This window comes from Zobellella maritima (assembly GCF_003075035.1).
In the GTDB taxonomy this organism is placed as follows: Bacteria; Pseudomonadota; Gammaproteobacteria; order Enterobacterales; family Aeromonadaceae; genus Oceanimonas; species Oceanimonas maritima.
In genome coordinates, this window is the sequence record NZ_QCZE01000001.1 from 1,449,896 (window position 1) to 1,507,566 (window position 57,671).

The window sequence follows — 57,671 nt, forward strand, 5'->3', positions numbered from 1 at the left end:
GTGCCGAACTGGCCGAACTGTTGCGCGAACTGGGTGGCGTAACCATCCAGGCCGAGGCCGGTAACGCCCTCGAGGCCATGGGCCTGTTGCAGCAACAACAGCCCGACGTGATGTTTCTCGATATCCAGATGCCCAAGATCAGCGGCCTGGAGCTGCTGTCCATGGTCGAACCCGAACGGCTGCCCCGGGTGGTGTTCGTGACCGCCCATGATGAATATGCCATCCAGGCCTTCGAGGACAATGCCTTCGACTACCTGCTCAAACCTGTGTCAAAAAGCCGGCTGCAGAAGACCCTGGACCGACTCAGGGAGGCGCTGCCGGTTCAGGATCTCGAACCGGTGACCCCGCCCCTGACTACCATCCCCGGTTACCAGCAGCAGCGCATCCGGCTGGTGCCGCTGGCCGACGTGGAATACATCTATTCCGATCTCGGCGGCGTCCATCTGGTTACCCCGGAAGGAGAATATCATACCCAGCTGACCCTCAAGGTGCTGGAGCAGCGTACTCCCCTGCTGCGGGTCCATCGCCAGTATCTGATGAGGGTGGAGGCCATCCGGGAAATTACCCTGCGGGAGAATCACAGCGCCGAGCTGGAAACCCGTCTGGGTCACCGCTTGCCGGTCAGCCGCCGCTACCTGAAGGCATTGAAAAGCCGGCTGGGCCTGCAACAGTCGTAACCATTTTATCTGCGCCACACCAACACCGGCATCACAACCGCTTAACATCCTATATGACCGCTTACCCAAACAGAACGGGCTTTTTTTAACCGACTCCCTACACTGGCGCCACACCCCCATTCAGCCAAGGAGTTGCGCTTATGTTGTGGTTTTTACTCTGTACCGGCCTGCTGGTTGCCGGCTACTTCAGCTACGGAAAGTTTATTGAGCGGTTATTCGGGCCCCGCCCGGAGCTGGATACCCCGGCCATCACCATGGCCGACGGCGTTGACTATGTGCCCATGTCGGATAAAAAAATCTACCTGGTGCAACTGCTCAACATTGCCGGCCTGGGTCCCATCTTCGGTCCCATCCTGGGCGCCCTCTACGGCCCCGTGGCCATGTTGTGGATCGTGTTCGGCTGCATCTTCGCCGGCGCTGTTCATGACTATTTCTCCGGCATGCTCTCGGTTCGCGCCAAAGGCGCCTCGATACCGACCGTGGTCGGCGAGCAGCTGGGCTCTGCCGCCAAACATTTCATGAATATCTTTGCCGTCATCCTGCTGCTGCTGGTGGGCGTGGTATTTGTGCTGGGTCCGGCCAAACTGCTCGGTAACCTGTCCGGCATGACGGTCACCATTTGGGTCGCCATTATCTTCGGCTATTACATACTGGCCACCCTGGTTCCCATCGACAAGATCATCGGCCGCTTCTATCCGCTGTTCGGCGCCTTGCTGGTCTTTATGTCGGTCGGCCTGCTGCTCGGCCAGGCCTTCAGTGGCAAGGGCTTCTACCAGACCGGCATCGATTTCGCCAATCTCCATCCCGAAGGACTGCCCCTGTGGCCGCTGCTGTTTATCACCATAGCCTGCGGCGCCGTGTCCGGCTTCCACGCCACCCAGTCGCCGTTGATGGCCCGCTGCATGCAGAACGAACGCTCCGGCCGCTTTATCTTCTACGGTGCCATGATAGGCGAAGGCATCATTGCGCTTATCTGGTGTAGCCTGGGTCTGTCCTTCTATGAAAGTACCGACGCGCTGAACGCCACCCTGGCCAACGGCGGTCCGGCAGCCGTGGTCCATGAGGTATCCACCAGCCTGTTGGGCACGGTCGGCGGCATCCTCGCCATCCTGGGTGTGGTGATACTGCCGATCACCTCGGGCGACACCGCCTTTCGCAGCGCCCGGCTAATCGTGGCCGAGTTCCTCAAGCTGGGCCAGCAGGCCTTGCCCAAGCGGCTGCTGATTGCCGTGCCCATGTTCGTGCTCGGCTACCTGATCACCCAGGCGGAATTTGGTGTTATCTGGCGCTACTTCGGCTGGGCCAACCAGACCACCGCCATGATCATGCTGTGGGCCGCCGCCGCCTACCTGGCCAAAGAAGGCAAGCTGCACTGGGTCTGCACCCTTCCCGCCATCTTCATGACGGCGGTGACCTTCACCTACCTGGCCAATGCGGAAATCGGCTTCGGCCTGTCACTGCAGCCGGCCAGCTATATCGGCCTGGCGGTGACCCTGGTGTTTACCGTCGCCTTCCTGCTCAGGTTCCGTCCTGCCAAGGGCGCAACGGCGCAAGGAGAAAGTGCCTGAGCCCGGCCCCCGACACCCGTCGGGGCCTGCCCCGGATAGTCACTGACAGAAACAACAAGAGCGCCGATTGGCGCTCTTGTTGTTTCTGCCTGCTGCTGGCTTTTGTCTTCCCTTGTACCGGGCTTGTGGCCCCGACTCCCCGCCTGTACCTGGTTGGGTAAAGGCGTTAGGGGTGCTTGCCGGTCGGATAAACCGGTTTGCGGCAGGGTCCGAGGATATCGGTCTGCCTGTTCCCAGAAGATGAATACATAATACCCGGAAATGACGGGTGAGTGGTTGCAAAGATGACGTTAATAAACGCTCTTTAAACAACAACTATCTCCATTTATAATAAAATAAATACAATTATTGCAAGGTAATGGTAATTTGAGCAATCTACTTCAACTCGACCGTACCGATCGCCGGATCCTTGAACTGATGCAGCGCAACGGTCGTATCAGCAACCTGGAGCTGGCCGAACGGGTTGGCCTGTCGCCCTCGCCCTGCTCCCGTCGAGTCAAGGCGTTGGAAGAAGCCGGCCTGATCGCCGACCATGTCACCCTGCTCGATGCCGCCCGGCTGGGGCTGAGCCTGCAGGCCTATATTCATATTTCCCTGGATCGCCACACCCCGGATCGCTTCGAAGCCTTTGATCGGGCCATGGCCGATTTTCCCGAGGTGCTGGAGTGCGATCTGATCACCGGCACCGATGCCGATTATCAGTTGAAAGTGGTGGTGCGCGACATGGAACATTACCAACAGTTTCTGCTGGGCAAGCTGACCCGCCTGGAAGGCGTGACCGGGGTGCGCTCCAGCTTTGTGCTGCGCCGGATCAAGCGGGAAACCGCCCTGCCCCTGGATCACCTGGGTTAAGACAAGGCGGAAACAGGAGATTGTCGGGAATTCAGGAACGCAGATAAATAACCGCCAGCAGGGCGCCGCCCAGCAGCAGCTTGTACTTTAGCTTGCGGGGCATATTGGCCAGCCGCCACACTAGCCCGGCCTGGGGCAGCTTGCTGGCCAACTCCAGCAGATCCGGTCTGGCCTGCTGCTGGCGCCGCACCTGATTGACAACCAGTTTGAGCCGCAGGGTCTCCGCCTGCATTTGCAACAGCTCATGCTCCTGCCGTAATGACTTGTGCATAGGCTCACTCCTTTAAAGACAGATCCGACATGCCTTTTTTGCCCTGAATAAAGGCAATATCTTCCTGCAGCTCATTCAGCGTTTGGGCCAGAAACCTACGCTGGCTGGCCAGGTTGCGGTGAATAGCCCATCCCGCCCAGCACATCAATAGCAACAGGCCGGCAGCCAGCCCGAAAAACACCCAGATCCTGATCGGATCGGAAAGCACCAGGCTCAGGCCGAACAACAGGCTGATATAGGACATGAAAAACAGCATGACCGCCAGTGCCGCCAGCATGCCCAGCTGCACCATGCGCTCTTTCTGTGCCACAAACTCGATGCGGGCCATCTTGAAGCGGACGAACAGCAACTCGGTAACGGTATGCAACAGTTCTTTCAGTGAATTGATCTGGCCACTCATTAACCCATCCTTGTGAACAATATCGCTGCCACGCACCCGCCATTGCGCACATGACAGCCGGTGCCCGGCAACCCGCCCGTTCAGCGGCTGTTACGGCTCAGCAAGGCCCCCAGTACCAGCCCGATCAGGGCCGCGATGCCCATTGCCTGGTAGGGATTGCTATGCACCAAATCATTGGTTTGAGCCGCCGCCTGGCGTGTACGTTCTACCATGGAGTCTTCCAGCTCGGAAAACTGCTGCTTCGCTCGGCGCAGCTGGGCCTTGAGCTTGCTCTTGAGCTCCCTGCCTTCCTCGGTACCGTCATCGACGGCCGCCTGATAGAGGGCTTCCGCATCCTTGAGTACCTGCTTGACGTCTTCCAGCAGTGCTTCCCTTTCCTGTTCATATTTCCGGCTCATAATGCCTCCTGATCGACAAGTGATATCACCCTGCATTTCACTGCACAATACCTGTTCAACATAGTAGCCACCGCCGAAGTAGCCAGTGCAGGGGGACATTTTGGCAAGCGAAACTCCTCAACAATGACCCGGCAGATCAGGGCCGTTCCGGAGATGGCGCTGCTGCTTCCGGTCGGGCCCGGGGCTGCATCGGCGGAAACTCGTCGGCGGTGAGTATTTCACGCTCCAGCAGCAGGGCCGCGCCCTCCAGCAATTCCCGGCGGCGTTCGGATAGAATGTGCAGCGCCTTCTGGTAGGCGCCATCGACCATATTGCGGATCGCCAGATCGATTTCCCTGGCCGTGGCTTCGGAATAGCTTCGAGGCTGGATCGTGGTGAGGGCATTGCCCAGAAATGCCTGCCGGTCTTCCTCGTACACCACCTGGCCGCCGACCTCCGCCATGCCGAAATGGGTGACCATGCGGCGTGCAATTTCCGACACCTTGGCCAGATCGTCGGCCGCGCCGGTCGACACTTCATCAAAAATCAGCTTTTCGGCGGCCCGTCCGCCCATCAGCACCGCCATCCGGTTTTGCAGATCATCGGTGGTATGCAGGAAGCGGTCTTCGGTCGGCCGCTGTATGGTATAGCCCAGCGCCCCCACCCCCCGGGGAATAATCGACACCTTGTGCACCGGATCAATACCGGGCAGCGAGGCGGCCACCAGGGCATGACCCATTTCATGGTGGGCCACCACCCGGCGTTCATGGGCATTGAGCAACCGACTCTTTTTCTCGAGCCCGGCGACGATGCGCTCGATGGCATTATTGAAGTCCGCCATGGTCACCGTCTCGCTGTTGCGACGCGTGGCCAGCAAGGCCGCCTCATTGACCAGGTTGGCCAGGTCCGCACCGGTAAAGCCCGGGGTCAGGGCGGCAATATGCGCCAGCTCCACATCCGCGTCCAGTTGGCGGATTTTACCGATATGCACCTTCAGGATGGCGGTACGCCCCTGCCGGTCCGGCCTGTCCACCAGCACCTGGCGATCGAAGCGTCCCGCCCGCAACAGGGCCGGATCGAGAATTTCGGGCCTGTTGGTGGCGGCCAGCAGCACTATGCCTTCGGAGGCATCGAAGCCGTCGAGCTCGGTAAGCAGTTGATTCAGGGTCTGCTCCTTTTCATCGTGACCGCCCGTGATACCGGCACCACGCGCCCGTCCCAGGGCATCCAGCTCGTCGATGAAGATAATGCACGGCTTCATCTTGCCGGCCTGTTCAAACAGATCCCGCACCCGGGCGGCACCCACCCCGACGAACATTTCCACAAACTCGGATCCGGAAATCGAAAAAAACGGCACCGCCGCCTCGCCCGCCACCGCCCGGGCCAGCAGGGTCTTGCCGGTGCCCGGCGGCCCCACCAGCAAAATGCCCTTGGGCACATGGGCGCCGAGCCGACTGTAGTGTTTTGGATCCCGCAGAAAATCGACGACCTCCTTCAGCTCTTCCTTGGCCTCGTCGACACCGGCCACATCGTCAAACGACACCTTGGTGACAGTTTCGACATAGATTTTTGCCTTCGACTTGCCCAGCGCCATCATGCCGCCCAGCCCCTGGCTGCCCGTCATGCGGCGGATAAAAAACGACCACAACAGGAAGAAAAACGCCAGCGGTATCACCCATGAAAGCAGTGTGCTCAGGAAGGTATTCTCCACCGCTCCGTCATAGGTAACGTCGTACTGCGCCAGCATATCGGCCAATTCGGCATCGACACGGTTGGTGATGAATCCGGTCCGGCCGTCGGGCAGCGGCGACTTGAAGGTACCGGAGATTTTATCCGCCCCCACCTTGATTGACGCGATCTGATCATTCTGCACCAGGCGGACAAATTCGGAGTAGGGAATGGGTTCCAGGGTACGCCAGCTGGTATAGGCACTCTGAAAGACAATGAACAGCATCATGACCGTCAGCAGATACCAGAGGTTGATCTGATGTTTCTTTTCCAAGGTGCTCCCTCCTGGCGAAGGTGATTGACAGGGCGGCTCAACCAGTTGGTGGCAGGTCTCCAGGAGGAGACTGCCAGTGATGACCTTAATTGTAATGGTCAGCCCGGGATCTGCTGTGCTTCAGGTTGCAAGGGAGGGTCGCTGGCTAGCAGACTTATGGCGCGGAGTGCCCGAAAACGGCCACCCACAGCTGCCCGGCTCAGCGCCGGTACGCCTGCTGTTTGAGAGGGCTGATATCAATCGCGCTCATCATGGCTCCCTGTGACACGCTCTGGCCATGATAAACCGGTCTGGCACTCACCAACAGGGTATGGGCGACATGGTCGTAAAGATCCCTGACTATCACTTTTTCACCCTCGAGCACCGCTCCCTGCCAGGCACGATAGAGCGGAAACTGCTGCAAGGTTAAAGGCGTCATGCCATCAGCGGCGAACCAGGGGCAGACCCTATGCCACTGCGCCAGTGTTAACCCCGGGAGTATGCCCAGATGACAATCGAGCCCCTCGTTGGAATGGCTGATGCGTCCCTTGGCATCGCAGACAAGGATCAGTTCCCGGCGCTGCTCCGACCCCTTCCCTTCCTCTCCCTCCACGTCAAAAAACGCCTCGTCCATTTACCCTTCCCCATATAAAAAGCACACGCGGGCTGCCGAACAACACCGAGTCATGATGACGACATCGTCTTTAATCAGGGATTAAATTGTAATCAACAGAAAACCGTCTCCATTGATTTGAATCAAGAACTGCAAATAAAACAAATGAGTTCTGGAGTCAAAAGAGACTTATTTTTCGAATTGTTCACGCCGAACCGGATAATCGACGGGTCGGCAGGGTATGGCCTGCGTCTGGTATCACCTGTCGCGGATAGACAGGCGACTGCTAGGCTTTTGGTATAACCCTATACATACGGAATGACGGTGACGCTGATAATTGGCAAGGCTTGCCGCCGGGCCTGGCTGCTGACGATGCTATTGCATGCCCCCACCGTATTAAGCCAAGCCAGGGCCGCGTGCGATCAGCCGCTGCCCGCAGCCCAACAACAACAGCGCCTGAAGACAATGGTGCTGGCGGGCACCGGCCTGATCACCCTGTGGGGCGTAACCAACTGGGATTATTTCAGCCGCTCGCCCCAGTCCCAGTCGGAAGGCTGGTTTGGCCCAAACACCGACGAGGGGGGTGTCGACAAACTGGGCCACCTGTACAGCGTTTATGTCACCTCACAGGCGCTCGGCTCCCTTTATGAACACTGGTGTTTCAATGCCGAGGATACAGCCCGCTACGGCGCCCTTACCTCCTTCGCTATTTTCGGCTATATGGAGCTCGGCGATGCCTTCAGCGACTTTGGCTTTTCCTACGAGGACTTTATAGCCAATGCCGCGGGCAGCGCCGCCAGTTATTATTTCAGTAGCTATCCGGCACTGGCCGAAAAAATGGACATCCGCTGGGAATACGGCCTCAAGCCGCAACAAGCCGACGTCTTTACCGATTACGAAAATACGAAATATCTGGTCGCACTCAAACTCGCCGGTTTCGACGCCACCCGGCAGGGCCCGTTAAAATACCTTGAGCTTCACCTTGGCTATTACGCCAGGGGCTTTGATGATCCCACCCAGATCAGGGAGCGGAACCTGTATCTGGGCCTGGGGATTAACCTGTCCGAGCTGTTTCGCCTTGCGGGCTATAACAAGACGGCCACCCTGTTCAACTATTACCAGCCGCCCGGCACCTATATCGCCACCGACTAGTCCTGCACCTGCAGGCGATAATCGGGTGTGGTATTCAGCGGACAGGAGTAGAGATAACTGCCGGGCTTAAGCTCGATGGCATAATCCCGGCTGCTTCCCGTAACCAGGCCTCCGCCGGACACACTGGGCAACAGGGCCCGGTCCACCAGGCTGGCGCCCCGCAGCCAGAAGCCCAGCTCATAGGGCACATCCCTGTTGGTCACCCTGAAGATATAGCGACCGGGTTTCAGCTCCAGTACCCGGGCCTGGGTCAGCCGCTGGTCGGCGGTATCATGATTGATACGCTCGCAGTCGGCCTTGGAACGGGTGACATAGCCATGATCGACGCCATTTTCACTTTCAATAAACTGGCAGCCGGTCTGGGTCAGCTCAATGACCTCGGGCTCAGCTGCCTGCACGGTAACGGGCACCGCCAGCACCAGTGAGCAGACACTCGCACGCAAAAAGGAGGAAACAAGGAATGTGTTCATGGTATTTACCTCTGTGATGTCCGGCTTATATGGATATTCATGAACTTGGCTCCGCACGTTCAGGAACCTTGATGACAATGACCGGCACAAGAGGCAAAAAAATACCGGCCATGGCTGTATGCGGAAAATCGGGGCTGTTTTTGCCCTTTGATTGCGATAGAAACGCCTAGGCCGTCTGCCGTTCCGGCTCGGCGCGCCGGTAACTCCTGATCATGAATCTGGGCTCGAAGCCGAGCCGCCGGTACAGGCCCTCGCCCGCGCTCGAGGCCTGCAGGGTGATATAACGGCCTCCCCAGCCCTGGCAGACGGCAATCAGCCTGTGCATCAACCCGTAGGCAATGCCCTGGCCCTGGTGCTCCGGCGGCACCCCCACCTGGTGTACCCCGATCACACTCCCGGTCTTGTAGAGCAGGGCCGTGGCTACCGCCTCCCCTTCGCGCTCGGCCAGCAGCAGGCGCACCCCGGGCATCTCGCTTATCCGCCGGATCACCGTCTCGTCTATGGCATAGCCGAAGGCTCGGCTGCAGATCCGGGTCCAGTCAGTTACCTGTCCGGAGGTGGTAACCGACCTGATCCGCAACGCATCCCCGGGCTCAACCACCCAGTCAGACAGGCTCAGGTGCATTGCCCGCTGCTCCAGGCAGACGCCAAAGCCCCGGGTAATCAGCGTTTGTTCGAACGGGCTGCTGTCTCGCCCTGCCGCCCAAATGGGCACCATAGCCCTGTCTGGTAGCCGGGCCGGCAAGAGCCAGTTCGATGCCGGCTCGTGGCCCCAGTCGAACCAATAACGGTGCGGCCAGCCGGGGCAGGCATGCCAGCCGGGCAGGTCGCCACCGACCGCAGGCTCGGCCCCCATGGTGCGCCACAGGGCGGTGAGATTATCGATATTCGCTTTATCCAGTATGTTGCTGTCCATGACTTACTCCCAGTTTATAAGCAGGATCCCGGCCACCAGTGCCACCACGCCGGCCGCCTTCAGCGGAGTGATGGGCTTGACGGGCAGATCGAACCAACCGAAATGGCTGGCAATAATGGCCACCACAATCTGGCCGGTGAGCGCAAAAGACATCATGGGCCCCGCCCCCATCCTGGGGATCAGGAAGTAGAACATCCCAACCCCGAAGACACTCAAAACGCCACCAAACCACAGATAGAGAGGCACCGCCTGAATAGACGCCAGCTGCGGGTACTGGCGGGTCGACACCATCACCGCCAGCAGCGACAGCAGGCAGCTGACCGAAAAGGCGACGGCGGTCCCCAGCAGCGAGTTTCTGAGCAGCACGCCCAGTTGCGCGTTCATGCCGGCCTGCACGGCAATGGCCGCCCCCGCCATCAACGCCAGCAGCGACAGATAGCTCATGGCTAGATCACCCTGACCATGGTCTGATGATCGAGCCGCACCTTCTTGAGCCGGGCATTGGCATCATCCGGGTGTCGCCGACCGAGGGCACAGGCCACCGAGGTGGTCAGACCCAGTTCGGTCAGCCCCAGCACCCTGTCGAACCCGTCGGCTTCGATGCCGGTCATGGGGCAGCTGTCTATCCCCATCAGCGCCGCGCTGGTAAGCAAGGTCCCCAGGGCCAGATAGGCCTGCTGATGTGCCCACGCCAGCCGCTGTGCCGGCGTCTTGACCGCCAAGGCTGTATTCAGGTGATCGGACATCCGTTGCAAATCGGCCACCGGCACGTCGCGCACCCGAGCGAACTGCGCTACATACGATGCCACCGTCTGCTCGCCCACCTCGGTCTGGGCGGCAAGTACCACCAGATGCGAACATTGGGCAACTTTCTCCTGCCCCATCCCATAGGGCAACAACTGCCGGCGAACCTCGGCCGAAGCCACCACGATCAGCCGATAGGGCTGCAGGCCATAGGCAGACGCGCTCATGCGGGTCGCCGTCAACAGCTCCTCCAGCTGCTGCTCGTCAATTCGTTCCTCCGCAAAGCGCCTGACCGCATAGCGCCAATCCAGGGCCGTTAATATGCTCATCGCTGTCTCCTTATTCCTTGATCTTCATCGGCTCGTAATGGGAAACCGGCCCGGGTGATGGCCGGTTTCCCCGCTATATGAGAGTCAGGATAAGGTGCCGCGCGGGCGGCCTCATTTACATAGGTTGAGAGAACCGCACTTTTTTCGGATGCGGCTCAGCTGGGTGGGGGTAATGCCGAGGTGGGAGGCGATATGGTACTGGGGCAGCCGGTTGGCCAGGGACGGATATTCGCGCAGGAAACGCAGGTAGCGCTGGGTGGCGCCTTCCTGGACCAGCTCCACCTCGCGGGCATCCTTGGCCAACAGCCAGTTCTGCTCGAGGTAATGGATCTGGAACAGCTTGAGATCATCCCGCGCCAGCAGCAGCCGGCGGTATTTTTGAAAATGGATTTCGATGATGGCGGCGTCTTCCAGCGCCTCTATGGTGAACCGCGACGGCTCGTTTTTCAGCAGCGCCGTCATGGCGCCGGGGAAGCGGCCTTCGTCGAAGAAGTTCTTGTTGTATTCATTACCCTTGTCGTCGACGACATAGACCCGGAACAACCCCGCATGGACGAAGGCGAAGGAGTCGGGCAGCTCGCCCGCCCGGTAAAGCACCTCGTGCCGGGCCAGCTCCCGATACCGGCAGATGGCCCTAAAGGCCGCCCAGGTGTCGTCACCGAGGGGGTAATAGCCAGCCAGGGCCTGGCGCAGGGCAGCAAATGCCCGTGCTTTTCCTTCCATCAACCGCCCCTCGTACCGTGAATACCTCCAGCCCGCGAATCGCGGACACATCGGCATCGATTATACACAAGGCGCCGGTCGGGGCTAATTCGGGGGTGTCGTCCCCTGATGACAACCTGGCCGCGGGCTTCAGCCGCGATGAAAATCGGGCTATGACCCTCTGGGCCTTGTCGCCGGTATCCATGTTAATCATCGCTTTCGGCGTAAATATACCGGCTAGCCCTCCATGATGGGGGCAACGGCAGTTGGGCTACTGCTCCCCCATGGAAAAGTCGACATCGTCCATGGCGTCGGCGATGACCTCGAGGAAAGCCCGTACCGCCGACAGCAGTCCCCTTCGTGATGGAAAACCGCGTGGAAGATCCCGCCGCGCGGTTTCCAGTCGGGCAATACACTGACCAGGCTCCCCTCCAGCAAGTCCCGTCCGCCAATCATCAGCGGCATCTTCACCCCCCAACCCGCCCAGTGCCCGCCCTGCCGGGGCAAACCCGCCGTGGTCCACCACTTTAACGTAATAGTAGAGGTCGTTCAGATCTTGCATGGAGGGATCGTCCTATTTTTGAGACTCTGAGGATAGATTCCGGCGGCTACCCATACCAATCCCCCTCCCCTATCTTTACTAAACCCGCCAGGACGACTTGATGGCAGGGAATATGAAACCGGTGTCGCGCTCCTTTTCCGAAAAGGGTGGCCGCAGGAAACCAACAAGAACGCTCACCTATTGCTGCTCCGCGGTGAGCCCATTGACGAACCTGTGGTGGGACTGGAGCCCTTCGCCATAAACACGCAAGAGGAAAGACAGCAGACGATCACCGATTTCCAGAGCGGAAAGTTCGGTCGGCTGAGCCGTTAGCCTTCAGCATCAGACGCGACGGCAATTCCAGGCTAATCGAGCGGGTCACAACCAACCAAGAGACACAAGGAGATAGATCATGGCTTTTCAATATAAGCGATTGGATAAAGATAACGTCGCCCTGCTGATGGTCGACCATCAAGCAGGTTTGCTTTCATTGGTCCGGGACTTCTCGCCAGACGATTTCAAAAACAACGTGCTGGCGTTGGCAGACATCGCCAAGTTTTTCAACATTCCAACCATACTGACCACCAGCTTCGAAGATGGTCCGAATGGACCCATGGTCCCCGAGATCAAGGCCGCCTTCCCGAACGCGCCTTACTTCGCTCGTCCTGGCCAGATCAACGCCTGGGACAACGAAGATTTTGTGAAGGCCGTTAAGGAAACCGGCAAGAAGCAGTTGCTTATCGCCGGCGTTGTTACCGAAGTTTGCGTGGCTTTCCCGGCGCTATCCGCACTGGAAGAAGGTTTTGAGGTGTTCGTGGTGACCGACGCTTCCGGAACCTTCAACCCCGTCACCCGGGACGGTGCCTGGAGCCGGATGCAGGCTGCCGGTGCTCAGCTCGTCAACTGGTTTGCCGTTGCGGGTGAGCTGCACCGCGACTGGCGAAACGATATCGAGGGCTTCGGCGGTATTCTCGCCAGCCACCTGCCCCACTATTCGAACCTGATGCAGAGCTACGCCTCGCAGCAAAAATAACAAGAGACGGCCCCCCACAAGCTACCTTGTGGAGGGGCTGTTCCCGTACGGACGCTCCCTGTGCTCATCCCTCAATATATGTCGACGCATTGTCCCTTCGCCCTAACCCCAGGATGTAGGTCACCGATAAAACACCGCTAGCTGTCGCGGCAGCAGTCGGCATGCGATAAGCAGAGCCGCAGACGACGGCGAGTCTGCGTTTTGGCCCGAGTCTGGGGCACTATCAGGAACGGCGATTGACTCAGGATGGCAGGGTGCCAGATTCATCGAGCACGCCGCCTCGCTGTTCGCGGGCCGTCCGTGCCCTGGCACCAGCCGGAGCCCCGCGGGCTCCGGCTTAAGGCAGGGGATCAGTGTTTGGGGGCGGAGTTGGCAAAGGCGGCGATCACCTCGCTGCGCGATGAACCGTTCAGGTTTTTATCGAGATCCTTGTACAGCGCCTTACGCAGCCGATCATCCATGGCCTCGCGCAGCAAACCGAGAAACTGGGGCGGCGCCGCCAGGTAGAAACCGCGTATTTCGTTGGTGTCCAGTGCATGACGGACCCGGCCGATAATATCGCGCGCAAAGCGCTGATTCTCGGTATGACAGGGGTCGCTTTTCTCCGGAATTGTCTGTACATCGCTGACAAGCTCACTCGCCTTGAGACGCGCCTCAGGATGGACCAGGTCCATGACCTCCTCGCATACGTCTTCAACCCAGTCTTGGCGGTAGACAACGGCTTTGGCGGCATCGGCAACTACGATCCAGTCTGGCATACAGCACCTCTTTCTGGTTATCGGAACAAATCGGGATCTGTTGAGCTTACTAAGTATCGTCGATTCTTCACAAACTGCACGGCAGCCTTGAGGCTGGCCCTTTAGTCGCCGCGGGTGTTTGCAACGCGGCAAAGCCTTGCCGGATATACCTGGCCAGCTCCCGGGCAATCAGCGAGCCTCCCGAATCAGGCATTCGCAGGTTGATATAATAGGGGGGCAACGCAGGCAGTCCGACTTCGGGAGGAATCGTTATCAGGTTCTCGGGTACCAGGGTCGACAGGTAGGGCGACACCGCCAAATCTGCCTCTATGGTGGCCAGGATAGACTCCAGATTACCCACATCACAGGTCGTCAGCCAGTCGATCTCAGCCTTGCTCAAGGCATCGAGGGTCGCGGCCCTGAACGCACAGGCTTCAGAACCCAATGACACCGGCAGGGGGGTCTTGTGGCAGGCTTCGCCATTCTGTGCCCCCATCCAGACCAACTGGTCCCTGAGCAGCAGCGCATCTCCCGTACCCGCCCGGCCCTCGGTGGTCAGGGTCAGATCAATCTCGCCATTTTTCAACGCGGCCAACAAGGTTTCGGTCATGTCGCTGACCAGGGTGAGTCGAATTTTGGGGTGCTCCCGGCTGAAGCGACGCATGATGGGAGGCATCATCGGCCGAATGATATCAGCGGGAACACCCAGCCTGATCTCGCCGGTAAAGGCCGGTTTTCTCATCATCTGCCAGGTTTCATCGTTCAGGGAAATCAAACGATGAGCCCGTGCCAGCAAGCGCTCTCCTTCCGGTGTCAAACGGATCACCTTGTTGCTGCGCTCAAACAGTTGAGCCTCGAATAGGGCTTCCAGCCGCCGGATTTTCTGACTGACCGCCCCCTGGGTCAGGTTGAGGGCGTGGGCGGCCGAGGTCATACCGCCGGACTCGGCGACCGCCAAAAAGGTACGAACAAGGCTGATATCGATATCTCGCATCACGATCTTCCATTAGGACTTGTAATTGACGGCATAACAATTATTCGTTTTGATAATACATACGGGCGACGTATAACAGCAACAGCTGATATCAACACCACAAGGATGCCCGCCGATGCACACGGCCACACTTTACCTGTCTACGGTATTTATCTGGGGTTCGACCTTTTTCGCGATCAAATTTCAGCTGGGAGATGTACCGAGCGAGGTCTCGGTCGCCTACCGGTTTGCGCTGGCCGCGTTCATCCTGATGCTGTGGTGCCGGCTGAGGAAACTGCCGCTGCGATTCGGGTTAAAACAGCACCTGTGGATGCTGATCCAGGGGTTGACGCTGTTTGGCTTCAACTACATCCTGGTCTACTGGGCGGCCGCAGACCTCACCAGCGGCCTGATCGCCGTGATATTTTCCACCATTGTGCTGATGAATATTGCCAACGGCGCGCTTTTTTTTGGCAAACGCCCCACAACATCAGTACTGGCGGGGGCTCTGGTCGGGCTGGTTGGCATCTGTCTGGTGTTCCTGCCCGAACTGGCCCATCTGGATGTGGATAATGGTGCCCTGCAGGGAATGCTGCTGAGCTTGCTGGGTACCTTTATCGCCTCATTGGGCAATATGGTCTCGACCCGCAATCAAATGGCCAGCCTGCCCGTGGTGCAGACCAACGCCTATGGCATGGCATACGGCGCCGTTGCACTCGGCGGGCTCGCCCTGGCTCAGGGGGCCAACTTTACCTATGAGGCAAGCTGGAGCTATACCGGCTCCCTGATCTACCTGGCGCTGTTCGGATCGGTATTTGCCTTCGGCAGCTTCCTGACCCTGCTGGGTCGTATCGGTGCCGAGAAGGCCGCCTACACCATGGTGCTGTTTCCCATTGTCGCGCTGGGTATTTCCACCCTGTTCGAGGGCTATCAGTGGTCAGCCGAATCCCTCCTCGGTGTCGCCCTGGTGTTTTCCGGCAACCTGCTGATGCTGATGTCCCGCAAGCAACTGGCCCGGTTGCGTCAATGGCGCCACCCAGTCAGATCCAATGCAGCCTGATATCGATCCCAATAGGACAAAGAGATCTGCTGCAGCGACCATCACATTGAATGGCGCTGGAACGAGAATAGCAGACGGTGTTACCAGCTTGGTCATCCCCTTATTGATGGGCCTGTCGACAAGGGCATCTGTTTTAACTACGCGGCGCCAGCTCTGCCATAGGCACACCGAATGTCAGCTTGATAAACTCGGTGCTGTCGGGCACCCCCGCCAGGCGGCCATCCTCGGAGGGGAAGTTGGTATCGATGGCGACGCCCAGGGTGTGGTCATCGATGACCACGACGCACTCGATGGAGTCGAACGGCATGTTGAATCTCTTCTCTGCCAAACCGGGCAAGGGTCCACCGATATCCTCGGGGTCATGGATGTCCAGCAGATCGACCAGCAGGCGCTTCTTCAGGATGCCGTCTTGGTCGGTCTCGTTGAGATCGACAAGATACAGCCGCTTGACCTCGGCCTGGCTGCCGAACTTGCTGTCACGCTCGATCAGCACATAGGTATCCTTGCCGACATTGGTCATGTCACCAATCACGATGTCGTTGCCCGTGGCCGGGCCATCCTTGCGGTACTTGAAGTTGACGCCCGTATAGGCAGAAGCTTTGGGGTCGAACTGGAAAATCTCGAGCACCCGCTCGTCTCCCGGCACCGGCCTGAGCGCGTCCACCACCGGGGCGGCTTCCGGAACGGCATAGAGGAATTCCTTATGCTCGTCAAAGGCCAGGCTTTCAAAGCCGCGGCTGGCGCCCTGGGTGGCGGTGGCCGGCAGGGCAATGGCCTGGGGGTGATTCGGGCTCACCAGCAGCGGGTGGGGTACCGGCTCTTCCAGCAGGGTGCCATCGGGGCCGAAGTGCAGCAGGAAAGGGCCAAACTCCTCGCCCACCCAGTAGCTGCCATCATCCGCACGGGCAATGGACTCCACATCAAAGTCGTAACCGGTCAACAAGCGCTTTTCCCTAATCTCCGCGGCGACCGGAATGCCCGAATTCTTACCCATGCCCTCACCGTGACGGTAATTTTCCAGATCGGCCGTGATCAACAGATCCACTCCCTGACCATTGCCCAGGATGTTGTTGCGATCATTAAAGGGGGTAAAGCCTTCGTTCTTGATAAGCCCCGGTGTGGTTGTGCCGTCACCCCGCTCCCTGAACTCCGGCCTGACCTGATAGAAGCCAATCACGAAATCGCCCGAGTTGCCCTTGGCGCCGTAGCCGTTGTCCGGCAGGGCGGTGAAGGTGCCGTCATGGTTATTGAGCAGGCCCGACCATCCGGGCACGGGTTGGCTATTGATAAAGGGAGGAGTCACGCCAAACTTGCCGCTGATAAACTGGCCGGATGTGGGGCCCGCTTCTCGCGCGGACTGATCCAGCACCGCCCAGCCCGCCAGGCTGTGCGTAGCCGCCTCTGTGGCAACAACGGTGCCGCTCCAGCCGGTGAGGGCGAAAAATACCCCATGGGCAACCAGACGTTTTACTTTTGCTATGTTCATCGAAACCATGACCCTTTAACAGTGAGCAATTGGGTGGCCCTGGCGCGGGCCGACATAACGGCTGTTCTAACCCCATCAATCAGGCCAGCCCGTTGCAGGGCAAGCTAGCGCAACACTGTTACTGCTCCGTGTCTCATTGATGACAGTTTTTTACCGGCCTTATGGCCGGTGGCGTGCCGGGCCCGGTCACTAAATAACTGATGCAAATACCGCTACATCTCGAGACAGAAGTCAGGATTCGATAAGCAGACCCTCCGCGCCAGGGATGGCGCGGCGGAGCCCCCAGGGACGGGTTTATGGCGAGTCTGCGTTCGAGCCTGATTTCTGTAGCACAATTAGGAACAGTTATTTAGCTTGCTCGGACATACAAGGGCGCTGTTCTCCAAAACACCGACAACATCATCCTTTGGCATTTTGCATCCCTCTTTTTCACTTTTGCCATTGCCCTCCCCCGTACCAACAGCCAAAATAGACACATTTGAAAACCATGGTAACAGGCAATGGCAGCCAAAACGCCCGGGCGGTAGCTTGGCCAAATGGCATAACAGAGCCGAGCAATTGGCTATCCAGAAGGCTATGGATATTCAGGTTATTTAATACCCAACTGACAGCAGGCGAGAAATCTCCGCTCTTTTAAAACGCGATTAAAATCATGTACTTAGAGTGCTTAGATTACATATAATTAAGAGTGTAAATGTGCATTCGTATTATTAAACGTGTTGGAAAGTCAAAAAAATTTCGTAAACAGGTTAGAGATCTCAATGGAAATTAAAGATAATAAAATAAAGTTAAATGTTGATATCACTGAAGATGTTTGGGGAAAAGTAAAACAGCTAGTTCATAACAATGATGATGTGGGACTGTATATCTCTAATGCAAATATTGAACTAACTAATTGGGATATACCTAAAGCTATTAGTGGTATTCATATTGAAAAATGTGTGTTTAAAATGCGCACAGATTTGTCTGGCTTGGAACGTGGCCGTTATTTAATTATAAAATATTGCTCTAGAGGTGATTTTTTCAGTAGCCTTAACATAAAAAATGTAGATTGTAGATTTTTTGAATTTTGTGATGAAAAACCAAAGTATAAAAATATTGACGAAAGTTTATATGTTTCGCCCAACATAGAAAATAGTGTATTTCATCATTGCTTATATACGTCAATTGATGCTCCTGTATTTAAGAAAGTATATTTTATAGATAAATTCACTTATGCATCATTTAATCGGCGCAATGAAGAAAATATATGGTTTAATGATTGTGTTTTTGTTGATTTTTTAGAGGCTAAATTTTTCAACACAAATAGACTATCGATACATATTAATGATTGCAATGCTGTATCGAAAGATAAAGATTATAATCCATCGATTAATTTTTACTTTAATGACGTAAACATTAAAAGCCTAGCAATAAAAAACTCAAATTTAGAATATGTAAACTTCAATCTATTTCGAAAGGAAATAGAGATGATTGATATTTTAAAATCTAAAATTAATCGATTGGAATTATATACTGTAGACGATATAGATGCTCCCAAGAGAATTTATAGTATAAGCATAATAAATTCTTATATCGATGAATTACTTCTAAATAATCGATACATTGTTCATTCTTTGCGCTTTAATGACAGTACATTTAATAATCCGCCACAAATGTTTGGCGCTAACATGCCACACGGAAGTATTTTTCCTAGTAAAGAGAATTTTTTGAGTAGAAAAGGAGATGCTGACGCATCTTGCTATCGAACACTTAGATATTTTATGGAATCACAAAGAGACCGAGAACTGGAGGGTGTCTTTTTCACTTTAGAACAAGAAAGTTTATTAAATAAGTTTGAGGGCTTTAAAAAGCATTTAAGCCTTAATTACTTTTATTCTAAAATCTCAAATTATGGGACAAATTATAGAAGACCATTAGTAATTCTTTTTATCTTGGTATTATTATTTACTCTACTTTACTCTTGTTTATTATCTCCAAGAATATCACCACAACTTCCGATTGACTGGAAATTACTTGTAAATTCGTTTGTTTTTACACTAAAGCAAACACTTCAACCATTTTCTTCATTAAGGAGTGTTGCACCACTTTCTATTAAAAACCCCCAATTAAATGATTTATTTATAATCGTTGGTGTTTTAAATAGTCTTCTTTCAATAACATGTTTAACACTGTCTGGGCTGGCCATTCGCTGGAAATTTAAGAGAGGATAATGGAAGTGTTCTAATACAGAGCCAAACTTGCTAACAATACGATCCAATTGACCTCATACTATCACGATTTTTGGTTCCCCAAATTAGCGCAATAGCTTGACACTTGAACTTCGCGTTATGCATCAGAAAAACGGTTTACAGGTAAATAGAAGTTGTAATGAAAATACTGATATTGGGTGTCTTTGCGACAGTGATGATTGATTTTTAGGCTATTTTCACAAAAAAGCCCTAAAGTTACCGAAAAGCAATTGGGCAATGGTTGGTCGGTGAGTAGGTCATATCCAAAAAGGAAAGTTAACCCATAACCCAGTTAGTTCTTCTCCATAGATAAATTACGAAAATATAATGGGTTGGGCATTACATTGTCTTATCGGCGTTATTTGAGAAAATACCATCTGTCATTTGCAACTGGCTCATTATAAAAAAGCCCCGCTGCTCAGCGGGGCTTTTTATTTACTTACTCAACTCAGGGTCTGTAATAGTCCGCTTACTCGCCGTAGGCTTCGGTCGGCAGGCAGCTACAGAACAGGTTGCGGTCGCCGAACACATCGTCGATACGGTTGACGGTGGGCCAGAACTTGGAACGACGCACGTCGGCGGAGGGGAATACCGCCAGCTCGCGGCTGTAGGCACGGTTCCACTCGGCATCCATCACGTCATCCTGGGTATGCGGGGCATTGACCAGGGGGTTGTCTTCCAGGGTCCAGGTGCCGTTTTCCACCTGACGGATTTCTTCACGGATCTGCTTCATGGCGAAGATGAAACGGTCGATCTCGGCCTTGGACTCGGATTCGGTCGGTTCGATCATCAGGGTGCCGGCTACCGGGAAGCTCATGGTCGGCGCATGGAAACCGAAGTCATTCAGGCGCTTGGCCACGTCCATTTCGCTGATGCCACAGGCCTCTTTCAGCGGGCGCAGATCCACGATGCACTCGTGGGCCACCCGATCGTTACGGCCGGTGTAGAGCACGGAGTAGTCTTCGGCCAGGCTCTTCATCAGGTAGTTGGCATTGAGAATGGCCAGCTGGGTAGAGCGCTTCAGACCTTCGTCGCCCAGCAGGGCGATATACATCCAGCTGATCGGCAGTATGCTGGCCGAACCGAACGGGGCGGCAGACACGGCGCCGTTGTCACGGCTGTCCTTATCGGTTTTTACCACCGCATGACCGGCCACGAACGGCGCCAGGTGCGCCTTCACGCCGATGGGGCCCATGCCGGGGCCGCCGCCGCCGTGCGGGATGGCGAAGGTCTTGTGCAGGTTCAGGTGCGAGACATCGCCGCCGATAAAGCCGGGCGAGGTAATTCCCACCTGGGCGTTCATGTTGGCGCCGTCCATATACACCTGGCCGCCGTAGCTGTGGATCACCTCGCAGATTTCGCGGATGCTCTCTTCGTATACGCCGTGGGTAGACGGATAAGTGGCCATGATGCAAGACAGGTTCTCGCCCGCTTCCGCCGCCTTGGCCTTGAGATCGGCCATGTCGACGTTACCTTTCTTGTCGCAGGCCACCACGATCACCTTCATGTTGGCCATCTGGGCAGAGGCCGGGTTGGTGCCGTGGGCGGAGCTCGGGATCAGGCAGATGTCACGATGGCCTTCACCACGGGACTCGTGGTATTTCTTGATGGCCAGCAGGCCGGCGTACTCGCCCTGGGCGCCCGAGTTGGGCTGGATGCAAATGGCATCGTAACCGGTGACCTTCACCAGCCAGTCTTCCAGCTCGGCAATGATCTGCTGATAACCCTGGGTCTGATCCAACGGCGCAAAGGGGTGGATCTGGGCCAGCTCGGGCCAGCTCACCGGCACCATCTCGGCGGTGGCGTTGAGCTTCATGGTACAGGAGCCCAGGGAGATCATGCCGTAGTTGAGCGCCAGATCCTTCATTTCCAGCTTGTGGATATAACGCAGCATCTCGGTTTCGGAGTGATACTTGTTGAACACTTCGTGAGTCAGGATGGCGTTGTCGCGCTGCAGTTCGGCCGGGATCGAGCCGGTGCCGGCAGCGGCCTTGGTGTCCAGGGCCTCTACGTCCAGGCCGTGGCTTTCACCCAGGAAGATATCGAACAGCTCGGCCACGTCACCGCGGGTGGTGGTTTCCGACAAAGACACGCCCAAGGCACCGTCCAGATCGGTACGCAGGTTCACGCCTTTGGCCAGGGCACGCTTGATGATGGCGTCCTTGTCTGCAGTAACCACGGTCAGGGTGTCGAACCAGGTGTCGTGCTTGAGCTGCACACCCTTGGCCTTGAGGCCCAGCGCCAGGATATCGGTCAGCCGGTGTACGCGGTTGGCGATGCGCTTGAGGCCTTCCGGGCCATGGTAGACCGCGAAGAAGCTGGACATGTTGGCCAGCAGCACCTGAGCGGTACAGATGTTGGAGTTGGCCTTTTCGCGGCGGATATGCTGCTCGCGGGTCTGCATCGCCATGCGCAGCGCCGGCTTGCCACGGGTGTCTTTAGACACGCCGATGATCCGGCCCGGCAGGGAGCGCTTGTGGGCGTCGCGGGTGGCGAAGAAGGCGGCGTGCGGGCCACCGTAACCCATGGGTACGCCAAAGCGCTGGGCGTTGCCCAGTACCACGTCGGCGCCCAGGGCGCCCGGGGCTTTCAGCAGCACCAGGGAGAGGATGTCGGCAGCCACACAGGCGATGCCCTTCTGGCCCTGAACCTTCTCGATCAGGCCCTTGATGTCACGGATCTGGCCGGTGGTGGACGGGTACTGGAACAGGGCACCGAACACCTGGTGCTCAACCACGGCCTCGGCCGGGGCAACCACAATCTCGAAACCGTAGTGCACGGCGCGCTCCTTGACCACGTCGATGGTCTGGGGGTGCACGTCATCGCCGATAAAGAAGATATTGGCTTTCTTGTTCTTGCTGACCCGCTTGGCCAGGGACATGGCCTCGGCGGCGGCGGTGGCTTCGTCCAGCAGCGAGGCGCTGGCCAAGTCCAGGCCAGTCAGATCCTGAGTCAGTTGCTGGAAATTGAGCAGTGCTTCCAGGCGACCCTGGGCAATCTCCGGCTGATAAGGCGTATAGGCGGTATACCAGCCCGGATTTTCCAGCACGTTGCGCTGAATAACCAGGGGCACATGGGTATTGTGATAGCCCATGCCGATATAGCTCTTGTTGACCTTATTTTGCTGGGCCAGGGATTTCAGGTAGGCCAGGGCCTCAACTTCGGTGCGGCTGGCACCGATGCCCAGCGGCTGGTCGTTGAGGATGTTGGCGGGCACGGTCTGGTGGATCAGGTCATCCAGCGACTCGGCGCCGACCACGGCCAGCATCTCGGCCACGTCCTGGTCGGTCGGGCCGATATGGCGACCGATAAAGGCATTATTCTGCTCAAGTTCAAACAAAGACTGGGTCATATTCTTAACTTCCTTAACAGGCCAGCAGCCTGGAGCCATACAGACTACCGGCCCTGGGGGATTCATTTACCGGCAAGGTCTGACATTGGATTATTGCACGTCGGTCAAGGGGCCTGCTTCGCCCACATGCCGTGGCCGAAGCGGTCCCCTTACCGTCCATCCGGCAACGGATGCTGCCCGGATGAATCAACATCAACAAAGCCCCCTGTTCGGGGGCTTGTGCTTATTCTTCGTCGATGCTGTTTTCGTAGCCTTCGGCATTCAGCAGCTCGTCCAGCTCGGACGCGTCGGCCAGCTTGATGCGGAACAACCAGCCGTCACCGAACGGATCTGAGTTGACCAGCTCGGGGCTGTCTTCCAGCGCGTCGTTCACGGCAAGGATTTCGCCGCTCACCGGGGAGTAGATATCGGAAGCAGCCTTAACGGACTCGGCCACGGCGCAATCTTCGCCGGCATCAACGGTACGGCCCACTTCAGGCAGCTCAACGAACACCATGTCACCCAACAGGTCCTGAGCATGCTCGGTAATACCGATCACCGCTTCGCCGTTCTCTTCAACCCGCACCCACTCGTGAGACTGGGCATATTTCAATTCGCTGGGGATATTGCTCATTTCGTTGTTCCTCTTAATTCTTAAACTGGTTCTTAAAATTCGGCGACTGCTTTACCGAACCGGACAAATGAGGGCTTGACCACAGAAACCGGCAGCCATTTTTTACGCAATTCGACTTCCGCATTGGCACCTATACCGCGGGGAACCCGCGCCAGGGCAATGCTGTGTCCCAGTGTAGGCGAGAAGGTGCCGGAAGTAATAACACCAAGTTGCTCATTACCCTGTTCATCGGTAAAACGCACCTGGGTGCCGGCGCGCAGCACGCCTTTTTCTTTCATTACCAGGCCAACCAGTTTGGGCTGACTGCCTTCGGCTTTCTGGGCTTCGAGCACGCTGCGACCGATAAAGTCACGCTCGGCCGGCTCCCAGGCGATAGTCCAGGCCATGTTGGCGGCCAGCGGGGACACGGTTTCGTCCATGTCCTGGCCATAGAGGTTCATACCCGCTTCCAGGCGCAGGGTATCCCGGGCACCCAGGCCACAGGGACGCACGCCCGCGGCCAGCAGGGCATTCCACAGCTCGGCGGCGGCGCTGGCAGGAACCACAATCTCGTAGCCGTCTTCACCGGTGTAACCGGTAGAGGCGATAAACAGCTCGCCCGACTGCACGCCGAAGAAGGGTTTCATCCCCTCGACCGCGGCATTCTGCTCAGCGGTGAATACTTGGGCGGCCTTGGCCTTGGCGTTGGGGCCCTGTACCGCGATCATCGCCAGCTCGGGACGCTCGGTGAGGGTGACATCAAAGCCCTGCGCCTGCTTGTTCATCCAGGCCAGATCCTTGTCACGGGTAGCGGAGTTGACGATCATGCGATAGTTGTCGTCAGAGAAGAAATAGGTGATCAGATCATCGATGACGCCGCCCTGCTCGTTGAGCATGCCGCTATAGATGGCCTTGCCGGGCTGGGTCAGGCGAGCCACGTCGTTGGCGAGCAGTCGTTGCAGGAAGGCCTTGGCCTGGCCGCCCTTGACGTCGACGATGGTCATGTGGGAGACGTCGAACATGCCGGCATCCTGACGGACGGCATGGTGTTCCTCAAGCTGGGAACCATAGTTGATGGGCATATCCCAACCGTGAAAATCCACCATCTTGGCACCGGCTTCCAGGTGCTGGGGATGCAAAACTGTTTGCTGAGTCATGGCTCTATCCTTTTCTTCAGGCCTGGCCTGTAAGCGATAATCCGATATTGCCCCTTGATTATACTCAAGCGGGCCGCCGATAGAACCGGAACGCACTCAAAAAAAACTAATCATTAGCCGAAGGTTAAAATAATGTGACCAATAAAACAACAGAGTCTTAAACCACAAAATAAAGAATATGAAGATTAAAAATCCAAATAGACCTATAAGTCCAGCTATAGAGCAAAACAAATTATATAAAAATGGACAAAACGCAGATTAGTTCACGGATGCACAGCCTGGAAAAGGCCAAGATAAACTAATCAAAAAACATCATCGGATTAGTTTTTTTCAGGCTGACACAGCCCGGGTAGCTGTCCGCTTGTACCCAGGGCATGCTCGGCAAAGACACGTTTAACCTGCGGCAAACTGTTGGTGATGCCCAGGCCCAGGCCGCGGATCACCGGCGCCAGGGGCAGGCGCACTCCGAACAGCCGCTTTAACGCTTCCATGGCCGCCAGCAGGGTCGCGGCCTCTGCCTTACGCCAACGTTCAAAGCGTTTCAGCTGATCATACTGGCCGATATCCCCCCCTTTCGCCTGGGTCTTGCCCAGGGTTTCCGCCAGGGCGGCCGCATCCAGCAGGCCCAGGTTCACTCCCTGTCCCGCCAGGGGATGCACGGTATGGGCCGCATCGCCGACCAGCGCCCAGCGGGGACCACAAAATTGCTTGCTGTAGCGGGCCCGCAGCGGGATGCTCTGCCGCGGCCCCAGTACCCGGCACAAGCCCATACGCAGATCAAAGGCGTGAGACAGCGCCTTGTTGAAGGCGGCGTCATCCATCCGGGTGAGCTCCTCGGCCCGCTCCGGCGGACAGGACCAAACGATGGAACATTGGTGGGCATCGGCCAGCGGCAGGAAGGCCAGGATTTCCTGACCTCGGAAGATTTGTCGGGCGGTCTGATCATGGGGCTCGGCGGTGTTGATGGTGGCCACCAGGGCGGCATGATCATAATCCCACTCCACCAGCCCGGGGTTCAGCTGTTCACGCACCGATGAGCGGGCGCCGTCGGCCCCCACCAGCAGGCGTCCGGTAATGGGAGTACCGTCTTCCAGCAGCACAAATACCCCCTGCTCGCCCGCCGCCATCTTGCTGGCCCGGGCAGGCATGTGCAGCCGGATGTGGCCGCTGGCCCGGGCTGCCGCCAGCAGAGACTGTTGCAGCAGGTTGTTTTCAACGATATGGCCCAGCCTGGGTTGCTGTACCTCCTGGGCGGAGAAATGAATGCGTCCGAAACTGTCCGCTTCCCAGACTTCCATTTCGCTGTAAGGGCCGAGCCGTTCACCCTGCCCGGGCCAGGCGCCCAGCCGCTCAAGCAGGGTCTGGGAAGCCAGGTTAATGGCGCTGACCCGATTGTCGGGGATCTCGGGCACATGGCCATCCGGCATCTGACCTTCAATCACCGCCGCCGTCAGCCCGGTGTCCTTCAGGGCCAGGGCCAGGGTCAACCCCACCAGCCCGCCGCCGATAATAATCACATCTACTGCTTGCATGAATTACCTCTTGCCCATGGCGCGCCACGCCAGCTTGTCTTTCCAGGAGCGGATGCCGGCCATGGCCATCAGCCCCAGGTTACGACCGGCCACCAGCGGCCAGTGATTGTTGGAGAACATCAGTGCCAGCCCCGTGGTCAGTCGGGTGGTCGTGGCTTGATCCGCCTGTCGCTTGGCACCATAGCCGCTGAGCACCGGATAGCTGCCGATATCCTGCCCCTGTGCCAGGGCGCATTGAATACTGTCGACCAGATCCGCTACATCCCGCAGGCCAAGGTTGAAACCCTGGCCGGCGATGGGGTGCAACAGGTGGGCCGCATTGCCCACCAGAACACACCTGTGATGCCAGGGCTTAAGCAACTGGTCCAACGCCAGGGGATAGAGGTGCCGTTGCCCAACCCGCTTGAGACGCCCCAGCCGGTAACCAAAGAGCTGCTGCAACCGGTCCAGGAAGGCGTCATCCGGCAGTTGCATGATGGCTGCGGCATGCTCCGGGTGGGCACACCACACCAGGGAGCTACGCCCGCCGGACATGGGCAGCAGCGCCACCGGCCCCTGCTCGGTAAAGCGTTCAAAGGCGCGGCCTTCCGGCATGACGCCGGTTTCAATATTGGCAATAACCGCACTCTGGCCGTAATCCAGCCGCTCACTTTGCAACCCCAGTCGCCGTCGGACGGGCGACTGAACCCCGTCGGCCGCCACCAGCAGCTCGCCAGACAGCGAACGGCCATCGCTCAATACCAGCCTGACCTGCTGTGGCTGCTGTTCCAGCTGGTCGATCTGGGCGGGGCAATAGAGATGAATATTGGCCATGTCGCTCATGGCCTGATAAAGCACGGCTCCGACCGGCTGCAGCTCAACCACATAGCCCAGCGCCGGCAACCGGTATTCTGCGGCCTGCATCTGTAGCTGACCGAAATGGCCCCGATCCGAGACATGGATATGGGTAATGGGAGTGGCAAGCTCCGCTAGCCGGGACCAGAGTCCCAGGCTTTCGAGCAGTTCCCGGCTATGCCAGGCCAGGGCGATACTCCGGGCATCAAAGCCCGGGTGCGCCGCCAAATCGGGGGGAGCCGCTTCTATCACGGCGATTTGCAACGGCCGGCCATCAAGCCGGTGGAGCCTGGCCAGGCTTAAGGCCAGCACGGCACCGGCCATGCCGGCACCATTGATAACCACATCATATTGAGACATAGGCAAGCGGAATACCGGGATCTAACTTAGTGCAGGGTCGGGCGCTTGGGAACCGGCTGGCCCTTGCCGAACTCTTCGAAGGCCAGGGTGACCCCCAGTTTGAGATGCTCGTACAAAACCACGAAGGCAGCTTCGTTTTCTTCGTCTTCCTGATCGAACTCGGAAGACAGCTGGGTGATCCCGCTGATGTCCTGGATCATTTCCCGCAGTTCGGCGGATGCCTTGTTCAGCTCCTGCTGCACCACACCGAAACCGGCCAGGAAGGCGCCCGCCCATTCAATCAGGGCATCGATACGCTCATCCAGGGGGGTGTCGTCCTGGGGCAGTAACAGCTCAAACTGGCCCTGGCTCAGCAGATCATCATAGATACGGTAAAACAGCATGTTGACCGCTTTTTTCAGTTCCGCCGGCAGGCCGAAGTCGTCGTTGAGCAGGGCATTGAAGTGTTGCTGCCAGCGCACATCGTCCTTGGCCATGCCACCGCTGATCAAACCGCAGAGGACGCCGTGCACCTCGGCGGGGGTGATGACCATGTTGTGCTGCTCCAGCAACTCGGAGAATGCATCGTAATCAAGTCGGGCCTTGTCGTTCATTATTTACTCGAATATGCAGAATACTGTCCAGAATATCGCTGATCCTAGCACCGCAACCCCCGCCAAACCAGTACAACCCCTTGAAACTTCTAATAGGCCCCTATATAGTCGCCAGAACTTTTTCGCCCCATCGTGCACGCCACCTGAGGAACACATGACCAGAGCGGCAATCGACATCGTTATTCTCGGGCGCCCCTACAAGGTAGCCTGTCCTCCAGGACAAGAAGCGGCATTACAGCGGGCGGCAGATATGCTCAACGAGCGCATCAATACCATGAAAAAAGGCGGCAAGTCTTCCGCCAACGAGCAGATGGCGATTATGGTGGCGCTGAACGTTTGCCACGAGCTGGAGCTTGAAAAGGACAAGAATCATCAATATGCTGATGCCATGGATAAGCGCATCAAGATGCTGCAGCAGACCATAGAATCAGCCTTGGCCAGCGCCAACTGAATTTGCCGGAATTTTTGATGTTAACGCTACACCCCGGGCACCATTTTAGTTAGACTGCCCGGGTAGAAAATTTAAAACCGTTTTTGCTTTCCCTGGGGTGTTCGTCAGTAAGGTGGCGTCCCTGAGCCGATATCAACAGCACAGGAAAGCCGCGTTATTAACTATTGAGCATGCTCGGCCCGACCGAGACGCCTGCGGTTGATACCGGATTTCCGCCTTGAACCAACGGGTTCAAGGACTAACACCTGCAACGGCATCCTGGGGACCCCTACTCATCTATTTATCCTGTCAAATACCCCTGTTATCGCTACCGCAAGGCGGTACAATTGTGCCAAACAATGACTCAGGAATCAGGATGCCTCAATCTCAGCCCAATAATCCCCTGCATGGCATTACCCTCGAAGCCCTGCTCACCGAGCTGGTACAGCGTTATGGCTGGCCAGAGCTGGCGCGCCGGGTCAATATCAATTGCTTCAAGTCAGATCCCAGCATCAAGTCCAGCCTGAAATTTCTGCGCCGCACCCCCTGGGCCCGCAAAGAGGTGGAAGAGCTCTACCTGCGGCTCAAGAACAGCCCCTGGAACCGCTGACCCTATCCTGACCCAATTTACGAGAGCCCGACGGATGACCGACAGACTTACACTTCGCCGACATATTCGCCACTGCCGTAATCAGCTGTCCGCGCAGCAACAAACCGACGCCGCCCGGGCCGTGATCGACCATGTCAGCCGGGCCGATCACCTCGGTTCGGCCCGCACCGTGGCCCTGTACCTGTCCAACGACGGCGAGCTGGATCCTCACCCGCTGATCGAATGGTACTGGTCCCGGGGGGCCCGGGTATATCTGCCGGTGCTGCATCCCTTCAGCCCGGGCCATTTGCTGTTTCTGCATTACACCCCGGACACCTCCCTGCAGGCCAACCGCTTCGGCATTCCCGAACCCAGGCTCGACTCACGGCTGATCCTGCCCAAGTCTGAGCTGGAGCTGATCTTCACCCCCCTGGTGGCGTTCGATGCCAAAGGCAACCGTATGGGCATGGGCGGCGGTTTCTACGACAGAACCCTGGCCGGCTGGCATAACGAACCAGGACCTCGCCCGGTGGGGCTGGCCCATAACTGCCAGCAGGTAGACAGCATCCCGGTAGACAGCTGGGATGTCCCCCTACCCGAGCTGATCACGCCGGAGCAACACTGGCGCTGGTAGCCGTTTCCTGAAAAGCTGATCACCTCTCCCGTGGGAGGCGCGACCCCGCGGCGATATGGCCGCCAGGCCATCTGGCATCCTCACCTGCCATCAAGCTCACAACAGCGCGGTCGCCGCCCCCGGCAACCCCAAAGGCGCAGGCAAAAGCCGCATGCAAGGTGACAGGCCTTTGTTATAATGCCGGCAATTTTGCAGGAGACAGTCATGACACAAGACGAAATGAAAAAAGCGGCCGGCTGGGCCGCGCTGGATTACGTGACCCCGAATACCATTGTCGGTGTCGGTACCGGCTCAACCGTGAACCACTTTATCGATGCCCTGGGCACCATCAAGGATCAGATCAAAGGGGCGGTATCCAGCTCCGAGGCCTCCACCGCTCGCCTGCAGGCGCTGGAGATTCCGGTATTCGATCTCAATGATATCGATGCACTGGCGGTGTATGTGGATGGTGCCGACGAGATTGACGGCAACATGGCAATGATCAAGGGGGGCGGCGCAGCCCTGACCCGGGAAAAAATCGTCGCGGCGGTGGCCGAGCGGTTTGTATGTATCGTCGACGGCTCGAAAACCGTGAGCGTGCTGGGCGCCTTCCCGTTACCGGTCGAGGTGATCCCCATGGCACGGGCCTATGTCGCCCGGGAGCTGGCCAAACTGGGCGGCCGCCCCGTCTACCGGGAAGGCGTGGTCACCGACAACGGTAACCATATCCTGGATGTACACGGCCTCGAGATAACCGAGCCCAAAGCGCTGGAAACCCGCATCAATGCCATCGTCGGCGTGGTCACCAGCGGCCTGTTCGCCCACCGCGGCGCCGATGTGCTGCTGATTGGCTCGCCTAGCGGCGTGGTCCGCCAGGGCGTTTAAGCTTAACCATGCTGACCGGCCGGGACCTGTCCCGGCTTTTTTGTGGCTGTTTCAGGTCAGCAGGGCCACCGCCTTGATCAACGCATAGACCTGCTTCCCCTCCGTCAACGAAAGCTGTTGCGCCGAATAGGCAGAAATTTCCGCCAGCAGCGGCTGACCGTCGCCGAGCGTGCCCGCCACCAGTACCCTGCCCTCCCGAGCCGGGTACACCCGGGTCAGGGTCATGGCCAACTGGTTTAGAATGGAGACATCGGGCAGAGGATGCAGCGACAGGCTCACATCCGAGGCCAGGATCCGCAGTCGGGCCCGGGTAACGGGCGAGCGTACGGGCTTTATCAGCCACAGACAGAGACCATTGAAGGTAAAGGGGGTCCGGCCATCGGCCAGGCTTTCACCCACCTGCCCCTCGACAATACTGACCGCCCCCTCCTCCATAAACAGCGGGGAGTCCGGCCGGGACAGGGCCTGCTTCAGGCTGTCGATACGGCGAATATGGCCGTCCTCCATAAAGACAACCCGATCGGCCAGCCGCTCCACCTCCTCCGGCGCATGGGTCACATAGAAGATGGGTACCCGGGCGCGGGCCGCGAGCCCTTCGAGCAGCGGCAGTATCTCCCGCTTGGCCTGGCGATCCAGGGCGGAAAGCGGCTCATCCAGCAGCAGCAACCTCGGGCTGGTCAATAACGCCCGGCCGATGGCCACCCGCTGTCGCTGGCCACCGGACAATTCGGTCGCCCTGTGTTTCAGCAAGGGAGCCAGCCCCAACCAGTCGATCACCTCCGCCTGGGACACCTTGCGGGCGGCGGGTGGCAGCCGTTTCCAGCCGTATTCCAGATTGCCCCGGACCGACAGATGTGTGAACAGGCTGGCCTCCTGGAAGACATACCCAAGCTCCCTTTGGTAAGTCGGCATAAAGTAGTTGCCATCCTGCCAGCACTGCTCTCCCAGGTGGAGTCGGCCCCGGCACCGTTCCAGCCCGGCCATGGCCCGCAACAGCGTGGTTTTGCCGCACCCGGAAGGCCCAAACAGGGCCGTCACCCCCTCGAGCGGCAGTGCCATGTCGACGTCCAGCGTGAAATTGCGACGCTGCAGATGAAAAGCGGCCCGTATGTTCATGGATGTACCACCGAGAAACGCCGATTCAGTACGTAGACCAGCATCAAAATGCTGAAGGACAGCGCCAGCAACATGCCCGACAGCAGGTGGGCCTCGGCATATTGCAGGGTTTCCACATGGTCATAGATGGCAATCGAGATGACCTGGGTCAGCCCGGGAATATTGCCCCCGATCATCAGCACCACGCCGAACTCCCCCAGGGTATGGGCAAAGCCCAGCACGATGGCGGTCAGGAAACCATTGCGGGCGAGCGGCACGACCACGGTAAAGAAACAGTCCAGCCTGGAGGCGCGCAGGGTAGCCGCGACCTCCAGCGGCCGCTGCCCGATGGCGCTAAAGGCCCCCTGCAGCGGCTGCACCACAAACGGCAGTGAATAGCATGCCGAGCCGATCACCAGGCCGGTAAAGGTAAAGGCCAGGGAACCGCCCCCCAGGGTACGGGACAGGGCACCCAGCGGACCATCCGGCCCCAGTGCCAGCAGCAGGTAGAAACCCAGAACGGTCGGCGGCAGCACCAGGGGCAAGGCCACCATGGCCTCGATCACAGTCTTGAAACGGCAGCGACTCTGGCTCAGCCACCACGCCAGCGGAGTGCCCAGCACCAGCAACACCAGTACCGTCACGCCGGCCAGCCGCAGGGTCAGCCACAGCGCCGCCATGTCCTGGGGAGAAACCGCCATGCGTCCCCCTTACTCGTGCCGGGAAAGCAAGGCACGCTCACCGGCCACGCCATAGCCGTAGGATTCAATCACGGCGATGGCATCCGGGCTGCGCACATACTCGAGCAGGGCTCGGGCCGCTGCGGTATCCTGCAAGAGTACCGCCTGCTGGACGATGGGCGAATAGAAGTCATCGGGCACCTGCCAATAGGAGCCGTCACTGAACTCCCCATCCCGGTATACCTGGGCCTTGGCCACAAAGCCGAGCTGGGCATTGCGGCTGTAGACATACTGATAGGCCTGGCCGATATTCTCGCCGCGCACCATCCGGCCCTGCAGCCCGTCCCACAGCCCGAGTTTTTCCAGCACCTCCCGGGCCGCCCGCCCATAGGGAGCGGTCGCCGGGTTGGCGATGGACAGGAAGCGAAACGGCTGTTCTTTCAGCACCGACTGGGTGTCGTCGATATAGCCGTTATCCGGGCTCCACAGCACCAGTTTGCCCAGGGCATAGGTAAAACGGCTGCCGGGCACGGCGATGCCCTCCTGCTCCAGCAGCTGGGGGCGCTGTTCATCGGCGGCGAAGAACAGCGCAAAAGGCGCTTCATTCTTGATTTGCGCATACAGCTTGCCGGTCGCCCCCGAAGACAGGAGCACCCTGTGACCGCTTTGCTGCTCGAAGTCGGTGGCCAGTTGCTTCATCACCTCGATAAAGTTGGTCGCTACCGCCACCCTGAGTTCATCCGCCGCCAACGGTGTGGTGCAACCCAACAGACAGCCCAGCAGAAATAATTTCTTCATATGAATACTCGTCCTTAAGGCTTATATATTTAATTACATAACGATAACGACAGCGACTGCCCCTCAGTCATCCTGATACCCTACCGTTATATACAAAAGAACACAACGGTTGATGGCGGCCTCCTTATTTGTACTGGCCGCCCACTCACGCCACAATAGGCGCTGTTTCTTAGAGGACCTTCCGATGGATCTGGACATACTGCTCAGCCTCAACCGCCGGGACACCTTGTTCATCAACCCCAAGCGTATCCGCCTGCTTCGACATATCCATGAACAGGGGTCGATAAGCCAGGGCGCCCGGGGAGCGGGTATCAGCTATAAATCCGCCTGGGATGCGATAAAAGCCATGAACGAGCTGGCCGAGCAAGCTGTGGTGAGCAGCGAAACCGGCGGCAAGGGCGGCGGCGGCGCCGTGCTAACCCCCTACGGCCTGCGCCTGCTCAAGATATATGATTTGCTTGGGCAGATTGAACGCATGGCGGTTACCGCCCTGCAAGATGATGATGCCTCCCTCGACAGCCTGCTGGCGGTGGTGGCCCGTTTTTCGCTGCAGACCAGTGCCCGCAACCAGTTTTTTACCCGGGTAGTCAGCCTGGACCCCATCGATATCAGTCGCAAGGTCACCCTGAGCATGACCGGGAATATTCCCCTCTATGCGGACATTACCGAGTCCAGTTGCCGCCGGCTGAAACTGGCGCCGGGCAAGGAAGTGCTGGCCTTGATCAAGGCGCCCTGGATAGGGCTCGGAGAGCGACCTATTGCGCCCACCGCCGGGGACAATCAGCTGGCGGGGACCATCACCGACATCATCCCGGGCGAGGAGTTTGACGAATACCTGTTGCGCCTGGAGCAGGGAGAAAGCCTCTGTGCCCTGCTGACCAAGGAGACCAGCGCCGGGCTGCACCTCAAGCGAGGCGATCGGGCCTGGGCCCGATTCGCCCCTTCCCAGGTGATACTGGCTACCCTGAACTGAGAAACAGCGGTCAGCTGTCAGTCATCAGACAGAACAACCAACGGATCTCGTTGGTTGTTCTGCAAAGATCGGACGAAGGCCTGCGCCTGATAACGGCCGTCAACCAAAGTCCGCTAATACTCGGGGGGCTGCGGCCTGTTTCTCAAGGCTGTTTGCCTGCTTTAATCCAGCATGCCCCGGATCACATAGTGCAATATACCGCCGTGCCGGTAATAGGTCAGCTCGTTGCCGGTGTCGATGCGACAGCGGGCCTGGATGGACTGTTTTTGACCATCGCCCCCGGTGATCTGTACCGCCAGCAGCTTGCCCGGCTCAAGCTCGTCCAGGCCGCTAACGCTGATCAGCTCGTCCCCCCTCAGCCCCAGGCTGCCGGCATTGTCGCCGTTGGTAAACTCCAGCGGTACCACACCCATGCCGATCAGGTTAGATCTGTGAATCCGTTCGAAGGACTCGGCCAGCACGGCACGCACCCCCAGCAGCCGGGTACCCTTCGCTGCCCAGTCGCGGCTGGATCCGGTGCCATATTCCTTGCCGGCCACCACCACCAGGGGTACCCCTTCCTGCTCATAGCGCATGGCAGCGTCATAGATGGACAGCTGCTCACCGGAGGGAAAATGGCGGGTCTCCCCTCCCTCCACGCCATCCAGCATCAAGTTACGGATGCGGATATTGGCGAAGGTACCGCGCATCATCACCTCATGGTTGCCACGACGGGACCCGTAGGAATTGAAATCCCTGACCGCCACCCCCAATGACTGCAGATAACTGCCGGCCGGGCTGTTGGCATTGATATTGCCGGCCGGGGAAATATGATCGGTGGTAACCGAATCCCCCAGCAAGGCCAGCAGGCGGGCATCCTCGATGTCCGCTATCGCCTCGGGCTGTTTGCCCATCTTGCTGAAAAAAGGCGGATGCCGGATGTAGCTGGAGTCCGGCTGCCAGTCATAGGTGCTGGACGAGGGCACCCTGATACCCCGCCAGCGATCGTCGCCGTCGAAGATGGCGGCATATTCCTTGCTGAACATCTCGCTTTGTACCTGGGCCACCGCCCGGTTGATCTCGGCCTGGCCCGGCCAGATATCCTTCAGGTAGACAGGCTTGCCCTGCTTGTCCATGCCCAGGGGATCCCGGGTCAGGTCCACACGCATGTTACCCGCCAGGGCATAAGCCACCACCAATGGCGGTGACGCCAACCAGTTGGTTTGTACCAGTGGGTGGATGCGTCCCTCGAAATTGCGGTTGCCCGACAACACGGCGGCGACCCTCACCTGCTCTTCATTGATGGCCGCCTCTATCGGTGCGGGCAGCGGCCCCGAGTTGCCGATACAGGTGGTGCAACCATAACCGACCAGGTAGAACCCCAATTGCTCCAGGTAGGGCATGAAGCCGGCCTTGGTCAAATAATCGGTGACCACCTTGGAACCGGGTGCCAGCGAACTCTTGACCCAAGGCGCCCGGGTCAGTCCTTTTTCCACCGCCGCCTTGGCCAGCAGGCCCGCAGCCATCAACACACTGGGATTGGAGGTATTGGTGCAGGAGGTAATGGCGGCGATCACCACAGCCCCCTCCTCCAGATGATGATGCTCGCCATCCAGCTCGAAACGCACTCCCTTGACCGCATCCTCAGCACCGACAGCGGTCTGGCATCCCTCCTCGTCAAGGTGCTCTTCCTGCAGCTGATCCGGCTGCTTGCCGTCCTGGCTTATGGCCAGCTCGAAGGCGGCGGGCACCCCATCCAGGGCTACCTTGTCCTGAGGCCGCTTGGGCCCCGCCAGACAGGCGACCACCTCATCCATATCGAGCTCGAGGGTGTCGGTAAAGACCGGCTCATCGCCTGGATTACGCCACAGTCCCTGGGTCTTGGCATAGGCTTCCACCAGCGCCAGCTGTTGCGGATCGCGGCCGGTGAGCGCCATATAGCGCAGGGTTTCCTCATCTATCGGGAAAAAACCACAAGTGGCGCCATATTCCGGAGCCATATTGGCGATGGTGGCCCGATCCGCCAGCGGCAGATCGGCCAGGGCGTCACCGTAGAATTCCACGAACTTACCCACCACCCCTTGCTCACGCAGCATCTGCACCACTGTCAATACCAGATCGGTGGCGGTAATCCCTTCCCGCAGCTTGCCGGTCAGTTTAAAGCCCACCACCTCGGGGATCAGCATGGACACCGGCTGGCCGAGCATGGCCGCCTCCGCCTCTATGCCGCCGACCCCCCAGCCGAGTACGCCCAGGGCGTTGATCATAGTGGTGTGGGAGTCGGTGCCCACCAGGGTATCGGGACAGGCGATGGTGACGCCATCCTGCTGCTGCCGCCAGACGGCCTGACCCAGGTATTCCAGGTTAACCTGGTGGCAGATACCGGTGCCCGGCGGCACCACCCGGAAATTGGCAAAGGTTTGCTGGCCCCAGCGCAGGAAGGCGTATCGCTCCTGGTTCCGGGCCATCTCCATATCCACATTGGTGGCAAAGGCCGCTTTACTGGCAAAGGCGTCTACCATCACCGAGTGGTCGATAACCAGATCCACCGCCGACAAGGGGTTGACCCGCTCCACCTCTCCCCCCAAGCGCTTGACCGCCTCACGCATGGCGGCCAAGTCCACTACCGCCGGCACACCGGTAAAGTCCTGCATCAGCACCCGTACCGGACGGAAGGCAATTTCCCGATCTGTCCGTCCGGCCTTCAGCCAGTCACTCATGGCCTGGATATCAGCCATCACCACGCTGTCGTTATCCAGGTTGCGCAGCAGATTTTCGGTCAATACCTTGAGGGATTTGGGCAGCCGGCTCAGCGCCTGCTGGTCGGGTAATTGTTGCAGGCTGAAATAGCGATACTGCTGGTCGCCGACGATAAGGGTATCAGTGAAGGTGCTCTTGGCTGGGGAAGACATGGGATTCCTCCTGATCGTGGATCATTGAGCTTACAGGCAAGCCAGCGGCTCGTTGCAAGCCCCGAGATCAATTATTTAGGCATAGATATGCACACAAAGAAAGCTATCGGCTAAACATTATCCATATGGTTAACGGCCTTTCCGGAATACTGATAAGAATAACGCCGACCATGACCTGACGAATGATGGCCTTGCACTACGCTTAGGAATAACGGATTAATTTTTTTAGCTTCACGGCGGGTTTTTCTCGTTGGTGAAACGACGCTATTTCCAGTAGATAGTGTGCCTTTTCACAGATATAGCCTGCACAGGCCGATAATTCAGAGAGCCGAACCAAGACCATGAAAATTGCCATTCTCTCCCGCAACGCATCCCTCTATTCCACCCGCCGCCTGAAAGAAGCTGCCGAACAGCGCGGTCATGAGGTCAAGATACTGGATGTACTGAAATGCTACATGAACATCAACGCCGACAGGCCGTCTATCCACTACCAGGGTCAGGAACTGGAGCAGTTCGATGCGGTCATTCCCCGTATCGGCGCCTCCGTCACCTTTTACGGCTGCTCGGTGCTACGCCAGCTGGAAATGATGGGCTGTTACACCTTCAACCCCTCCGCCGCCATCACCCGGGCCCGGGATAAACTACGCTCCCTGCAGCTGCTGTCCGGCAAGGGGGTGGGCATGCCGATCACCGGTTTTGCCTGTAAGCCAGGTGATGTACCGGATCTGATCGATATGGTGGGGGGAGCCCCGCTGGTGATTAAATTGCTGGAAGGCACCCAGGGCATCGGCGTGGTGCTCGCCGAAACACGCAAGGCGGCGGAAAGCGTGCTCGAAGCCTTTATGGGCCTGAAAGCCAATATCATGGTGCAGGAATTTATCGAAGAGGCCAAGGGCGCCGATATCCGCTGTTTCGTGATCGGTGACAAGGTGATTGCCGCCATGAAACGACAGGCTAAGGAAGGCGAATTCCGCTCCAACCTGCATCGGGGAGGCAAGGCCCAGCTGATCCGCATCAGCCCGGAAGAACGCAAAACGGCCGTCGCCTCGGCCAAGGCCATGGGCCTGCATGTGGCCGGCGTCGACCTGCTGCGTTCCGAACGGGGCCCCCTGGTCATGGAGGTCAACTCCTCACCGGGTCTCGCGGGCATTGAACTGGCGACCGGCAAGGATGTGGCCGATATGCTGATCCAGTACATCGAAAACAATCACCACAAGAAGATCCAGACCCGGGAGCGGGGCTGATGGTGCAACAGGCTTTCGAGATTGCCAATACCCTTACTCCCCCGGGGTCGCGGCAGATCATGCAGCTAGCCCTGGCACAGCTGTACACCCAGTCCCCCCTGACGGTGCCGCTGGAAGTGGTCCACGGCAAGCAGCCGGGGCCCGTACTGTTGATCTGTGCCGCCATTCACGGCGACGAGCTCAACGGCATCGAAGTGGTCAACCAGCTGCTGGCCAGGATCAACCCGGCACGGCTGCGGGGAACCGTGGTGGCCGTACCGGTGGTCAATGTCTTCGGCTTTATCCATAAGTCCCGCTATCTGCCGGACCGGCGTGATCTCAACCGTTGCTTTCCCGGTTCGGAAAAAGGCTCATTAGGCTCCAGGGTTGCCCATTTCTTTATCGATGAGGTGGTCAGCAAGTGCACCCATATCATCGATCTGCACACCGGGGCCATCCACAGGGCCAACCTGCCCCAGATAAGGGCCAAGCTGGACTGTACCGTCACCCGCCAGATGGCCGAGGCATTTGGTGCCCCCGTGATACTCGATGCCAGCATACGCGACGGCTCGCTCCGGGCTGTCGCCGAGACCCGGGGACAGCCGGTCATCCTCTATGAAGCCGGAGAAGCACTGCGTTTTGATCCCTTGGCCATCAAGGGTGGCGTAAGGGGGATCCTCAATGTGATGCGCCGCCTGGAAATGCTCAAGGGACAGGCCGGCAAGGTTCACTCAATGCCCATGATAGCCAAGTCCAGCAGCTGGATCCGGGCCGAACAGGATGGCCTGCTACAGCTGAAAACCAGGCTGGGAGAGAGGGTAGCGAAAGGACAGTGCCTGGGCACCATCAATGCGCCCTTGGGGGTGGCCCATTGTGACGTGATCGCCCCCAAGGCGGGCATAGTGATCGGCTGCCTGACCATGCCGCTGGTGAACGAAGGCGACGCCGTGGTCCATATCGCCACCTTTGAGGAGGTAAAACAGGCGGAGCTGAGTGTCGAGCGTTTTGTCGACGAGTTGGATATTCATCCGGAGACAATTTAAAAAGGGGGCTGACGCCCCCTCTCGTTATCCTCACCCTGTGCAATCACACCGCTCAGTGCAGGATCCGGGCCCGAATGGTGCCGCTAATGGCCTTCAGCTTGGCCAGGGCCTGTTCGCTTTGTGCCGTTTCAACGTCGATCACCACATAGCCGATCTTGGCTGTGGTTTGCAGGTACTGGGCGGCAATATTGATATCGTCGCTGGCAAAAGCCTGGGCTATCTGGCTCAGCACACCCGGCTTGTTGTGGTGGATGTGCAGCAGGCGGCTGGTGCCGGAATGCTCGGGCAGCGATACTTCGGGGAAGTTGACCGCCGACAGGGTAGAGCCATTGTCGGAGTACTTGATCAACTTGCCGGCCACCTCGTAACCGATGTTCTCCTGGGCTTCCTGAGTCGAGCCACCGATATGGGGAGTCAGGATCACATTGTCGAACTCGCGCAACGGAGACACAAACTCTTCATCGTTGGACTTGGGCTCAACCGGGAACACATCGATGGCGGCACCGGCGATATGCTTGCTGGCCAGGGTCTCAACCAATGCATCAATGTCGATCACGGTTCCACGAGAGGCGTTAATCAGGATGGACCCCTGCTTCATCATGGCCAGTTCGGCGGCACCAAACATGTTCTTGGTCTGCGGAGTCTCGGGCACGTGCAGGGATACCACATCAGACATGTTCAACAATTCTTCCAGGCTGGCCACCTGGGTAGCATTACCCAGGGACAGCTTGTTCTCGATATCGTAATAGAACACCTGCATGCCGATGCCTTCGGCGATAATGCCCAGCTGGGTACCGATATGGCCGTAACCGATAATACCCAGCCGCTTGCCACGGGCCTCGAAAGAGTGGGTGGCGGTTTTTTGCCAGATGCCGCGATGGGCCAGGGCATTACGCTCGGGAATACCACGCAGCAGCAACAGCAGCTGACCCAGTACCAACTCCGCTACACTGCGGGTGTTGGAGAAGGGCGCGTTAAACACAGGAATACCACGTATTTCGGCGGCTTCAAGGTCTACCTGGTTAGTACCTATGCAAAAACATCCTATGGCGACCAATTTATCGGCAACATCCAGCACGGAATCGGTCAACTGAGTACGGGAGCGGATACCCACAAAGTGCACGTCCTTGATGCGCTCCTTCAGATCCGCATCACTCAGCGATGTTTTTACATAGTCGATATTGCTGTAACCAGCCTGCTTGAAAGACTCAACTGTTCCTGGGTGAACGCCTTCCAGCAGTAAAACCTTGATTTTATCCTTTTCTAAAGAATAACTAGCCATTACCTGATCCTTTATGACAACTGCGAGATTAGATATAAAGTATCAAAAACGGCGGCTTTAGGAAATTTTTGTGACTAAACTCAAGTTTTTTTAAGTTATAAATTTTTTTTTAATGCCTGCCGCTGGCGACAGGCTGGTAACAAGCGGCTTAGTTGAGCTGGAAAACCACCTGAACATTGTCCTTGAAAAGGATTTCATTCTGCACATAACCCGCATCGGCACTGTCTGCCATCGCCATCTTGGCTACCCCGTAATGTCGTGGCACTGAAGGAGATGAATTTGTATATTCAATGGCATAGATATCCCCCAGCCCATGATCAAATCCCGCCGCCAATTCGGCGGCGACGGCTTTCGCATCTTCCATCGCCGCCGCCCGGGCCTGCTGCTGATAAGCCTCGGCATCCCGGGCGCCATAGGTTATCTGCTGAATATTCTGTACTCCATGCTCCAGTACCTGGTCCAGAACCTGACTTAAAAGCTCCAACTGGTACAACCGGATAGTGATATTGCGCTCAGCCAGATACCCCTTTAGCTCGGGTTTTCCTTCCCTGGGGTAATGGTAATCCGGACGGGTCATCAGGTTTCCTCCGTCCACATCTTCCTTTTTTACGCCGAGCGCGCTCAAGCTGCTGAACAGGGCGGCGACCTTGGTATCCACCTCTTCTTTCGCCTTACCACTGTCTTCTTTCACGGCGGTAACCGCTACCGACAGGGTGGCCATATCGGGCGCAACCTTGATTTCCGCCTCGCCCTGGGTCACCAAATGGGGCACATCCGGCACACTGATGGCAAAGCTGGCAGTACTGAATAACAGGGGGAGAAGGGCTAGTTTGAATGAACGCATGTTGTTTCCCGTGATAATGAAGACCTGAAAGGCACCAATAGCTTCATTCATAATGGGAATAAAAGTCCAGCCAGCTGATGACATCATTGATCACTTCATCCCCCAAAGGGAGCGGCTCGGGGGCATCGCCCAACAAGGCCAGCAGCGGCTTTTCTTCCCCTAATAAATCGTCCAGGGGATCCGTTACTACCACGTCAAGAACTGACTCTATGTTCAAATTATCCTGTTCAAACAGGCCGGCAGGATCATTGAGTATGTCATGGGCCAAGACAGCGCTCTCCAGGGCAATCGGGTCCCCGTGATCGTCAATCAACCGAATATCGTCAGGCCCCGGTTCACCACTGTAGGACCAGCTCTGACGTTCAAAATCAATCGAAAACAGCCCGGACAAGTCGCCTTCTTCATCGAGGATCTCGACTTGCTCCAGCTGAGAGCCAGCCAGCCGCCAATCACGCCCTGGACCGGCCTGCACCAAAATATCCTGGCCATCCCAGCGATAATTTATCCCCTGAAGCTCTACCATAGTGACCCTGGCCATATTCACTGCTCCAAAGCAAGCAAGGCAGCCATCAGGCTGCCTCAGGCTTATTTATCGATGATCAATGACTGATCTTCCTGCATCAATTGCAGCAAGTGCGCGCTGTCACTCGCTCCGTACTGACTCAGCAAGTCCACCCCCTGCAGCTGTATCTGCTGCAGTTGTCCCCCGTCTCCGCCGGGAGACACGGTGAACAGGGTATCATTGCCACTCTTGGTAACGCTGAGATAATCGGTAATGACTCCGTTTTGTTCGCCGCTCAGGAGATCGCGCAGATCCAGGGTATCTATGCCTTTTTCAAAGTCACTGATGATATTGAGGGAGCCGGCATCAGGCTGATTGAAGACAAAGACGTCGGCTCCTTCATCACCGGTCAGGATGTTATTACCCAACCCGCCAATAAGGATGTCGTCGCCCCCCTCTCCCTTCAAGGTATCATCGTCATCGCCCCCCACCAGCACATCGTTTTCACCGGCGCCAATCAGGGTATCATTGCCCCCCAGCCCCTGGATGTAGGCCTTGTTGCCGCCCGATGCATGGAGTATTTCACCGTCGGCAGTGCCGGTCAGGTGCTGGGTATCGCCATCGATAACGATGCTGAACTGGTGAGAGGCGCTGTCGTTGTCACTGTCTACCGTGGTGACACTGAATGCCAGCAGCTGATCTTCCGGCAATATGCTGACCGAGGTGTCGGTGCCGAACAAGCGAACATCATCTCCCTCGATATGGTTTATCTGAACGGCATAGAAGCCGTCTACGTTCTGGATGGTACTGGCATCAATGGTAATGGAGCCAAAGCCTCCCGCCGCTTCATTCACCGTCTGCTGGAAGTCGTACAGCACGTCACCATTGGCGGCGAGCAGCAGGAACTGCATGGTGGCGCTACTGGTGCTACCACCGAATTTAAAGGTCAGGGTCAGCTTGTCCACTTCCTTCTTCACGGTGGGATGGGTGCTGGTATTGGCATCCTTGTCGCCCTGGAAAAACTCGAGCTTTAAGGTCTCTCCCTTGTCGAACAGGTTGCTGCCCACCCCGATGCCCTGCTGGCTGGGATTGATAGCAGCACTACCGCTGAAACGAATATCGGTGGTCAGCTCCGCCTTTAATATCTGCTCTGCCCATAGTTCGTCAAAATTACCGGGCAAACGCTTGTCGAAGGACAATGATTCTGTCATCACGGGATTGGGGGTTATCAGGTTGAACTCATAGCTGCCGTCGACATGCATATCCAGGGTAAAGAAAATGGGCTCCTGGGCCGAGACCTTACCGTCACCGTTGCTGTCGACATAGGCAGTCAGTCGCTCTCCCAAATACTGGCCGTCGTTAAACAGATCCTGCCTTTCCAGGATAACGCCATCCAGGCCGGTCAGCAGTGACAGGTTGATACCCGCATCAATATCATTCATGTCGATCAACAGGCCATCCGCGCCGGCACTGTAATCCCAGTGCCCCGGGTAGGTGGCCGCCGCGTTGGCCACACTCAGGTTGTCGACCTCATGGATGATGGTAATGTCATCGACAATGTTGATATCCAGCACGGCAGTGTCTTTGGCCCCTTGGGTATCATTGATAAACACCAGGAATTGTTCTACCAAGGTGTCTCGACCCGCCTCCTGGTGTAGCTGAGTGCTGTCTTTCAGCGTATAGCTGTAGCTGAAGGTCCGGTTCTGAGCATCGTACCCGGTAATCACCAACAGCCGTCCGGCATCGTCGACGATGACCACCTTGCCATCGGCGTCTCCCTGATAGACACCGTTATCCAGTACCTTGACACCACCTACAATCAGATCCTTGACGGTCCCCTCCGCCTCGAAGCTGAATGTACCGCTTTTAACCAGTTGGTCTGGCTGAGGATCCGAACCCAGGGGCAAGTGCTGTTCATCAAGGGTCAGCTCGCCGCCTTCCACATCCAGCCCCAGCAATTTAATCTTGGTATCATTATCCTGGACTGTAATGGACAGCTTGGCACTGCTGGTATCACCGTCATTATCCGCCATGGTGTAAGTGAAGGTTTCGGTGGTGTCTTTATTGACATTGCCCGGGCCGTTGTAGGTGAAGTCGCCGTTGCGTGCCATGGTCAGGGTGCTGCCCTGCTCGGTAATGATCTCGACTGTTCCCGATTCGGGAACGGCGTAGGTCACGAGGAAAGTACCATCCCCCTGATCCTCGATGGTGACGCCGTCCTGCCCCTCATAGGGGGTGGCATCGGACACCAGGATAGAGACCGACAGCACCCCCTCGAAGCCATCTGCACCGGACACATCATTGGCCAGTACGTTACCACTCAGTTGGGTCGTCGGCACCGTATCCTGCAGGGCATCATCCAGCTCGAAGGGATCATCGATAATGAGTGTGGTATCGCCCTTGTTACCGACCTTATCCAGCTCGGCCACCGCGGATTCGGGAATACTGATACCGACGGCGATAACATCGATACCGTTGGCATCGACAAAAACCTGCCAGCCGGCCGGCGCCGTGCCGGCGTTGGGGTAGCCGTCGGACAGGAAATACACCTTGTGCTCATAATCTGGCAGGCTGACCAGCTGTGCGTCCAGAATGGCCTGAGCATCGTCCAGGGGGTCGCTATAATTGGTCGTGCCGCCGGCGGTCAACGACTCTATATGGGCTATGGCCTCCTCAACCGTCATGTTCGTCGCCGTGTTTTTCACCGAGCCGCCAAAATCAATCACGGTGATGTTCAGCTCAGATGTAATTCCCTGATAGCTGTTGATCAGGTTGATCAGGGCTGCCTTGGCCAGCTCGAGTCGGTTCGGTGAACCATCTACGCCGGTTTCCCCCGGCACACCCGGGCCATCGATGATCCAGCCCATACTGCCCGAAGTGTCGATCACCAGGACCAGATTGCACTTGTCCAGTCCGGTTTCGTTGACCTGGAAGCTGTCATCGTTGGCAATGGGGCCATCGTCCAGCACATTAACGGTAAAGCCCGCCAAGGCCTGATCACCATCATCGTCCGTGACCCGCACCTCGAACAGATCCTTGAGGATATCGTCTTCGGCCACTTTATCGATACCGGGATGATCGGCCGGTCCATTCAACGTATAGCTCCATTGATAGACCCCCTCGACCAGGGTTACCTCCAGGGTGCCGTACTGACCTGCGATCTGTCCTCCTCCGGTCACATCGACCCAGTCGCCATTTGCCAGCCTGACTTCGAGTTTTGCCAGCTTATCCGTGCCGGTATCAATATCAAAGTGGCCGGTCGCCGTCTCATTGTCACTGACGGCATTGCTCCCCCCGACGTCCAGGGCACTTTCCTCGACAAAGGTGCCGCCGTCGGGCAGTTGAGGTTGATCATCGGACGGAGTTGGGGGAGGATCGAAAATGATCACCAGCTCCGGAATTGAATCGGTTTCTTCTGGCTGGATCAGATCTATATTTTCGAATGAAATAGGATTGAAATTGGTATCAAAGCCGGCCACCGGCTGGGTAAAGCCACCGATCCGGTCAACCGCAATAAAACCGCCATTACCACTGCCCTGCCCGACGGCACCATCGGCTCCCTGGCCGGCAGCGGGCGCGGCAAACAGCTCGGTTGGGTCGAATCCGGCGAGTATCGCTGCCTGCAACTCACTGATCTCGCCAAACGGAGTCGAAGTATCCGCTATGGCGGGAGCCTCCTCGACCCCATCTGCAACAGGGATATAATTGATCTGGGCATTGGTGTCGACCAGCAGCACAGTACCCGCCGGCAATATCTGTCCTACCTTGACCGGTTGCTGAGTACCGTCTTGCAACACAATATAGGCAGCACCCTCCAGGCTGGAGATCCGCACCGGGGCATTAATAGTAATGGTTTCCATGGCATTCCCCTTCGCCTTTACAGTTCCTTTTACTAAAGCTTAGGGGGGAGGTGTCAAATCATCATGCACAAAAAATAGGCGCCAGCCGGTTGTTAAACAGACGGTTTAACCTAAAAAATCGAATGGTAATTAGTCAAGGGATTCAATCGGACTAACGAACCCTTGATAGGCATCGATATGCAGCCGGGACAAGCTATCCCGCTGCTCCATATTCTCAACTCGGGTAGCGATAACGGTAGCACCAATGTTATGAGCGACGCGACATACTGCCGCCAAAAACGCATCATCATAATCCGCATCGAGTATCTGGTTGGTATAGGCATGGTCCACCTTGACATAAGCAGGCCGCAGCCTGGCAAGATGACCCAGAATATCGAAGTGACGGCCAAAATGATCGATGCCCCACTTCACATTCAGCGAGCCGAGGTACTGCTCCATGGGTACCTTGCCATGGGCGAAAACACTTTCGGGTATTTCCAGAAAGAGGCGTTCCGCGGCCAGTCTATGTTGTGTCAGGGTAAGCGACAACTGATTCCAAAATGTGTCGTTATGGCAACTTTGCTGAGTCAGGTTAACCGCCAATTTTAATGATGTATCGGCTTCCAGTTTATCCAGTGCCTTGTCAATGATGTAGCCGTCAAACTCAGCCCCCATATTGAATCTTTCAACCACGCTCATAAACTCGCTCGCATTGAACAATACATCATCTTTTTTTATAGCGGTAAACAGCTCCCGATGATAAGAGCTACCATTGAAGGTTTGTACATTTTGAGAGGAAAACAACAGCTGCTCATGGTGAATCGCCTCTGCGATAAGCTTTTTCCATGCCAATCGGCCCAGTCTGGCCGATGGACCTTGCTGCTCAACAACCACAGCGCCAAGGTCTTCCATCCGGGCTTTGTTCAGGGCGTTATCCGCACTTGCCAGTAAATTTGAAACAGACGCGCCTTTATGAAAGACACTGATCCCCACCACTGAAAAATCATCCCCTTCTACCGGATTAACCACCAGTTCGGCTATAACCCTGTTTATTTCATGGCCTAACATTGTCAGTTTATCAGTGTCATTTTCTGGTATCAGCAAAGCATACTCATTGGCGGATATTCGCGACAATGCAAACTCATGATAGCGACTACATACCTTACGTAAGTTATCGGCGATGGTTCTGACCATGTGATCACGTGCCGCGAAGCCTTCATCCTGATAAACTTTATCGAGCAGAACGGCAGATACCAGGATGACAGCCCCCTGGGTACCGTCTGCCAGCCAGGAGGAGGCCTGAGAGACAAAGTAGGATCTGTTCCCCAGGCCAGAGGTTTCATCAAAAAATGCCTTCTGCCTTAATCGCTCCACCTCCCTGGCCTGTTCATCAAACTGAAACTCAAGCTTTTCGGACATGTTATTGATGGCGCTGACCACATCTCTCAACTCGCGTGTGGCCGGTAAGGGAATCTTCTTGCCAAAATGATGCAGCTCTATTTCCTTGGCTTGGTGGCGGATCATAAACAAGGGTTTGAGCAAATAGCGTAAAGCTACAATTAGGGATATCCAGGCTATAACAAAAAAGAACAAAAACCAGCTGGCCAGCCTGCTCATACCCTTCCACAATTCATAATAAGCCTGATTAGGATGCCCCTCTATATAGAGCTTTCCTAATTGCAACCAGCCTGATGTCAGTACTGTTTCATAGCTGACACTCTTAAATAAATCGAGCCCCACGAACCATGCCGGCACCCGTAGCGGATAATTGAGATTCTCTCGTAAAATACGATCATCCGCAGCCAGTAAATCCAGCCTGACCGTGCGATAAAAACCACCATCAAAGACAGCATTAATAACAGATTCAGCCCCGACTTTATCGCTGGTTTCCAGATAAGGTGTAAGTGCCAGCCCCAGAGAGGTCGCCGTGTTTACCACGTTAGTGTATTGCTGCTCAGCCAAATAATCACGTGTGGATTTAAACAGCGCAAGATAAGCTGTAATAAACAACACCGCAAACAGCAATAAAATTGTAATCAAGAGCTGACGATACAATGTCATATTATAGTTCCAGATTTATTTTTGGTCTGTTTAGGCGATTGACACCAAAACGGCTACGCAGATCATTCCACAAGGATAAACGCGAAGCCTGCCCCGCTAACTCCCCTCTGCCTCTTTCCTTCATCAGCCAGAGGTGTTGCCCGTTGAAACTGTAAACCGGCGCCAAATCCGTTCTTTGGGTTGCCGGACGAATAGTCTCTTCAAGGTTATCCAGGATCAAGGGGACCGAACTGGGGGTGGGGTAATAGGCGACGACCATATGAAACTGATCCAGGCGCAATGCCTTGACATAGACCAGCCTCAGCGTCTCATCCGAGATACCCAGCTCAAGCAAAGAGAAATATTTAGCGACACTGAAGTCTTCACAATCGCCTCCCGCCGCGCCCAACATTTCCAACGGCGTAGCCCAGTAATCATCCTTGCCCCATAGCTTGATGTCATCAATAAAATGGAAGCGGTTAAAAAATCGATTCACCCTGTTCAGGATTTCCTGATCACTCCAGCCGGCTCCCTGTCCTTCACGTACCAGCTGTCTCCAGTCCCGGGCGCGCTGACCGCCCCTTTCACCATAAAAGGCTTTCACCGCAGAGACCATGGCCTCATCTTCCGATGTCAAAGACTGGGCGGGCAATATCAGCAATACACTGATAAACAAGCCCACCCAAATATGCAATACAGAGGATCTCATCCTTGCGGCGACAGGGGATCATTCTTCCATACTATATACAGTCCAACGCATCCTGGTGCCTTCCCTGGAGTCGGCCAAGGCCCCCACTACCCGACGATTGGCGGCCGCGGACTCTTCATCCTCCTCGTTGTCCACCATGATTAACGGCTTGCTTTCGCCAAAGCCGATGATATCGAGGCGGTCACCGGAAATACCTCCCTTGATAAGCGCCGCCCTCACTGCCTCTGCACGCCGCTTGGAAAGTGCCAGGTTATATTCTTCACTGCCCACCTTGCTGGCATGCCCTTCGATCAGCAGCAGCTTTTCCGGGGTTTTGGTCATAAACCCGGCCATATCATTGATCGCGGTTCTGTATTCCGGTTTGATAGCAGAGCTGTCATGATCGAACAATACCAGCAAGTCCTGTTTCAGCTCCTGGGTCGAGCCTTGATGGCACCCGACATTATCGACTTCTGCGCCACTCGGTGAGTCGCCGCACTGCTCCCTGGCATTAACAACGCCGTCCCAGTCGGGATCAGTCAAATCGAAGGCAGCAACCGTTTCCCGTTCTGGTTCTGCTGTCAAAGAGCAACCGACCAATGGCAACAAGAGCAACATCAGTATCCATGATTTCATCGCAATTCTCCCTTTGCTTATTCATTTTCATTGCTGGCTAACCATTGTTCCGGATAGGTAAACCGCAGCGAGTCCAACAACTGACCGGTTGCATTCATGATGCGGTATTCGGCGAGTAACTGATCGTACTCGGCGTTAATATAAGAACGACGGGCCTCAAACAGTTCATTTTCGGTGTTCAGTACATCCAAAAGGGTTCGGCTGCCCAGGCTGAATTGTTTCTTGTAAGCACCCACCGTATCAAAGCCGGACTCGACATGCTGTCGTAAAAACTCTTTCTGCAGGCCCAACGCCTCATACGCAACCCATGCCAGTCGAGTCCCCTCATTTGCCTGACGGAGGGCATTCATATGAATGTCTTTTGCCTGCATTTCCAGTGCCGATGTTGAACGGCTACGGGCCAAGTCGGCACCACCGTTAAACAGGTTGTAGCGCAAGCGAACCATGGCGGTAAAATCTTCATAATGTCCGCGAACCCCGTCAATATCTTCATCCCAGTTTTGATCCAGTTCGATGGAAATATTAGGATAGAAGCCGGATTTGGCATCCTGATGCTGATAACGGGCCGCTTCGGCGTCATGCACTGCCGATATGACCGTCGGATTGTTTTCTTGTGCCTTGGCCAGGGCATCATCCAGGGTAGCAGGCAGATAGTCGGCATCGGGCTTGGGTTGGCGTAATTCCGACGGAACCTGATTCACCAAAGAAATAAAACGGCTTTCGGCATCACGCTGATTGTTTTCCGCTGCCGTCATATTGGAGTAGGCGCGGGCGACCCGACCCCGTATTTGAGTAAGATCCGCACTGGAGCCGAGTCCGGAGGTCGTGCGTTTTTGTATATCCGCCATGATCTGTTCATGGGTTTCCAGATTCCGCCGCGACAACTTGACGATTTCCGTATGCCGCAGTAAATCAAGATAGACCTCTGTTACCCGCAGGGCTATGTCTTCGGCATTGGCCAAGAGCGCATACCGCTGGGCATCGGCCTCGGCCTGGGTCCGGTTCACATTGCTGGGAGTCTTGAAGCCGTCAAACAGCATCTGCCGCAAGGATATACCCAACTCCTCTCGGGTCAGGGTTTTATCGCTACGAGGGTTGCCATCACGCACACCCGGGCTGTCGGTATATTCATAGCCAATGCCGGCATCGGCATCCACTTTTGGTAAATAACCGGCAAACGCCACATCCTTTTCATATTGCTTTGACTGGTAGAGATGAAAGGCTTCCTTGACCCTGGGATGAGTCATCAGGGTCTGGGTTACCGCCTCTTCCAGCGTCTGAGACTGTGCTTGGCCTGGCAGCCATAGAGCTGTTGCCACCACAGCAGCGACGATAGAGTACTTTCTCATATCTTAAACTCCTTTTTATTTTTAGCGTTCTCTCAAGGCACTTTGTTTGGCTCTTAAAATAGGCTTCAACAGGTAATCCAATACCGTTTTTTTACCTGTAATAATGTCTACTCCCGCTTGCATCCCCGGGATAATCCGCAATGGCGCGTCCTCGGCACCCAAAAAACTCTCATAGGTACGAATGGTAGCCAGGTAAAAGGTGTTGCCCTCTTCATCCTGGATTGAGTCGGCGCTTATTTTTTCGACCTCCCCCTTCAAGCCTCCATAAATAGTAAAATCATAGGCGGTGAACCTGACCATTGCCTCCAATCCCGGCCGTAAAAAACCAATATCCTTGGGGGAAAGTCGTGCTTCAATCAACAGGGTGTCTTCCAAGGGGACGATTTCTACCAATGCCATTCCCGGCTGGATTACTCCGCCCACCGTATTGACGTTGAGTGTTTTTACCGTGCCTTTTAGTGGAGAGATGACCAGGGTACGTTTCACCCTGTCCTGCAAGCCCACGGCCCCCTCCTGCAACTGCGCCTGACGGTTGCGACGTTCGCTCAGCTCTTTCTGGGCATCGGATCTAAACGTCAGGGCCACTTCCTTACGCTTGTAAATATTTTCCCGCAGGGAGGCATCCAGCTTGGGCAGTAACAACCGGGTCGACTCCAGCTCCCCCTGCAGCTCGTTCAACTGGCGCTCCAGCCGCAGTATTTCTACCTCGGGAACCACTCCTTCCCGCGCCAGGGGACGACTGATATTCACCTCCCTGGCAACCAGGGACACGCCGCGCTGTAAGGTCCTGATCCGGGCATTGGTCTCGATCACTTCCTGCTCGCGCTGGGCTATCTGTTGTCCGAAAATGGATAACTGGTTGTTGAGGTAGTCAATACGCTCGCTGAATACCGCCTGCTGCACTTCTGCCTGTCCCGGGTAGTCCCGCTGAAATGCCTCGCTAAACACCAATGGCTGCCGGGTCAGCTTGACCTGTTCTCGCCAGGCCAGCTTGGCGTCATCTGAAACGCTGATGCTGTTTACTTCGGCCTGTAAACGGATGATATCGCCTTGCAGGGAGGCAATCTCCTGTCCCCGCTCACGCAAATCGGAGCGAAAACGGGTGTCATCGATCAACAACAGGGGCTGGTCCTTCTCTACTTGCTGACCTTCATGAATATAGAGTTCGCGTACTATGCCGCCTTCCAGGTTGGACACCACCTGGATTTGTTGTGACGGAATAACGGTCCCCTCACCGGAAGTCACTTCGTCCAGATGGGCAAAATGTGCCCAGCCAATGGCGACGGCAACAAACAGCAGCATGCACCAGAGCAAAACCCGTGCCCCCCTTGGGGTAGTCAGCAACACCGCCGCCGCCGTATCATTGCTGTAATCAAGCAGCTCGGGAGGAATGGCCTTCTGTTTCATTTTCTGCCTGCTAGCCATTGCTCACCTCCTGCGCCCTGACCTTGCCGGCTCTCAGCTGCTGCAGTACCCGCTCTTTTGGGCCATCGGCAACGATGGCGCCCTGCTCCAATACGATCAGCCGGTCCACTATTTCCAGCATGGAGGTCCTGTGGGTAATCAGGATCAGGGTGGTTTCCGCCGCCAGTTTGGCCAGTTCTTTGCGGATATAAAACTCCGAGCGGTTATCCATATTCGAGGTGGGCTCATCGAAAATAAGGATCGGAGGATCATTCAACAGGGCCCGGGCAATGGCAATGGCCTGCCGCTGCCCCCCCGATAACTGCCTGCCGCCCTCACCCACCTGTCTGTCCAGCCCCTCGGGATCCTGATTGGTAAACAGGGTGACCCCGGCCCGCTGGGCCGCACGCAGCACCCGGCTTTCATCGGCCAGGGGGTTGGCAATCACGATATTGTCGCGGATAGAGCCATAAAACAGGGTAACGTCCTGGGGGACACAGCCCACGTTACGCCGCAATGCCGCCGGTTGCAGCTGACCGATATCGATGCCGTCCACCTGTATGGTTCCCTCGGTGGTTTGATACAGGCCCACCAGCAAGCGTTCCAGGGTCGTCTTGCCGGAGCCGATACGCCCGATAATGGCCACCTTCTCTCCCGCCTTGATCTGCAGAGAGACCTGATTGATGACCCTGTGCTCGCTGCCCGGGTAAGTAAAGGACACCTTGTTAAATCGGATATCTCCCCTGAACAGGGGATGGTGGATATAGCGTCGTCCCGGTTCTTGTTCGTCGGGCGAAGACATAATCTGTTCGAGTATGATCATCGCCGACTTTGCCTGGTTATAACGGGTAGACAGCACGGATAACTGCACCATGGGAGCGATGGCACGACCGCTGAGCATCACCGACGCAATCAGCCCCCCCATCGACAGGTTACCTTCGGCAATCAGATAAACACCGTAGAGGATCAGGGCCACTGTGCCAAATTGCTGGGTGATGCTGGCCAAGGTGGAGACCGAATTGGTGAGTTTGCGGGTGGTGATACCCCAGTTGGCGATATGGCTGACCGCCTGCTCCCACTTGTGCTGAAAGGTGCCCTGGGCGCCGAACAACTTGATGGTCTCAAGGCCGGCGATGCCTTCTACCAGGTTGGCATTTTTTTGAGAGGCCAGCCGCGCACCTTCCTCTATGCTTTTACTCAGGGGTCTTTGTACCAGGAGGCCGTAACAGGCCAGAACCAGGATGGCAATGATGGGAACCAGCACCATATTGCCGGCAAAAATCCAGATAACCAGTAAAAAAAGCATGGAAAAGGGAATATCCACCAAGGCGGAGACGGTCGCCGACGTTAAAAAATCCCTGACCGTCTCGAACTCCTGCAGGTGCCTGGCAAATGCGCCGGTAGAGGGCGGTCGGGCCTCCATTCTCATCCCCATCACCTTGGAAAAGATATTGGCCGATAGCAGCACATCCGACTTTTTACCCGCAATATCGATAAAATAGCTGCGCAGCATGCGCATTAAAAAATCAAACAGCAGCACAAGACACACCCCGGTGGCCAGCACCCAGAGGGAGTCAAAGGCCAGGTTGGGCACTATCTTGTCGTAGACATTCATGGTGAACAGGGGCACCACTACCGCAAACAGGTTGATTAACAGGGAGGCGATCAGCACATCCCGATAGATAGATGCCGATTGCCAGAGAATCCCCCAAAACCAATGGCCGTCATGATGATGCAGACTTTGGGGGGAACGTTCGTCGTAACGAAACTTGGGCTTGATAAAAAACAGGCTGCCGCCATAACACTGTTCCAGCTGTTCAAACGCCAGCCACTGCTCGCCTTCGCCCGACTCGGGCAAGAGCACCTTGGCCCGCTTGTTGTCATCCAGCGCCAGCAGCACACAGGCGTCGCCGTCGTTAAGCAACAGGATGCAGGGCAGCAACAACTCCGACAGCCCGGTCAGGGCCTGATGGCTAAAACGAACCGATAACTGGGCGCGCTCAGCCGCCCGGGACAACAGCAAAGGGGTCAGCTTGCCGTCGGCCAGGGGCAAGCCGGCGGTCAGCGCTTCGCCCTGATGGGGAAGACCGTAATATTTGCTCAAAAACACCAGGCTCTCCAGCAGCGGATCCTGGCAATTGATGTGGAGTTCCTGCATCCCTGTCCACGTTCACGTCCTGTATGTTAAACCTAAGTCTAGTCAGAGATATTGAGTTATAAGACAAATTTTAATCGGAGAGGGGGAGCAGTCAGCGTCGGATTACTCAAAAAAATACCGGCCCTAAGGCCGGTATCCATCATCAGCAGAAACAGACAGGGGTATTACAGTACATTTACCGCGTTCAGCTCGGTGAAAGCCTGTTCCAGACGGGCAATCATGGCGTTTTGACCTTCGCGCAGCCAGACCCGGGGGTCGTAATATTTCTTGTTGGGCTTGTCATCGCCGTCCGGGTTGCCAATCTGGCCCTGCAGGTAGGCTTCCTTCGCCTTGTAGTAGTCCATGACGCCGGCCCAGGTGGCCCACTGGGTGTCGGTGTCGATGTTCATCTTGATCACACCGTAGCCGATGGACTCCTTGATTTCTTCGGCAGAAGAGCCGGAGCCGCCGTGGAACACAAAGTTCAGGGACTTGGCGGGCAGGCCGAACTTCTCGGAGACATACTTCTGGGAGTTGTCGAGGATCTTCGGGGTCAGCTTGACATTGCCCGGCTTGTACACGCCGTGTACGTTACCGAAGGAGGCAGCAATGGTGAACTTGTCGCTGACGGCACTCAGCTTCTCGTAGGCATAGGCCACGTCTTCCGGCTGAGTATAGAGCATGGAGCTGTCCATGCCGGTATTGTCCACCCCGTCCTCTTCACCGCCGGTGCAACCCAGCTCGATTTCCAGGGTCATGCCGATCTTGCTCATCCGTTCTAGGTACTTGGCACAGATCTCGATATTTTCTTCCAGGCTCTCTTCGGACAGGTCGATCATGTGCGAGCTGAATAGCGGCTTGCCAGTCTCGGCAAAGTGCCGTTCACCGGCGTCCAGCAGGCCGTCGATCCAGGGCAGCAGCTTCTTGGCGGCATGGTCGGTATGCAGTATCACAGGCACACCGTAAGCCTCGGCCAACGCATGTACATGGTGAGCACCGGAAATGGCGCCCAGCACAGCGGCCTGATGACCTTCCAGTTTCAGGCCCTTGCCGGCGAAGAAAGCGGCGCCGCCATTAGAAAACTGGATAACCACAGGCGCTTTTACCTTGGCGGCAGATTCCATTACCGCATTGATGGAATCGGTACCCACTACGTTAACCGCCGGCAGGGCAAAGGCATTTTCCTTGGCGATGGCAAAAATCTTTTGCATGTCATCACCGCTGACCACACCCGGCTTAACCACATCAAAAATCTTCTGAGACATTATCTAGCTCCTGTTGTTTTATTCCCATAACCGGCCAGGGCGAGTGGCCGGATGAGTGAAATCAATCGTTTCAATTAGCCGTTGGCCCTTTGTTCGAGCATGGCCACGGCAGGCAGTGTCTTGCCTTCGACAAACTCCAGGAAGGCGCCGCCACCGGTAGAGATATAGGAAATGTTATCCTTAATACCAAACAGGTCGATTGCCGCCAGGGTGTCGCCACCGCCGGCAATGGAGAAAGCATCACTCTCGGCAATGGCCTTGGCCACAATTTCGGTGCCGCGCCGGAAATTCTCAAATTCGAACACGCCGACCGGGCCATTCCAGATAATGGTCTTGGCGCTTTTCAGGATCTCGGCCAGACGTTCGGCAGACGCATCGCCCAAGTCCAGGATCTGTTCCTGATCGGTCACCTCGGACACATCCTTGAGCGTGGCCGGGGCGGTATCGGAGAACTCGGAGGCGGTACGCACATCGGTGGCCAGGGGAATATCACACTTGGCCATCAGTCGCTTGGCCTCGGGGATCAGGTCTGCCTCGTACAGGGATTTGCCCACATTGTGGCCGGCGGCGGCGACAAAAGTATTGGAGATACCACCACCGACCACCAGCTGATCGGCAATGCCCGACAGAGACTCAAGCACAGTCAGCTTGGTCGATACCTTGGAGCCGCCAACCACGGCAACCATGGGACGGGCCGGATTATCCAGTGCCTTGGCCAGGGCGTCCAGCTCGGCAGACAACAAGGGACCGGCACAGGCCACGGTAGCAAATTTGGCAACACCATGGGTCGATGCCTGGGCACGGTGGGCGGTACCAAAAGCATCCATCACGAACACATCACAGAGGGCGGCGTACTGGCGGGACAGGGTCTCGTCGTCTTTTTTCTCGCCCTTGTTGAAGCGTACGTTTTCCAGCACCACCAGCTCGCCGGCGGCAAGATCGACGCCATTCAGGTAGTCCCTGGCCAGGCGCACGGGTGCGGACAGTTTGTCCTTGAGGTAGGCCACCACCGGCTGCAGAGAAAACTCCTCGGCATATTCGCCTTCGGTGGGCCGTCCCAGGTGAGACGTCACCATCACCTTGGCGCCCTGGGCCAAGGCGGCTTCTATGGTCGGCAGGGAAGCCAGGATACGGGCATCGGAGGTCACCTTGCCGTCTTTTACCGGTACATTGAGGTCGGCCCGGATCAGCACGCGTTTGCCGGCCAGATCCAACTCATTCATCTTGATTACAGACATATGGTCCTCTTTCTGTAAGTACAAAGTGTTGTAAAAAAACGATTAACGCTGACTATTTCCCGCCGCCATCCAGGTCAGGCTGGTATCCAGCATGCGATTGGCAAAGCCCCACTCATTATCACACCACATCAGCATCTTGATCAGGTTGGCATCGCTGACACGGGTCTGGGTGCCGTCGATAATGGAAGAATGAGGATCATGGTTGAAATCCACCGATACCAACGGCGCTTCTGTATAGTCAAGAATACCTTTGAGCGCCCCTGCCGCGGCCTGCTTCAACACCCGATTGACCTCTTCTACCGTGGCCTTGTTTTCCACGATCACACTCAAGTCCATGGCCGTCACATTGATGGTCGGCACACGCACCGATATGGCTTCAAATTTACCGGCAAAATGGGGCAGGATGCGCTCTACTCCCTTGGCCAGCTTGGTATCCACCGGAATGATGGACTGGCTGGCGGCACGGGTCCGACGCAGATCCGAATGGTAGGCATCGATCACCTGCTGATCATTCATCGCCGAATGAATTGTAGTAATATTACCACATTTTATATTAAAAACTTTGTGCAATGTCTCAATTACCGGCACCACACAGTTGGTTGTGCAGGAGGCATTTGACACTATGACTTCATTTCCGGTCAGTTGCTGATGATTAACCCCATAGACAATGGTGGCATCCACATCGGCATCGGCCGGGTGGGAAAACAAGACTTTACGGGCCCCCGCCTGCAGGTGCAGCTCGGCATCGGCCCGGCTCGACAACACGCCGGTGCAATCCAGCACCAGATCCACCTCCAGCTCGGACCAGGGCAGATTGGCCGCGTTTTGCTCATGGCATAGACGAATGCTGTCTCCCTCTATGTCAAGACAGCCCGGCTTCAGGTTCACCTCGTGGCGAAAACGGCCATGGCTGGAGTCATACCGGGTCAGGTGGGCGATGGCATCGGGTTCGGCCAGCTCATTGATGGCCACGATTTTCATCTGCTTATCCAGGCCCCTTTCATAGAGGGCCCGTAAGACACTACGTCCAATACGGCCATAGCCGTTAATGGCAACTCGGATCATGAAGTTAAGGTTCCTGCTCGCTATGCAAATTGGGCTGATAATGGCGCATCAGATATGCCGTCATCTGCCGCCGCTATGGACCAAGTCTAACGGGGATTGAGGGTCAGGGGAATGGTTTCACCCCGATGGCCCCGAGCCTGGATTACATAAAAAAAACCGGCTACTAAGAGCCGGCTTTCTGACTGAGCGGCACGCTATCGGGTCCGAACGCCAGCTGCTGCAAGAGCGGCCTCCGCCCGACCCGATATCCGGGCACTCAGTGACTTGCCAGGATTACCCCAGCAGTGCCTTGGCTTTTTCGACCACATTATCGACGCTGAAGCCGAACAGCTTGAACAGATCACCGGCGGGTGCCGACTCACCGAAGCTGCGCATACCGATGATGTCACCGCCAAAGCCCACATACTTGTACCAGTAGTCGGCGATACCCGCTTCTACCGCCAAACGCTTGGTGACCGCCGCAGGCAGCACGCTTTCTTTATATTCGCTGCTCTGGGCGTCGAACACATCGGTACAGGGCAGCGACACCACCCGTACCTGCCTGCCGTCGGCATTCAGTTGCTCACAGGCGGCCATGGCCAGTTCGACTTCGGAGCCGGTAGCAATAATGATCAGCTCAGGGGTACCGG

The 57,671-nt window shown here is 56.6% G+C and carries 53 protein-coding genes and 1 other RNA gene (2 of these 54 running past the window's edge); 16 read left to right on the forward strand and 38 right to left on the reverse strand.

Going from position 1 to position 57,671, the window contains the following annotated elements:
• The 3 genes from btsR to DCS96_RS06685 all read left to right on the forward strand — a co-directional run.
• A protein-coding gene (gene btsR, locus DCS96_RS06675; protein ID WP_116473529.1) for a two-component system response regulator BtsR crosses the window boundary here: on the forward strand, positions 1-677 show its 3' portion. It extends 40 nt beyond the left edge of the window; only the last 677 of its 717 coding nucleotides appear in the window; the start codon falls outside the window, past its left edge; the stop codon is at positions 675-677.
• Positions 678-817: 140 nt separating this feature from the next.
• Positions 818-2,245, forward strand: coding sequence for a carbon starvation CstA family protein (locus DCS96_RS06680; RefSeq protein WP_116473530.1), 1,428 nt, complete (start codon positions 818-820; stop codon positions 2,243-2,245).
• Positions 2,246-2,611: 366 nt separating this feature from the next.
• On the forward strand, positions 2,612-3,097 hold the full coding sequence (locus tag DCS96_RS06685) for an Lrp/AsnC family transcriptional regulator (RefSeq protein WP_116473531.1): 486 nt from the start codon (positions 2,612-2,614) through the stop codon (positions 3,095-3,097).
• A gap of 31 nt (positions 3,098-3,128) precedes the next feature.
• Here the strand turns inward: DCS96_RS06685 and DCS96_RS06690 are convergent, their stop codons facing one another.
• The 5 genes from DCS96_RS06690 to DCS96_RS06710 form a co-directional block, all read right to left on the reverse strand.
• Entirely contained in the window at positions 3,129-3,368 is a 240-nt protein-coding gene (locus tag DCS96_RS06690; RefSeq protein WP_116473532.1) for a hypothetical protein, read from the reverse strand.
• A gap of 4 nt (positions 3,369-3,372) precedes the next feature.
• Positions 3,373-3,768, reverse strand: a complete 396-nt coding sequence (locus DCS96_RS06695; RefSeq protein WP_116473533.1) for a phage holin family protein — start codon at positions 3,766-3,768, stop codon at positions 3,373-3,375.
• Positions 3,769-3,848: 80 nt separating this feature from the next.
• Complete coding sequence (locus tag DCS96_RS06700; protein WP_116473534.1) at positions 3,849-4,166, reverse strand: DUF883 family protein; 318 nt, start codon at positions 4,164-4,166, stop codon at positions 3,849-3,851.
• 136 nt (positions 4,167-4,302) lie between these two features.
• Positions 4,303-6,147, reverse strand: coding sequence for an ATP-dependent zinc metalloprotease FtsH (gene ftsH, locus DCS96_RS06705; RefSeq protein ID WP_198649939.1), 1,845 nt, complete (start codon positions 6,145-6,147; stop codon positions 4,303-4,305).
• 199 nt (positions 6,148-6,346) lie between these two features.
• Positions 6,347-6,760, reverse strand: coding sequence for a hypothetical protein (locus DCS96_RS06710; RefSeq protein ID WP_116473535.1), 414 nt, complete (start codon positions 6,758-6,760; stop codon positions 6,347-6,349).
• A 303-nt stretch (positions 6,761-7,063) separates the two neighbouring features.
• Here DCS96_RS06710 and DCS96_RS06715 point away from each other — a divergent pair, with 303 nt between their 5' ends.
• Positions 7,064-7,891, forward strand: a complete 828-nt coding sequence (locus DCS96_RS06715; protein ID WP_157953598.1) for a DUF2279 domain-containing protein — start codon at positions 7,064-7,066, stop codon at positions 7,889-7,891.
• On the opposite strand, the gene DCS96_RS06720 is transcribed toward DCS96_RS06715, so the two are convergent.
• The 6 genes from DCS96_RS06720 to DCS96_RS06745 form a co-directional block, all read right to left on the reverse strand.
• Positions 7,888-8,361, reverse strand: a complete 474-nt coding sequence (locus DCS96_RS06720) for a hypothetical protein (RefSeq protein WP_198649940.1) — start codon at positions 8,359-8,361, stop codon at positions 7,888-7,890. The two genes, DCS96_RS06715 and DCS96_RS06720, sit on opposite strands and share 4 nt — an antisense overlap.
• A gap of 166 nt (positions 8,362-8,527) precedes the next feature.
• The gene (locus DCS96_RS06725; RefSeq protein ID WP_116473537.1) at positions 8,528-9,277 is read right to left on the reverse strand and encodes a GNAT family N-acetyltransferase; all 750 of its coding nucleotides are present in this window, start codon (positions 9,275-9,277) and stop codon (positions 8,528-8,530) included.
• A gap of 3 nt (positions 9,278-9,280) precedes the next feature.
• Positions 9,281-9,721, reverse strand: a complete 441-nt coding sequence (locus DCS96_RS06730) for a DMT family transporter (protein WP_116473538.1) — start codon at positions 9,719-9,721, stop codon at positions 9,281-9,283.
• 2 nt (positions 9,722-9,723) lie between these two features.
• The gene (locus DCS96_RS06735) at positions 9,724-10,350 is read right to left on the reverse strand and encodes an NAD(P)H-dependent oxidoreductase (RefSeq protein ID WP_116473539.1); all 627 of its coding nucleotides are present in this window, start codon (positions 10,348-10,350) and stop codon (positions 9,724-9,726) included.
• Positions 10,351-10,461: 111 nt separating this feature from the next.
• Positions 10,462-11,073 (reverse strand): Crp/Fnr family transcriptional regulator, encoded by a 612-nt coding sequence (locus DCS96_RS06740; protein ID WP_116473540.1) that lies wholly within the window; start codon positions 11,071-11,073, stop codon positions 10,462-10,464.
• Between the two features lie 250 nt (positions 11,074-11,323).
• Positions 11,324-11,614 (reverse strand): hypothetical protein, encoded by a 291-nt coding sequence (locus DCS96_RS06745; protein WP_116473541.1) that lies wholly within the window; start codon positions 11,612-11,614, stop codon positions 11,324-11,326.
• Between the two features lie 36 nt (positions 11,615-11,650).
• Here DCS96_RS06745 and DCS96_RS19050 point away from each other — a divergent pair, with 36 nt between their 5' ends.
• Both DCS96_RS19050 and ycaC read left to right on the forward strand, forming a co-directional pair.
• Entirely contained in the window at positions 11,651-11,926 is a 276-nt protein-coding gene (locus tag DCS96_RS19050) for a pirin-like C-terminal cupin domain-containing protein (protein WP_116473542.1), read from the forward strand.
• A 79-nt stretch (positions 11,927-12,005) separates the two neighbouring features.
• Positions 12,006-12,626, forward strand: coding sequence for an isochorismate family cysteine hydrolase YcaC (gene ycaC, locus DCS96_RS06755; protein WP_116473543.1), 621 nt, complete (start codon positions 12,006-12,008; stop codon positions 12,624-12,626).
• 350 nt (positions 12,627-12,976) lie between these two features.
• Here the strand turns inward: ycaC and DCS96_RS06760 are convergent, their stop codons facing one another.
• Positions 12,977-13,384: a host attachment protein gene (locus DCS96_RS06760; protein WP_116473544.1), complete on the reverse strand. Its 408-nt coding sequence runs from the start codon at positions 13,382-13,384 to the stop codon at positions 12,977-12,979.
• A 67-nt stretch (positions 13,385-13,451) separates the two neighbouring features.
• Positions 13,452-14,357 (reverse strand): LysR family transcriptional regulator, encoded by a 906-nt coding sequence (locus DCS96_RS06765; RefSeq protein ID WP_116473545.1) that lies wholly within the window; start codon positions 14,355-14,357, stop codon positions 13,452-13,454.
• A 115-nt stretch (positions 14,358-14,472) separates the two neighbouring features.
• Between DCS96_RS06765 and DCS96_RS06770 the strand changes: the two genes are divergently transcribed.
• Positions 14,473-15,396, forward strand: a complete 924-nt coding sequence (locus DCS96_RS06770; protein WP_116473546.1) for a DMT family transporter — start codon at positions 14,473-14,475, stop codon at positions 15,394-15,396.
• A 133-nt stretch (positions 15,397-15,529) separates the two neighbouring features.
• Here the strand turns inward: DCS96_RS06770 and DCS96_RS06775 are convergent, their stop codons facing one another.
• Positions 15,530-16,882 carry an esterase-like activity of phytase family protein gene (locus tag DCS96_RS06775; RefSeq protein WP_198649942.1) on the reverse strand — a complete coding sequence of 451 codons (1,353 nt, stop codon included), beginning with the start codon at positions 16,880-16,882 and terminating at the stop codon, positions 15,530-15,532.
• A gap of 761 nt (positions 16,883-17,643) precedes the next feature.
• Here DCS96_RS06775 and DCS96_RS18555 point away from each other — a divergent pair.
• A complete protein-coding gene (locus DCS96_RS18555; RefSeq protein ID WP_157953599.1) occupies positions 17,644-19,095 on the forward strand; it encodes a hypothetical protein in 1,452 nt (483 codons plus the stop codon).
• A 487-nt stretch (positions 19,096-19,582) separates the two neighbouring features.
• On the opposite strand, the gene gcvP is transcribed toward DCS96_RS18555, so the two are convergent.
• The 6 genes from gcvP to DCS96_RS06805 form a co-directional block, all read right to left on the reverse strand.
• Complete coding sequence (gene gcvP / locus DCS96_RS06780; RefSeq protein ID WP_116473548.1) at positions 19,583-22,465, reverse strand: aminomethyl-transferring glycine dehydrogenase; 2,883 nt, start codon at positions 22,463-22,465, stop codon at positions 19,583-19,585.
• A 223-nt stretch (positions 22,466-22,688) separates the two neighbouring features.
• Positions 22,689-23,078: a glycine cleavage system protein GcvH gene (gene gcvH / locus DCS96_RS06785; protein ID WP_116473549.1), complete on the reverse strand. Its 390-nt coding sequence runs from the start codon at positions 23,076-23,078 to the stop codon at positions 22,689-22,691.
• A 32-nt stretch (positions 23,079-23,110) separates the two neighbouring features.
• Positions 23,111-24,214 carry a glycine cleavage system aminomethyltransferase GcvT gene (gene gcvT / locus DCS96_RS06790; RefSeq protein WP_116473550.1) on the reverse strand — a complete coding sequence of 368 codons (1,104 nt, stop codon included), beginning with the start codon at positions 24,212-24,214 and terminating at the stop codon, positions 23,111-23,113.
• 320 nt (positions 24,215-24,534) lie between these two features.
• A complete protein-coding gene (locus tag DCS96_RS06795; RefSeq protein WP_116473551.1) occupies positions 24,535-25,746 on the reverse strand; it encodes an FAD-dependent monooxygenase in 1,212 nt (403 codons plus the stop codon).
• A 3-nt stretch (positions 25,747-25,749) separates the two neighbouring features.
• Complete coding sequence (ubiH, locus tag DCS96_RS06800; protein WP_116473552.1) at positions 25,750-26,940, reverse strand: 2-octaprenyl-6-methoxyphenyl hydroxylase; 1,191 nt, start codon at positions 26,938-26,940, stop codon at positions 25,750-25,752.
• Positions 26,941-26,966: 26 nt separating this feature from the next.
• A complete protein-coding gene (locus DCS96_RS06805) occupies positions 26,967-27,533 on the reverse strand; it encodes a UPF0149 family protein (protein ID WP_116473553.1) in 567 nt (188 codons plus the stop codon).
• Positions 27,534-27,687: 154 nt separating this feature from the next.
• Between DCS96_RS06805 and zapA the strand changes: the two genes are divergently transcribed.
• The 5 genes from zapA (at position 27,688) to rpiA (ending at position 30,050) form a co-directional block, all read left to right on the forward strand.
• Positions 27,688-27,984, forward strand: coding sequence for a cell division protein ZapA (zapA, locus tag DCS96_RS06810; RefSeq protein ID WP_116473554.1), 297 nt, complete (start codon positions 27,688-27,690; stop codon positions 27,982-27,984).
• 86 nt (positions 27,985-28,070) lie between these two features.
• A non-coding RNA gene (gene ssrS, locus DCS96_RS06815) (6S RNA) lies at positions 28,071-28,253 on the forward strand.
• A gap of 86 nt (positions 28,254-28,339) precedes the next feature.
• Positions 28,340-28,573 (forward strand): VF530 family protein, encoded by a 234-nt coding sequence (locus DCS96_RS06820; RefSeq protein ID WP_116473555.1) that lies wholly within the window; start codon positions 28,340-28,342, stop codon positions 28,571-28,573.
• 34 nt (positions 28,574-28,607) lie between these two features.
• The gene (locus DCS96_RS06825; protein WP_116473556.1) at positions 28,608-29,186 is read left to right on the forward strand and encodes a 5-formyltetrahydrofolate cyclo-ligase; all 579 of its coding nucleotides are present in this window, start codon (positions 28,608-28,610) and stop codon (positions 29,184-29,186) included.
• A 204-nt stretch (positions 29,187-29,390) separates the two neighbouring features.
• Positions 29,391-30,050, forward strand: a complete 660-nt coding sequence (rpiA, locus tag DCS96_RS06830) for a ribose-5-phosphate isomerase RpiA (RefSeq protein WP_116473557.1) — start codon at positions 29,391-29,393, stop codon at positions 30,048-30,050.
• 51 nt (positions 30,051-30,101) lie between these two features.
• On the opposite strand, the gene modC is transcribed toward rpiA, so the two are convergent.
• Genes modC through modA form a run of 3 tightly spaced genes read right to left on the reverse strand, consistent with a single transcriptional unit; the run spans position 30,102 to position 32,623 of the window.
• Complete coding sequence (gene modC / locus DCS96_RS06835; RefSeq protein ID WP_116473558.1) at positions 30,102-31,166, reverse strand: molybdenum ABC transporter ATP-binding protein; 1,065 nt, start codon at positions 31,164-31,166, stop codon at positions 30,102-30,104.
• Positions 31,163-31,846 (reverse strand): molybdate ABC transporter permease subunit, encoded by a 684-nt coding sequence (modB, locus tag DCS96_RS06840; RefSeq protein ID WP_116473559.1) that lies wholly within the window; start codon positions 31,844-31,846, stop codon positions 31,163-31,165. The genes modC and modB overlap by 4 nt, the downstream gene beginning before the upstream one ends.
• 9 nt (positions 31,847-31,855) lie before the next feature.
• On the reverse strand, positions 31,856-32,623 hold the full coding sequence (gene modA / locus DCS96_RS06845) for a molybdate ABC transporter substrate-binding protein (protein ID WP_116473560.1): 768 nt from the start codon (positions 32,621-32,623) through the stop codon (positions 31,856-31,858).
• A 184-nt stretch (positions 32,624-32,807) separates the two neighbouring features.
• Here modA and DCS96_RS06850 point away from each other — a divergent pair, with 184 nt between their 5' ends.
• The gene (locus DCS96_RS06850; protein ID WP_116473561.1) at positions 32,808-33,596 is read left to right on the forward strand and encodes a TOBE domain-containing protein; all 789 of its coding nucleotides are present in this window, start codon (positions 32,808-32,810) and stop codon (positions 33,594-33,596) included.
• A 161-nt stretch (positions 33,597-33,757) separates the two neighbouring features.
• Here the strand turns inward: DCS96_RS06850 and acnA are convergent, their stop codons facing one another.
• Positions 33,758-36,487 (reverse strand): aconitate hydratase AcnA, encoded by a 2,730-nt coding sequence (acnA, locus tag DCS96_RS06855; RefSeq protein ID WP_116473562.1) that lies wholly within the window; start codon positions 36,485-36,487, stop codon positions 33,758-33,760.
• Positions 36,488-36,828: 341 nt separating this feature from the next.
• On the opposite strand from acnA, the gene rimK reads away from it, so the two are divergent.
• Both rimK and DCS96_RS06865 read left to right on the forward strand, forming a co-directional pair.
• Positions 36,829-37,731 carry a 30S ribosomal protein S6--L-glutamate ligase gene (rimK, locus tag DCS96_RS06860; protein WP_116473563.1) on the forward strand — a complete coding sequence of 301 codons (903 nt, stop codon included), beginning with the start codon at positions 36,829-36,831 and terminating at the stop codon, positions 37,729-37,731.
• Positions 37,731-38,753: a succinylglutamate desuccinylase/aspartoacylase family protein gene (locus DCS96_RS06865; protein WP_116473564.1), complete on the forward strand. Its 1,023-nt coding sequence runs from the start codon at positions 37,731-37,733 to the stop codon at positions 38,751-38,753. Before rimK ends, DCS96_RS06865 begins: the two co-directional genes overlap by 1 nt.
• A gap of 52 nt (positions 38,754-38,805) precedes the next feature.
• Here DCS96_RS06865 and serA read toward each other — a convergent pair whose 3' ends face one another.
• The 14 genes from serA to tkt form a co-directional block, all read right to left on the reverse strand.
• Positions 38,806-40,035, reverse strand: coding sequence for a phosphoglycerate dehydrogenase (serA, locus tag DCS96_RS06870; RefSeq protein ID WP_116473565.1), 1,230 nt, complete (start codon positions 40,033-40,035; stop codon positions 38,806-38,808).
• Between the two features lie 148 nt (positions 40,036-40,183).
• Positions 40,184-40,879 carry an SIMPL domain-containing protein gene (locus DCS96_RS06875; RefSeq protein ID WP_116474554.1) on the reverse strand — a complete coding sequence of 232 codons (696 nt, stop codon included), beginning with the start codon at positions 40,877-40,879 and terminating at the stop codon, positions 40,184-40,186.
• A 43-nt stretch (positions 40,880-40,922) separates the two neighbouring features.
• On the reverse strand, positions 40,923-41,417 hold the full coding sequence (locus DCS96_RS06880) for a hypothetical protein (RefSeq protein WP_116473566.1): 495 nt from the start codon (positions 41,415-41,417) through the stop codon (positions 40,923-40,925).
• A gap of 47 nt (positions 41,418-41,464) precedes the next feature.
• Complete coding sequence (locus DCS96_RS06885) at positions 41,465-45,241, reverse strand: retention module-containing protein (RefSeq protein WP_116473567.1); 3,777 nt, start codon at positions 45,239-45,241, stop codon at positions 41,465-41,467.
• 129 nt (positions 45,242-45,370) lie between these two features.
• On the reverse strand, positions 45,371-47,281 hold the full coding sequence (locus DCS96_RS06890; protein ID WP_116473568.1) for a bifunctional diguanylate cyclase/phosphodiesterase: 1,911 nt from the start codon (positions 47,279-47,281) through the stop codon (positions 45,371-45,373).
• A 1-nt stretch (position 47,282) separates the two neighbouring features.
• The gene (locus tag DCS96_RS06895) at positions 47,283-47,969 is read right to left on the reverse strand and encodes a transglutaminase-like cysteine peptidase (RefSeq protein ID WP_116473569.1); all 687 of its coding nucleotides are present in this window, start codon (positions 47,967-47,969) and stop codon (positions 47,283-47,285) included.
• Positions 47,970-47,987: 18 nt separating this feature from the next.
• On the reverse strand, positions 47,988-48,584 hold the full coding sequence (locus tag DCS96_RS06900; RefSeq protein WP_116473570.1) for an OmpA family protein: 597 nt from the start codon (positions 48,582-48,584) through the stop codon (positions 47,988-47,990).
• Positions 48,585-48,601: 17 nt separating this feature from the next.
• Positions 48,602-49,933: a TolC family outer membrane protein gene (locus DCS96_RS06905; RefSeq protein WP_116473571.1), complete on the reverse strand. Its 1,332-nt coding sequence runs from the start codon at positions 49,931-49,933 to the stop codon at positions 48,602-48,604.
• Between the two features lie 21 nt (positions 49,934-49,954).
• Complete coding sequence (locus DCS96_RS06910) at positions 49,955-51,358, reverse strand: HlyD family type I secretion periplasmic adaptor subunit (protein ID WP_232818199.1); 1,404 nt, start codon at positions 51,356-51,358, stop codon at positions 49,955-49,957.
• Positions 51,351-53,495, reverse strand: a complete 2,145-nt coding sequence (locus DCS96_RS06915; protein WP_116473572.1) for a type I secretion system permease/ATPase — start codon at positions 53,493-53,495, stop codon at positions 51,351-51,353. The genes DCS96_RS06910 and DCS96_RS06915 overlap by 8 nt, the downstream gene beginning before the upstream one ends.
• Before the next feature lie 164 nt (positions 53,496-53,659).
• The gene (gene fbaA / locus DCS96_RS06920) at positions 53,660-54,739 is read right to left on the reverse strand and encodes a class II fructose-bisphosphate aldolase (RefSeq protein ID WP_116473573.1); all 1,080 of its coding nucleotides are present in this window, start codon (positions 54,737-54,739) and stop codon (positions 53,660-53,662) included.
• A gap of 74 nt (positions 54,740-54,813) precedes the next feature.
• Positions 54,814-55,977, reverse strand: coding sequence for a phosphoglycerate kinase (gene pgk, locus DCS96_RS06925; protein WP_116473574.1), 1,164 nt, complete (start codon positions 55,975-55,977; stop codon positions 54,814-54,816).
• Between the two features lie 42 nt (positions 55,978-56,019).
• Positions 56,020-57,042, reverse strand: coding sequence for an erythrose-4-phosphate dehydrogenase (epd, locus tag DCS96_RS06930; protein WP_116473575.1), 1,023 nt, complete (start codon positions 57,040-57,042; stop codon positions 56,020-56,022).
• A gap of 273 nt (positions 57,043-57,315) precedes the next feature.
• Positions 57,316-57,671: the end of a transketolase gene (gene tkt, locus DCS96_RS06935; protein WP_116473576.1), read on the reverse strand. The gene runs 1,642 nt beyond the window's last position; only the last 356 of its 1,998 coding nucleotides appear in the window; its start codon lies off the right edge, out of view; it ends in the stop codon at positions 57,316-57,318.

Coding starts and splice junctions, on each gene's coding strand:
- DCS96_RS06680 (WP_116473530.1), top strand. CDS start 818: ATGTTGTGGTTTTTACTCTGTACCGGCCTGCTGGTTGCCGGCTACTTC.
- DCS96_RS06690 (WP_116473532.1), bottom strand. CDS start 3,368: ATGCACAAGTCATTACGGCAGGAGCATGAGCTGTTGCAAATGCAGGCG.
- DCS96_RS06695 (WP_116473533.1), bottom strand. CDS start 3,768: ATGAGTGGCCAGATCAATTCACTGAAAGAACTGTTGCATACCGTTACC.
- DCS96_RS06700 (WP_116473534.1), bottom strand. CDS start 4,166: ATGAGCCGGAAATATGAACAGGAAAGGGAAGCACTGCTGGAAGACGTC.
- DCS96_RS06710 (WP_116473535.1), bottom strand. CDS start 6,760: ATGGACGAGGCGTTTTTTGACGTGGAGGGAGAGGAAGGGAAGGGGTCG.
- DCS96_RS06720 (WP_198649940.1), bottom strand. CDS start 8,361: ATGAACACATTCCTTGTTTCCTCCTTTTTGCGTGCGAGTGTCTGCTCA.
- DCS96_RS06725 (WP_116473537.1), bottom strand. CDS start 9,277: ATGGACAGCAACATACTGGATAAAGCGAATATCGATAATCTCACCGCC.
- DCS96_RS06730 (WP_116473538.1), bottom strand. CDS start 9,721: ATGAGCTATCTGTCGCTGCTGGCGTTGATGGCGGGGGCGGCCATTGCC.
- DCS96_RS06735 (WP_116473539.1), bottom strand. CDS start 10,350: ATGAGCATATTAACGGCCCTGGATTGGCGCTATGCGGTCAGGCGCTTT.
- DCS96_RS06740 (WP_116473540.1), bottom strand. CDS start 11,073: ATGGAAGGAAAAGCACGGGCATTTGCTGCCCTGCGCCAGGCCCTGGCT.
- DCS96_RS06745 (WP_116473541.1), bottom strand. CDS start 11,614: ATGCAAGATCTGAACGACCTCTACTATTACGTTAAAGTGGTGGACCAC.
- ycaC (WP_116473543.1), top strand. CDS start 12,006: ATGGCTTTTCAATATAAGCGATTGGATAAAGATAACGTCGCCCTGCTG.
- DCS96_RS06760 (WP_116473544.1), bottom strand. CDS start 13,384: ATGCCAGACTGGATCGTAGTTGCCGATGCCGCCAAAGCCGTTGTCTAC.
- DCS96_RS06765 (WP_116473545.1), bottom strand. CDS start 14,357: ATGCGAGATATCGATATCAGCCTTGTTCGTACCTTTTTGGCGGTCGCC.
- DCS96_RS06770 (WP_116473546.1), top strand. CDS start 14,473: ATGCACACGGCCACACTTTACCTGTCTACGGTATTTATCTGGGGTTCG.
- DCS96_RS06775 (WP_198649942.1), bottom strand. CDS start 16,882: ATGAACATAGCAAAAGTAAAACGTCTGGTTGCCCATGGGGTATTTTTC.
- DCS96_RS18555 (WP_157953599.1), top strand. CDS start 17,644: ATGGAAATTAAAGATAATAAAATAAAGTTAAATGTTGATATCACTGAA.
- gcvP (WP_116473548.1), bottom strand. CDS start 22,465: ATGACCCAGTCTTTGTTTGAACTTGAGCAGAATAATGCCTTTATCGGT.
- gcvH (WP_116473549.1), bottom strand. CDS start 23,078: ATGAGCAATATCCCCAGCGAATTGAAATATGCCCAGTCTCACGAGTGG.
- gcvT (WP_116473550.1), bottom strand. CDS start 24,214: ATGACTCAGCAAACAGTTTTGCATCCCCAGCACCTGGAAGCCGGTGCC.
- DCS96_RS06795 (WP_116473551.1), bottom strand. CDS start 25,746: ATGCAAGCAGTAGATGTGATTATTATCGGCGGCGGGCTGGTGGGGTTG.
- ubiH (WP_116473552.1), bottom strand. CDS start 26,940: ATGTCTCAATATGATGTGGTTATCAATGGTGCCGGCATGGCCGGTGCC.
- DCS96_RS06805 (WP_116473553.1), bottom strand. CDS start 27,533: ATGAACGACAAGGCCCGACTTGATTACGATGCATTCTCCGAGTTGCTG.
- zapA (WP_116473554.1), top strand. CDS start 27,688: ATGACCAGAGCGGCAATCGACATCGTTATTCTCGGGCGCCCCTACAAG.
- DCS96_RS06820 (WP_116473555.1), top strand. CDS start 28,340: ATGCCTCAATCTCAGCCCAATAATCCCCTGCATGGCATTACCCTCGAA.
- DCS96_RS06825 (WP_116473556.1), top strand. CDS start 28,608: ATGACCGACAGACTTACACTTCGCCGACATATTCGCCACTGCCGTAAT.
- rpiA (WP_116473557.1), top strand. CDS start 29,391: ATGACACAAGACGAAATGAAAAAAGCGGCCGGCTGGGCCGCGCTGGAT.
- modC (WP_116473558.1), bottom strand. CDS start 31,166: ATGAACATACGGGCCGCTTTTCATCTGCAGCGTCGCAATTTCACGCTG.
- modB (WP_116473559.1), bottom strand. CDS start 31,846: ATGGCGGTTTCTCCCCAGGACATGGCGGCGCTGTGGCTGACCCTGCGG.
- modA (WP_116473560.1), bottom strand. CDS start 32,623: ATGAAGAAATTATTTCTGCTGGGCTGTCTGTTGGGTTGCACCACACCG.
- DCS96_RS06850 (WP_116473561.1), top strand. CDS start 32,808: ATGGATCTGGACATACTGCTCAGCCTCAACCGCCGGGACACCTTGTTC.
- acnA (WP_116473562.1), bottom strand. CDS start 36,487: ATGTCTTCCCCAGCCAAGAGCACCTTCACTGATACCCTTATCGTCGGC.
- rimK (WP_116473563.1), top strand. CDS start 36,829: ATGAAAATTGCCATTCTCTCCCGCAACGCATCCCTCTATTCCACCCGC.
- DCS96_RS06865 (WP_116473564.1), top strand. CDS start 37,731: ATGGTGCAACAGGCTTTCGAGATTGCCAATACCCTTACTCCCCCGGGG.
- serA (WP_116473565.1), bottom strand. CDS start 40,035: ATGGCTAGTTATTCTTTAGAAAAGGATAAAATCAAGGTTTTACTGCTG.
- DCS96_RS06875 (WP_116474554.1), bottom strand. CDS start 40,879: ATGCGTTCATTCAAACTAGCCCTTCTCCCCCTGTTATTCAGTACTGCC.
- DCS96_RS06880 (WP_116473566.1), bottom strand. CDS start 41,417: ATGGCCAGGGTCACTATGGTAGAGCTTCAGGGGATAAATTATCGCTGG.
- DCS96_RS06885 (WP_116473567.1), bottom strand. CDS start 45,241: ATGGAAACCATTACTATTAATGCCCCGGTGCGGATCTCCAGCCTGGAG.
- DCS96_RS06890 (WP_116473568.1), bottom strand. CDS start 47,281: ATGACATTGTATCGTCAGCTCTTGATTACAATTTTATTGCTGTTTGCG.
- DCS96_RS06895 (WP_116473569.1), bottom strand. CDS start 47,969: ATGAGATCCTCTGTATTGCATATTTGGGTGGGCTTGTTTATCAGTGTA.
- DCS96_RS06900 (WP_116473570.1), bottom strand. CDS start 48,584: ATGAAATCATGGATACTGATGTTGCTCTTGTTGCCATTGGTCGGTTGC.
- DCS96_RS06905 (WP_116473571.1), bottom strand. CDS start 49,933: ATGAGAAAGTACTCTATCGTCGCTGCTGTGGTGGCAACAGCTCTATGG.
- DCS96_RS06910 (WP_232818199.1), bottom strand. CDS start 51,358: ATGGCTAGCAGGCAGAAAATGAAACAGAAGGCCATTCCTCCCGAGCTG.
- DCS96_RS06915 (WP_116473572.1), bottom strand. CDS start 53,495: ATGCAGGAACTCCACATCAATTGCCAGGATCCGCTGCTGGAGAGCCTG.
- fbaA (WP_116473573.1), bottom strand. CDS start 54,739: ATGTCTCAGAAGATTTTTGATGTGGTTAAGCCGGGTGTGGTCAGCGGT.
- pgk (WP_116473574.1), bottom strand. CDS start 55,977: ATGTCTGTAATCAAGATGAATGAGTTGGATCTGGCCGGCAAACGCGTG.
- epd (WP_116473575.1), bottom strand. CDS start 57,042: ATGATCCGAGTTGCCATTAACGGCTATGGCCGTATTGGACGTAGTGTC.